Source organism: Gaetbulibacter sp. NE, assembly GCF_025548475.1.
Lineage (GTDB): Bacteria > Bacteroidota > Bacteroidia > Flavobacteriales > Flavobacteriaceae > Gaetbulibacter_B > Gaetbulibacter_B jejuensis.
This window is the reverse complement of sequence record NZ_JAOQHY010000005.1, coordinates 115,344-173,014: the sequence shown is the minus strand read 5'-3', so window position 1 is coordinate 173,014 and position 57,671 is coordinate 115,344. Positions and strand designations below refer to the sequence as shown.

Below are 57,671 nucleotides of genomic sequence, written 5' to 3'. Positions count from 1 at the left end.
TAGGGTTATTATTTTATTAGGACAACGAGTGCGCAGTGGAACTAACTTTGTAGGTACTACATTGGCTCAACACCCAGATGTGGTTACCTTACCCAAAGATGCATCTTTAGGAGAGTTTAACTTATTTAGGGATAGAGATATTCTTGATTGTAATTTTAAGTCGGTTTCGGAGATGAGTTTTGGGATGGGAATCACAGCTGCAGACTCTGCTGAATTTTTAAGACTCTATGGGGAGCTTTGGTTGCAGTTTTTAATTGATAAGTACGAAGTGCCGGAAGGGAAGACTATATTTTTAAAATCTTATGTGATTCATAATTTAGATTTGTGGCGACAAGCATTTCCAAATTCAAAGATTGCTTTAATATGTAGGGATGGAAGAGATAATGTTATTTCATCTATTAAAGCCTCTAATGATTACCGTCAATGGCATTCAGTTTCTACCCGATTAAAAAAACGTTTTAATTTTTATTCGGGACGATTGTTTATCAACCATACTAAACACTGGAAGTCTACAGCAAACGTATTTATGAATTACCAAGACGATTTGAATGTTAAGAAGTTTAAGTATGAACTTTTAAATAACTCAGAAGCTGGTGTTAGGTCTTTGTTGGATTTTTATGAGTTAGACCATACACCTCAAATTGTTACCGATTGTTTACATGCTCCAGTAGTAGGTAGTTCTTTTGGGTATGATACTAAGAAAGGTAAACCTAATTGGACTCCTGATACTAATAAATCGAATTATACCTTTACTCGCAAATGGGTAAGATGGGGATTTTTGAAAAAGTCAGCTTTTAAATTGTTGGCAGGACAAGCTTTGCAAGAATTGGACTATGAAACTTCAAAAGACTGGTAGTATGCTTTTTGAGTTTTTAAAGTATTTGCAGCCTACACATTATTTTTCATTACTTAAACGTAATGGTGAAAGTGTATTTCCTGTTTTTAAAGCGTTACCCGAAGCGCTGCAAGCACAGTTGGAGCCTGATGGGCATTACACTAGTGCTTTGGCTCGAGACTACGATTTGTCGTGGCAAGCCTTACATAAAGGCTATATAGGAGACACAGCTACTATAGTACAGATTGCATCTTTACCTGTTGTGGATAATTATGTTTTTATAAGAAAATATTTTAGTCCATTTTGGGTGTTGTATGTGTTGCTGTATCGCTTACTTAGTTTTAAGTCTCCGCTACGGGAACTTAGCGCTTATTTTAAGACTAGAGGGGTTCAACGAAGTGCTTATTTGAATACGCCTTTTAAGTATCCGGAATGGGATACTTTTGAATCTACACTTGTGGCCAGTGCACCTAAAGTGAGTGTTATAATTCCTACGTTAAACCGCTATGCCTACCTAAAAGATGTGTTGCGTGACTTGGAACAGCAAGATTATACCCATTTTGAAGTTTTGGTGGTTGATCAATCCACACCGTTTCAAGCAGCGTTTTATGAGGGCTATGACTTAGATTTAGATGTTGTGTACCAAGAAGAGCAGGCCTTGTGGTTGGCAAGAAATACAGCCATACGTAGAAGTACAGGAGACTATTTACTGTTATTTGATGACGATAGTCGTGTTTCAAGTGACTGGATTCGAAATCACTTGAAGTGTATTGATTTTTTTAAGGCCTCTTTGTCTTCTGGGGTGTCCATTTCTAAAGTTGGCGCGAAAGTACCAGAGCATTATGCTTTTTTTAGAGTGAGTGACCAATTAGATACAGGAAACGTACTTATTAAAAAGTCTGTTTTTAAAACATTAGGCTTATTTGATAGACAGTTTGAACAACAACGTATGGGTGATGGGGAGTATGGATTGCGTGCTTATTTACACGGATTTTTAAATGTGTCTAATCCTTATGCGAAGCGTTTGCATTTAAAAGTTAACTCTGGTGGTCTAAGAACTATGGGGAGTTGGGATGCTTTTAGAACCAAACATTGGCTATCACCAAGACCCATCCCTAGTGTGTTGTATCTGTTTAGAGGCTATTATGGTAATGCTGCCGCTAAACGCGCTTTGTGGCGTACCATACCACTATCCATAATGCCTTATCAATTTAAAACCCATAAAGGCTTGCAGATTATAGGGGTTTTTGTTTCTTTGTTTCTTATTCCTTTGGTGTTGTATCAGGTGTTTAAGTCTTGGCGATTGTCTAGTGAGAAATTGAAAACAGGCGCTAGGATTGAGAGGTTGGGTGACTGAAGATAGAAGTGCGAAGTGTGGTTGTTTGGTGTGTAGTGTTTAGTTTTTGGTGTTTGGTTGAAAGTTTAAAAAAGGCATGAGGCATTAGGTATAAGTGAGACGATAGAAGGTGGAAGTGAGGTGTTTGATGGTGTGTCTTTGTAGGATTGTTAGAGTAAATTATAACTTAAGGTATTATAAATAAACCATTTATTGCAGCGTAAACGTATCCTAATATTGACTTCAGAGTTTCCTCCACAACCAGGAGGTATTGGTACTCATGCCTATCAATTGGCACACCATTTACAAGAGGCGTCGCATACTGTTACGGTTATTGCCGATGAGCGTTCTGATTCTGGAGTTGAAGAAGCTGTATTTGATAACACTTTGTGTTTTAAGATTCATAGAATTGTAAAGCGTCGGTTAAGAGTGCTGATGTACTTTAAGCGTTTGTTTTTACTTTTTAAGTATTTGCCTTCCAATGAGATTGTTATTGCTTCAGGGAAGTTTCCTTTGTGGGTTGTCGCTTTTGCGAGTTTGTTTTATAAGCGTCAGTATATGGCAGTGCTGCATGGTAGTGAAGTGAATTTTACCCAGTCGTTGTTAAACCGTTCTATAAGGGTTTCGCTTCAGCGCTTTACAACCCTTGTTGCAGTCTCCCATTTTACCAAATCTCTTGTGCAAGATCATCATGATGCCGTAGTTGTCATACCCAACGGGATACCTGTTCGTCAATTTGAGGCTCAAGCTATTTTGCCAAAGGATTTAAAAGGCTATCCAAAACTGATTACCGTAGGGAATGTTACCGAACGTAAAGGGCAGTTGAATGTTATACGACAATTACCAGAGCTTATAAAAGCTTATCCAGAATTGCATTATCACTGTGTGGGATTGCCTACTCAACGTGATGCGTTTGAGGCAGAAGCGTCTTTGTTAGGCGTACTGGAGCATGTTAGTTTTCATGGACGGGTTTCAGATATGGAGCTACGTTCTTTTTTAAATGAAAGTGATATTTTTGTGATGTTAAGTAGTCCGACTTCAACAGGTGATGTAGAAGGTTTTGGAATTGCGATATTAGAAGCTAATGCCATGGGATTGCCAGCAATAGGGGCTTTAGGTTGTGGGATTGAAGATGCTATTGAAGACTTTAAATCTGGGCGATTGATTGCCTATGATGATTTAGCTGCTTTTAAAACAAGTATTGAGGATTTGATTACCCAAAATGTACGTTACAAAGAACATGCACGATCTTGGGCTTTGAAACATGATTGGGCTGTAATTGTAAACCGTTATATAGCATTATTTGAGAAGTGACTTTAGTAATAATATCCCATACCGAACATTATAAGACTGACGATGGTACACTTGTGGGGTGGGGACCTACCGTTAGTGAGATTAACCACTTGGTAGCACATTTTGATACCATTATTCATGTGGCGATGTTGCATGACGGTAAAGCGCCTCCTAGTGCTTTACCTTATACCTCTGAACGCATTACATTTGTTTCCATACCAGCATTAGGAGGTCGTGGGATAGGAAGTAAGCTAAAAAGTATTGTATACGCTCCAAAAGTTATACGTAGCGTTGCTAAAGTATTACGAGAGGCTACTGTGTTTCAATTGCGAACACCCACAGGAATAGGCGTATATTTAATTCCATATCTTACATTTTTTAACAAGGCCAAAGGCTGGTACAAGTATGCAGGCAATTGGAATCAAAAACATCCACCTTTAGGCTATCGTTTACAACGCTGGATGCTTAAGCACCAATCGCGAAGCGTTACTATTAATGGGCGTTGGGAAGGACAACCTAAGCATTGTTTGACTTTTGAAAATCCTTGTTTAACAGAAGCGGAGGTTGCGCTAGGTGCTACCTATAGTGCCTCTCGTGAATGGCCAACCGTATGGAATTTTTGTTATGTAGGACGTTTAGAGTCAGAAAAAGGCGTTGGTCGTATTTTGGATGCGTTTAAGGCACTTTCAGCTGATGAAAAGGCTAAAATAGGAACTTTGCATTTGGTAGGCGATGGCCCTGAACGGTCACAGTTTGAAGCTATTTCTAAGGAGATAGGTGTCACGGTAGTGTTTCATGGTTTTTTGCCAAGAACCAAGGTGTTTACTATTTATAAGCAGTGTCACGGGTTTATTATGCCAACCACGGCTTCGGAAGGATTTCCCAAAGTTATTGCTGAGGCTATGAACTTTGGTTGTATTCCTTTAGTGTCTAATATTTCAGCTATAGGGCATTATATTCATGCTAAAAATGGATTTCTAATTTCACCTGTAGAAACAGATGTTGTAGTGGATTGCATCACACAATTTATTAATCTTGATGAAGCAAATTATACATCATTACTTGATGCTAGTAAGGATACAGTGCATTTGTTTACTTTTGAGCATTATGCCAATAGGCTTATGAATGATGTTATATAACTAGAGGATTTGATTATATTTAAGCTTTTATAATTTATACTTTGACTAAGGACACCAATCAAATATCATTATTGCTTTTCCATGTAGCCTTAGGATTGGCTATTTTTTTATTTGAACCAATAGCGAAGTTATACTTTATACTGGTATTAGCTTACTTTGCTTTGCGTATCGTGTTAGTTTCCAAAGCAGAGAAAGTACAAGCTGTGTTATATGCTTCGGCTTATTTTGTAGGTGCTGAAGTTTTATTTAGGATGACTAAAAGCGGATTGGCTTATGAGGCATCCAAGTACCTAGTTATTGTCTTTGTGATTATGGGTATGTTTTATAAGGGCTTGTCCGGAAAAGGGTATCCTTATTTTATATATCTTATACTTTTGGTTCCCTCCATAGTTGTTGCATCTGTAACTTTGACACTAGATGCCAATTTTAGAACCAATATAGCTTTTGTGTTAAGTGGACCAGTGTGTCTAGGAGCAGCAGCCTTATTTTGTTACGATAGGAAGGTAAGCTATCAGCAAATTCATAACGTACTCTTGTACATGGTGTTACCATTGATTACTACCACCGTTTATTTGTTTTTATATAACCCAAGTATTAAGGATACCTTATCAGGGACTGCATCAAATTCTGCAGCTTCAGGTGGATTTGGGCCTAATCAGGTTTCTACTATTTTAGGCCTTGGGATGTTTATTATGGTTGTGCGTTTGTTTTTAAAGTCTCCAAATCTTGCTTTAAAATTACTTAATCTTACTATTTTAGGTGGAATGACCTTTAGAGCTATTGTAACTTTTAGCCGAGGAGGTATTTTTGCAGCTGTTATTGTGGTTGGTGCTTTTTTATGGAGTTTGTTTTTTAAGTCTTCTTTGCGGCAAAAAAACCAAATTATAGGCTCTTTTATTTTATTAATCATTGCTGTTTCGGTTACTTGGGTTATTAGCTCTAATCAAACTATGGGTTTAATCGATAAACGTTATGCAAATGAAGATTCTTTAGGAAGGGAGAAAGGAGATATTACCACTGGTAGGGTTGCTTTGTTTATGGAAGAAATAGAAGGTTTTCTAGAAAGTCCGTTTTTAGGTATAGGTGCCAGTAGAGTTAAAAATATACGAGTGGAAACTACAGGTCAGCATTTACCCTCACATAATGAAGTAGGCCGTTTATTGTCTGAACATGGTTTTTTTGGGGTGATTATTTTACTCATCCTAATTATTACTCCCTTGGCTTATAGAGGTAGAAATAAAAAGAATATATTTTTTTATGCCTTTTTATGTTTTTGGTTTGCGACCATTAACCATTCAGGGTTGCGTATTGCTGCCCCTTCATTTATTTATGGATTAAGTTTATTACACGTTACTCATGAAACACGTTCTGTACATAGGCAACAACTTACAAAATAACCGTAGTAATGTGTCTTCCATTCAAAACCTAGGCGCCTTACTGCAGCGCGAAGGGTATAGCATGCATTATGCATCGAGCAAGAGCAATAAAGTGTTAAGGTTGCTAGATATGGTGTTTGCCTTTTTTAGGCTTCAACATCGTGTGGATACTGTAGTTATTGATACCTATAGTACACATAATTTTTATTTTGCACTTGTTATTAGCCAATTGTGTCGCGTTTTTAGGGTGGATTATATCCCTAGCTTAAATGGTGGAAATTTGCCTGCTCGTTTGCATAAGCACCCTATTATGTGTCGTATGATTTTTAAATACTCCAAAGTAAACGTTTCTCCTTCATTATACTTAAAGCAGGCTTTTGCGTCTTATGGCTATGACAACGTATTTTATATTCCAAATACAATAGAAATTGAGAAGTATCCATTTCAAACCAAAGACTATACTACAATACGACTGTTATGGGTACGTTCATTTTCGGTGCTTTATAACCCAGAACTAGCAGTTAAGGTCTTAAAAACACTGTTGGATAAAGGTTATAAAGCATCCCTTTGTATGGTGGGACCTGATAGTGATGGTACCTTAGCCAATGTAAAAGCCTTGGCTTCTATCTTAGGGATTGAAGTGACCTTTACTGGAAAGTTGAGTAAAGCGGCATGGACCCAACTGTCTCAAGACTACAATTGTTTTATTAACACCACTAATTTTGACAACACGCCTGTAAGTGTGATTGAGGCTATGGCTTTAGGTTTGCCTATAGTGTCTACTAATGTGGGTGGAATGCCTTATTTAATACAACATCAACAAGAAGGGTTGCTTGTAGCTCCTGAATCGGTAGAAGCTATGGTAGAGGCTATCCTTTATCTGTTTGAACACGCTACTGAACGCGAACACATGATAGCTAATGCTAGAGCAGTTGCCGAGTCTTTTGACTGGAATCGTGTTAAACAACTATGGAAAGATGTATTGTAACCAAAAAACTTGCTTCATTATTTGATATGTTAAACTTCTTGTTATATTTATACCCAAATCAGAGGCTTAGATGAGTAAACTCAAGACTGACATCCATTTTGAGATTTCCGAACGAAAGGTGTTGCTGCGTATACTGGATATTGTAATGGTGTTTTTAGGACTGTATCTTCTTGAGCAGTTTTTTGATTTTAATTACCTTACACTTCACCAAGAACATGGAGTCGCTTTAGTGGTTTTAGCCTTTTATCTTACTATTTTAGGGACTGTTTTTGAAATTTATGATTTACAAAAGTCCAGTACCCTAGATGTTACGTTTAGGAATGTAGTGCTTACCGCCTCAACAGTTGTATTGATATACATGTTAACCCCTTTCTTTACACCTTTTTTACCTGATAAACGTATTGAAATAGTATACTTCTATTCGTCAATTATTGTTATGGTGTTTTTGTGGCGTGTGGTATATGTGACGTTTATTACTAAGCCTAGGTTTTATAAAAAAGTACTGCTGGTAGGCGAGATTTCAAATATTGAAAGCATTATTAAACCTTTAAAACAAGCCGATCCTAATTACAAAATAGTTGGGTTTATTAACTGTGAACAAGAGCACGAAGCACCTATTAAGTTTAGAGGGCTTAAAGAGTTTCAGCCTCACGAGTTATTGTCAGTTATTAATGAGCAGAATATTTCGGAGATTCTAGTGGCAGCTTATAACTCTGAGACTATTACTAATGAGATATATGGTAGTCTTATGATGCTTTTAGAAAGCGGTTTTACCATTCGTGAATACACTCAAGTTTATGAAGAGATTACCCATAGAGTGCCAATTCAATTTGTAGGTAAGGATTTTTATAAATACTTCCCGTTTAGTAGAAGTCATCAAAATAAACTCTATCAACTTTTTCATCGTTCATTTGATCTTATTTTTTCTACTGTAGGATTGCTTTTTGGAGTAGCTATGCTGCCTATCATTCTTATAGGGAATCTTATCGCGAACAGAGGCCCTTTGTTTTATGTTCAAGAACGTGTTGGAAAAAACGGAGCTGTTTTTAACATTGTGAAGCTTAGAAGTATGATTGTTAATGCAGAATCGTCAGGAGAGGCCAAATGGGCTCAAAAAAATGACAGTAGAGTGACTCCGTTTGGACGCTTTTTAAGACGCTCGAGAATTGATGAAATTCCGCAGTTTGTTAATGTGCTTAAAGGTGAAATGAGTGTGATAGGACCTCGACCAGAGCGTCCTTATTTTGTTAACGAGTTGTCTCAGATTATTCCTTTTTATGAAATGCGTCACGTGATAAAGCCTGGACTAACAGGTTGGGCACAAATAAAGTCGAGGTATGGAAGTTCGGTTGATGATAGTTTAACGAAGTTGCAATACGACCTTTACTACATTAAGCATTGTAGCTTTTTTATGGACGTTAATATCCTAGTGAAGACCTTGAGTGCAGTGTTGTATTATAGAGGGCAGTAGGCAGTTTTCAGTAGGCGGTAAGCAGTTTTTAGTAGGCAGTGGGTTTAGTTTGTTGTGCTGTTTTTAAAGTAACGTAACAAGAATATATACCTTATCGCTAAGGCGATTAGTAAAGGTGTTAAGGTGATGGCGAATACTTGTACTCCTGTTAGCCAATGAAATACCAATAGGCAGAGCATAATTATTAAAAAAGAGAGGTATCTTAAAAACCATTTAGAAGGTGTTTGTTTTAGTACTTGTTGTATTACAAATACGTTAAGGGCAAATGCCCATAACAGATTATAGTTGTTTGCTGTGGCACTATGGTCGGTAGCAAACCAAAGCAGTAAAAGTACTATTCCAATACAACCAGTAACAGAAAAGATAATACCGTCTAGCAACTTGGTGCATTTCTTTTTCTTGTAATCTTTATAAGTAATTAGTATAATAAGTAATGCTAAAATACTAAGTATAAACAAAGGGCTAAGTAAGAAGTTAGATGAAACTTGTTGTTCTTTCTTTGTATAGAGTATCAGAGATTGTTTGACTAGAGGTTGTCCGTTTTGTAGTGTAGCAGTACTAAAAAACCTATAGATATTTTCAGGAAGAAAAAGTTGTTCGTTAGGTGTTGCTGTTTTATCTATAATAGATCCTAAGGCAATATCAATCCCTAAACTTCCCCAGCTGTTTTTGTTGAGGTTGTTTTGAATGAGCGTTCTAAAGGTTTGCTCTTGGTAATCTTCAGGTGTGTTGTAAGTAATATTTTGGTCTAAAGCAGTGTTGGCTACATCTCTTATTCTAGTCGCGCAATTGTCATAAAAGAAATCGTAAAGGTAGGCTCTGTTTTCAGGTTTGTAATTGTTCTGTAAATAATTGAAAAGTGCTTGTTGTTCTTCTGTAGTGATATTTAAAACCTGTTCTTTTACGGTTCTGTTGTAATATACATAGGCTCTGTAAAAGTCTTCAAAATTATGTTTGCTAATAAGGTAATTGAGTTTTCCTTGTGCGAATTTTAAATAGAAATTAGGCGCATCAAAATCGTATTGTCCGTAGCCGTAGACTACATCTAGACCTTGTGTTCTATCTTTGATTCTAAATCCGCTATGTCCAAAAGCATCGTTTAAAGACGTTCCTGGTCCTATTGTGAGGACACTAATTTCGGCATTAGGTGATAGTGCCTGTTGTGCGCTTGCTGTGTTTATTACTAATAATAAAACAATAAGGCTAAAAAGACATCTCATAAGTAGCTATTATTTATCTAAAGATACTAAAATCGAGTTTTAGGGAAAACACGTTAGAGTATAAGGCAGCGCTTTGGTCTCCTATGTCGGTAAACGCATAATCTAGCTGAATACCTTTGTATTTGAAGCCTACACCAAAATTAGGTTGGAAGGTTAAATCTTCAGAATCATCAAACTGTAATTCGTTTTGGAAATTCCCAGCGCCTAAACGTAAAAACACCAAGTCGGTATACCCAAACTCAAAACCAAGCGCAGGATTGACACTAGCAAAAGAGGTAGAGATGATGTCGTTGTTTTGTTCAAAACGCACATTAAGGTCTAAAGCTGCTAAGAGTGAATAGTCATAGTGAAATATCCATTGCTTAGACATACCTATTTGTAGCTTAGGGATCGTGATTTCTGAACTCTCAGGGAGTTCCTGGTTTTGTCCTTCAACCGCACCACTTATTTGTTCAAACTTTTCTTCGTCTATAGACCACGCATTAAACGTTGTGGTAATATCTCTTGCCATAATCCCAAACTTCCAGTCGTTTTCCGATTGAAATTGTACACCTAAGTCTAAACCAAATCCCCAAGATGAGGCAAAATCACCAATAATCCTTCTAATAACTTTAGCATTAACACCATAACTTAGTCCAGGAACAGGTAGGTCTCTTGCATAGGAAAAGGTAAGGCCATAATCGGCAGTTGAAAAGAGTTTAACTCTGTCGTAATTAATGTTTCCTTGGTCGTCAATAAGCTGAGTAGTGTCTAAAATATCATCGACTCCAAAACGTATTAACGAGATACCTACTGCACTTCTGTCGTCTAAAGGCATTGCAAAAGCAGCATAGTTGTAGTTGGCAATATTAGCAAAATAACTAGAGTGCATTAATGCCAATTGGTTGTCTTCGAGAGCTATTAAACCAGCAGGATTCCAGTAACCTGAATTGACATCGCTTGTGTGCGACACTACTGCATTGCTCATCCCTAATGCAGCAGCATCCACACCAATATTCATAAATTCGTTAGAGTACTTTCGGGTGGTTTGCGCGTTACTTAACAATGAAACTAAGGTAAGCGTAAGGAGTATGTACTTTTTCAATAGCAAAAATTTTTACAAATATGCACAATATTTTTCATCTATTAAACTAGAAATTAGAGGAGATATTGTATAGGAAGTGCAAGTTGCCTGAGTATTTTCAAAATAGTTTTCTATTTTTACACAAAACTAATTGACAACTTTTGAAACGACACATTCCTAACCTTGTTACGCTTCTGAATTTATTTTGTGGCGCTGTTGCTGTGATTTTTGCAGTGCATAACAATTTTGTAACTGCTGCAGTATTTGTTTTCTTAGGAATTTTCTTTGACTTTTTTGATGGGCTTTTAGCTCGAAAACTCAATGTGCAAAGTGAAATAGGACTTCAGCTAGACTCTTTGGCTGATATGGTAACTAGCGGATTGGTGCCTGGAATTATCATGTTTAAACTATTGGCTTTAAGTATGAGCGGTTCTGGTTTTTATGAGCCTACAAGAGATTGGACTTCTGCAATGCATTGGTATGACTTAAGCGTGTCGCCTTTTGCGTTTTTTGGGTTGTTGATTACTTTGGCTTCAGGGTATCGCTTGGCGAAATTTAATGTGGATGAAGACCAGCAAACCTATTTTAAAGGTTTACCAACACCTGCCAATGCCTTATTGATTGTTTCACTGCCATTGATTATGGAGTTTCAAAATCATTCGTTTTTAAACGCTGTGATTCTTAATCCTTGGTTTTTATTGGTGCTGACAGTTGTAAGTAGCTACTTGCTTGTATGTAACCTAAAACTCTTTGCGCTAAAATTTAAGGATTGGAGTTTTAAAAATAATAGTGTACGCTACGTCTTTATTATTTTAAGCGCTGTGTTGTTAATTGCTTTGCAGTTTGCAGCAATACCACTGATTATAGCTTTATATATTTTAGTTTCTCTATTCACTAAATAACCTCATTTACTATGCTTGAAAATATTTTTACCCTTTTAATGCTTGTGATGTTGCAAGCTGTACTTGGGTTTGATAACCTTTTATACATTTCGTTAGAGTCTAAAAAAGCACCAGAACAAGATAGAAAGCGCGTAAGAAAAGTAGGGATTTTAATAGCTATAGGTTTACGTATTGTGCTGTTGTTTTTGTTGGTGTCACTAATTGATTATTTTCAAGAACCATTTTCGTTTTTAACAGGAGACTTTAAAGATGTTGCAGAGTTTGCATTTAATGGTCATAGTTTAATTGTCTTAATAGGAGGTGGGTTTATTATTTATACTGCTATTAAAGAAATATGGCATATGATTTCTAAACACGACTTAACACAAGATGTTGATGCTGCTAATTCCAAACGTAGTAAATCTGCCAATGCTGCCATAGTGAGTATTGTGTTAATGAACTTAGTGTTTTCTTTTGATTCTATTTTAGCGGCTATTGGTTTAACTAGTGATATTGAAAATCCTACCACAGCCTTTATTATCATGGCTATTGCTATAGTGATAAGCGGATTGCTAATGCTTATTTTAGCGGATAAGATTTCGGCGTTTTTGGCAAAAAACAGAATGTACGAAGTGCTTGGATTGTTCATCCTATTTATTGTTGGTATCATGCTAGTTACCGAAGGCGGTCATTTGGCACACATTAAATTGTTTGGAAACGAAATAGTGCCAATGAGTAAAACAACTTTCTATTTTGTATTGGCTGTTTTGGTTATTGTAGATGTGGTTCAAGGTCGTTATCAAAAGAAATTATTAGCTGAAAGCCAACATGCTAAAATGAAACAAGGTGAAGGGTCGCATTAACATTAAGTACTTTGTTAAGCTATTTTTAATTATAGTTTTAACAGTGGTTGTTATACAAGTCCTTCACTTATTAACATCTAATAGTAGTGCTCCAGCAGGAAGTTTTATAAATACTCTTTTGGGTTATCTTGTTACAATAACGAGTTTGCCATTGAGCTTGATAGATAGAAGCTACCCGTTTTATGCTATGGGAAGTTTATGGAAGGTTTTATTGCTAGTGCTTATCAACCTACTATTGCAAACTACACTTTTGTATGTGTTATTAAAGACAGTGTTTAAGAAAGGGAAATAATTAAAACTCCAATCGTTTTTTACGAAGCTCAAAGTTTTGCCCTAGATACACTTTACGTACCATTTCGTCTGCAGCTAAATCTTCAGGGATACCAGCTTTAAGAATACTACCTTCAAACATTAAATAGGTTCTATCAGTAATCGCTAAAGTTTCTTGTACGTTATGGTCGGTAATAAGGATGCCAATATTTTTTTTGGTTAATTGGGCTACAATACGTTGTATGTCCTCAACCGCAACAGGGTCAACACCTGCAAAAGGTTCATCTAATAAAATGAAATTTGGGTCGGTTGCTAAAGCTCTTGCAATTTCGGTTCTACGACGCTCACCACCAGAGAGTAAGTCGCCTCGGTTTTTTCTAATATGTCCTAAACCAAACTCTTCAATTAAGGATTCCATTTTAAGATGCTGCTCTTTTTTGCTAAGCTTGGTGAGTTGTAACACGCTTAAAATATTATCTTCAATACTCAATTTTCTAAATACTGAAGCTTCTTGTGCTAGATATCCAATTCCGTTTTGAGCCCTTTTGTACATTGGGTATTTGGTGATGTCAGTGTTTTCTAGATAAATAGTTCCACCATTAGGTTTTATCAACCCAACAATCATATAAAAGGATGTGGTTTTACCAGCTCCATTAGGTCCTAAAAGACCTACGATTTCACCTTGATTAACTTCAAGGGACACATCTTTTACCACGCGACGTCCATTATAGGACTTCATTAAATTTTCGGCTCTTAATTTCACAGGCTTAACATTTTGAACACTGTTTACTATGACGGCAAACTTACGATTTTTAATTTGATTAGTACACGTTGTACTAAACTCCAAAAGTTACCAAAACGTATTTGGAGGTTTGATTTTAACTCAATTTTTGGGTCTATTGCAAAATCAGAACGTGTAAATGTATTGGTTTCAGGATACTGTAGTTTTTCAGTATTTGAAATGTTTTCTTGATGCACCAGTTGAATCCAAAGGCGTTTAGTATTGATTTGAACAGATGGTACCTCACTCCACAAATTATGACGCCTGCTTAATACCGTTTTAAAATTAGCTTTAGCTTCAATTAAACTTATAAAAGCATTACCTACATAATGCATCTTTCGAAGAGTAGGTTTTTTATTTTGCTTTAAGATAAGTTGATAACCCTCAGTGCAGTCGATAGTTAACTGTTCTTGAGGTTTAAAATGTGATTGAATAGTATCTACAAAGGTGTTATGGATCGCATCATCATTATCTAAACGTGTTGTGATAAGGTGTGTGTCCGTTTCAAGTAACGACTGATTTATAGTGTTAGAGATAGTTTCAGAAAATTGTTCTTGACCATCAATGTAGAGCAGCTGAATATTACTATATGTATTAGCAATAGCCTCAATCTTTTGCTTATAAACTTCAGGTGTTTTTGTGTCAAAACACAGTAACCAAACAAAGTTTTGATTGGTTTGCTGTTGTACAGAAGGTAAGCAATAGGTTTCAAAAAGCTGAAATCGATTAGCTAACCAAGTTTCAGAAAGCACATCATCACCATGTTTTGTTACAGACCATTCTTTAAGTCTTAAATTAAAACGTGTGATGATAAAGTGCTTAAACATTGGTCGCTAATTAGTTTTGTGCTTCTAAAGCATCCCAAAATTCATAGGCTCTTCGCAAATGAGGAATAACAATAGTGCCACCAACCAGCGTAGAAATGCTTAAAGCTTCAACTACTTCAGCTTTGCTTAAACCAGCTTCGTGACAGGATTGTAAATGGTATTTGATGCAATCGTCACAACGTAATACAGTAGAGGCTACCAAGCCCAAAAGCTCTTTGGTTTTTACATCCAAAGCACCTTCAGAAAAGGCATTGGTATCTAGGTTAAAAATACGTTTTATGATTTTGTTATTGTCAGCAAGTATGGCATCGTTCATCCTAGAACGATAGTCATTAAATTCTTTAATTATATCAGACATGTTTTGCTTTTTTATTTTGTTTTCTTACCACAAATTTTGAAATGTATATACTTACTTGGTACAGTATTAATATAGGAATAGCCACAATTACCTGACTTGTAATATCAGGAGGTGTTATGATTGCCGAAAGGATTAATACAATAACTAAGGCAAACTTGCGGTATTTTTTAAGGAATTCAGGTGTAACCAACCCTATTTTTGTTAGGAAATAAATAAGAATAGGTAATTCAAAAATAAAACCAGACGCCAAAGAGGATGAGCGTACCAAAGAGATGTAAGAACTAATATCTATCTCGTTTGAAATTTGCTGACTTACTGTATAGGTTCCTAAAAAGTTAATAGATAAAGGTGTTACAATATAATATCCAAAAAGGACACCAATAAAGAATAGTAAGGAGGCAATAATTATAAACCCTCTAGAATGTTTGCGTTCGTTTTCATGAAGTCCAGGACTTATAAATTTCCAGAATTGATAGATTACAAACGGAAATGCAATAACCAAACCAGCATAAATAGATGTCCAAATGTGAGCAGAGAATTGTCCGCCCATGGTTCTGTTTTGAATAATAAACGGAAACTCATCAGCACAAAACGTGGTGTCAACACCTACAAAGGTTGAAATGTCACAAAGTATTCTATAGGTAGGAAAGCTCATTTGTTTAGGACCAAAAATGATGGTTTCAAAAATGAATCCTTTAAAAATAAAAGCCACCACACCAGCAATTAATATTGCTACTATAGCTCTAATTATATGCCATCTTAAATCTTCAAGATGATCAAGAAATGACATTTCATTGATGTTCTTTTTTGCCATTAGATAATTCCTTCTTTGATGAGGTCGTGTAGATGTACAACTCCAGCATATTTACCTTTATGTTCTACTAAAAGTTGAGAAATACCGTATTCTTCCATAACTTCCATAGCATCAACAGCCATTGCGTTTTCATCAATACGTTTTGGATTGCTGCTCATAATATCTTTTGCGGTTAATCCAGAAAACGAATCGGTTTTGGTAAGCATACGTCTTAAGTCACCATCAGTAATAATACCTACAATTTTGTGGTCTTCTACCACAGCAGTTACACCGAGCATTTTTTCAGAAATTTCAACAATAACTTCTTTTACATTAGTATTGAGTGTTACCTGAGGTTTTTGATTAACCGAAGATAAATCGCTTACTCTTAAGTACAGTCGTTTACCAAGAGCTCCTCCAGGATGGTATTTTGCAAAATCTTTACTTGAGAAGCCTCGTAATTCCAGTAGACAAATCGCTAAGGCATCACCAATAACCAATTGCGCAGTAGTACTAGTTGTTGGTGCTAGGTTATTTGGGCAAGCTTCCTGCTCTACATAAGCATTTAAAATATAATCGGCTTGTTGCGCTAAAAATGAGGTGTTATTACCAGTAATGGCAATCATTTTATTTTTTGCATTCTTAATAAGTGGTACCAACACCTTAATTTCTGGTGTGTTTCCACTTTTAGAAATACAAATTACTACATCGTCTTCAAGAATTAAACCTAAATCACCATGAATAGCATCGGCAGCATGCATAAAAACTGCAGGAGTTCCTGTAGAATTTAATGTGGCTACAATTTTATTAGCGATAATGGCACTTTTACCAATACCTGTAATAATTACACGTCCTTTGGAGTTATAAATAAGTTCAACTGCATTTGCAAAGTCATCGTCAAGTAAATTACTTAAATTAGCGATAGCATTTTGCTCAATAGCGATTGTTTTTTTTGCAGTATTAAGGATAGAATCTTTAATGTTCAAAATTTATTAATTTTTGGGTTTGATGCGTCTAAAGAAATTGTTATCTTTAGTGTTATGCAAATGTATATAAAATACTAATAGGGATTAATGAGTATAAAAGAAATTGACTTACATTCAGCACTCAAACAATACTTTGGTTTTTCAAAATTTAAAGGGCTTCAAGAGCCTGTAATAAAAAGTATAGTTCAAGACAACGATACTTTTGTGATTATGCCTACAGGTGGCGGAAAATCACTGTGTTATCAGTTGCCAGCACTTATTAAAGACGGAACAGCAATTATTGTTTCGCCTTTAATTGCCTTAATGAAAAACCAAGTAGATGCCATAAGAGGTGTGTCGAACGAAGAAGGAATTGCACATGTTTTAAATTCTTCTCTCAATAAAACAGAAGTTAGAAAAGTAAAAGAGGATATTGTAAATGGAGTTACTAAATTGCTTTATGTAGCGCCCGAATCTTTAACCAAAGAAGAACATGTTGAGTTTTTAAGGTCTGTACAAATATCATTTATGGCTGTTGATGAAGCCCATTGTATTAGTGAATGGGGACACGATTTTAGACCAGAATACCGAAATTTAAGACACATTATAAAGCGAATTGGTGATAACATACCTATTATTGGTTTAACAGCAACTGCTACACCTAAGGTACAAGAAGATATCTTAAAGAGTTTAGATATCACCAAAGCCAATACCTTTAAAGCATCCTTTAACCGACCAAATCTTTTTTACGAAGTACGTCCTAAAACTAAAAGCGTCGATGCCGATATTATTCGATTTATAAAGCAAAACGAAGGAAAATCGGGTATTGTATATTGTTTAAGTAGAAAGCGAGTTGAAGAATTAGCACAAGTGCTTCAGGTTAATGGCATAAACGCTGTACCTTATCATGCAGGATTAGATCCAAAAACCAGAGTTAAACATCAGGATATGTTTTTAATGGAAGATGCTGATGTGGTTGTAGCTACTATTGCTTTTGGTATGGGAATTGACAAACCTGATGTGCGTTTTGTTATTCACCATGATATGCCAAAAAGTATTGAGAGTTATTATCAAGAAACTGGTAGAGCTGGTCGTGATGGTGGTGAAGGACATTGTTTGGCATTTTATGCTTATAAGGATATTGAGAAACTCGAAAAATTCATGTCAGGTAAACCTGTTGCTGAACAAGAAATTGGACAAGCCTTATTGCAAGAAGTGGTTGCTTTTGCAGAAAGTTCGGTATCTCGACGAAAATTTATACTGCATTATTTTGGTGAAGAGTTTGACAACGAAACTGGTGAAGGAGGCGATATGGATGATAATGTGCGTAATCCTAAAAAGCAGCACGAAGCCAAAGAAGACGTTGCAGTGCTTTTAGAGACTGTTGCAAAAACTAACGAGAAGTACAAGTCTAAGGATTTGGTACATGTACTTACAGGAAAATCCAACGCATTAATTGCTTCGCATAAAACTGATGCACAAGACTTTTTTGGTGTTGGAAGTAATCATGATAAGCGCTATTGGATGGCATTGATACGTCAAGTTTTGGTGGCTGGTTATCTTAAAAAAGATATTGAAACCTATGGTGTTTTAAGATTGTCAAATGAAGGCAAGGACTTTATAAATTCTCCTGTGTCTTTTATGATGACTGAAGACCATGTATTTGATGAAACTACCGATGATAGTATTATTACAGCCTCAAAAGGAGGAGGAGCAGTAGCCGATGAACAGCTAATGGGTTTACTTAAAGATTTAAGAAAACGCAACGCAAAAAAACTTGGAGTACCGCCTTTTGTGATTTTTCAAGACCCTTCGTTAGAAGACATGGCTTTAAAATATCCTATTACCTTAGACGAATTGAGTAATGTGCATGGTGTTGGAGATGGTAAAGCTAAAAAATACGGAAAGGATTTTATAGAATTAATCTCAAACTATGTTGAAGAACACGATATCATTAGACCAGATGATATGGTGGTTAAAAGTACTGGTACTAACTCTGCTATAAAACTTTACATCATTCAAAACGTGGACAGAAAATTACCTTTAGATGATATTGCTTCAGCAAAAGGTATGGATATGCCAGATTTTATAAAGGAAATGGAAGCGATTGTGTATTCAGGGACAAAATTGAATATCAATTATTGGATTGATGAAATTTTAGATGAAGACCAGCAAGAAGAAATCCATGAGTACTTTATGGAGTCTGAAACCGATAAAATTTCTGATGCTATAGAAGAGTTTGATGGTGATTATGATGATGAAGAATTACGCCTTTATCGAATTAAATTTATTAGCGAAGTGGCTAATTAGTTTTTAGTTACTAGTTTTTTGTCTGTAGCAATTAATTCTTTGTTTTAGAATAGATTAACATTTGCTTTAATCTTCTCACTTCTTGCTTCGTACTTCGCGCATACTTTTTTATCTTTGCACCTCATTTAAAATAAAATAGCATGCAAGACGGTTTATACGCAAAATTTAATACCTCAAAAGGCGAGATAGTAGTCGCACTAGAATATCAAAAAACACCAGGAACAGTTGGTAATTTTGTAGCATTAGCTGAAGGAAACTTAGAAAACTCAGTAAAACCACAAGGAACACCTTATTATAACGGATTAAAATTTCATAGAGTGATTCCAGATTTTATGATTCAAGGTGGTTGCCCACAAGGTACAGGTTCAGGAAATCCTGGATACCAGTTTGACGACGAGTTTCACCCAGATTTAAAGCACGATGGACCAGGAGTATTGTCTATGGCAAACGCAGGACCAGGAACAAACGGAAGTCAGTTTTTTATCACTCATGTTGAAACACCTTGGTTAGATAACAACCACACTGTGTTTGGTAAAGTGGTAGAAGGACAAGATGTAGTAGATGCTATTGCACAAGGTGACGAAATTAATACTTTAGAGATTGTAAGAGTTGGTGCTGACGCTGAAAACTTTAATGCTGTTGAAGCGTTTAGAACATTTGAAGGTGCAAGAGAAAAACGTTTAGCTGCTGAACGTGAAGCTGCAAAAGCTGAGCTAGATAAATTAGCTGCTGGTTTTGATGAAACTAAAAGCGGTTTAAGATATCAAATCATTCAAAAAGGAAACGGAAAAGCTGCTGAAGCTGGTAAAATGGTATCAGTACATTATAAAGGTCAGTTAGCCGATGGTACTGTGTTTGATTCTTCATACAAACGTAACCAACCGTTAGATTTTCAAGTAGGAGTAGGACAAGTTATTCCTGGTTGGGATGAAGGTATTTGCTTATTAAACGTTGGTGATAAAGCACGTTTAGTAATACCTAGCGATCTTGGTTATGGTAGTAGAGGAGCAGGTGGAGTTATACCTCCAAACGCTACTTTAGTGTTTGATGTAGAATTGATGGATGTAAAGTAGATTGCCACTTTTTACAGTAAACACGTAACAATACATTAAAAAAATCGTCTCATTTATAAATGAGACTTTTTTTTTGCTCTGGTCTCAACTAATAACCAATCCAACCAACTATTATGAAACGTAATACACTATTTCTTTTACTTACAGTAATTCTTCTAAGTGCGTGTTCTAAAAGCGTCAAATTTTCTCCAGAATTTAAAGCGCAAACTACAGGACGTTATTTGTATCATGATAATGATGTTATTGACGTCTTCTATAAAGACAATACCATATATTTTAATTGGCGTGAAGGTGTTATAAAGCCTGTCGTAATGGATAGCAATGAGTTTTTTGTAAGTGATTTGTATGCTAAGTTGAGGTTTGTAAAGCATCCAGAAACCGAGGTGTTTTATCTATCTGAAACTTCAAAGGACAATGAAGATTTAATTACTTATGATTTTATAAAGGTTGCAGATGACTACAAAACTCCACGCATGCACTTAAAAGATAAAGAGTACAAGCAAGCGGTTGAAGGTTTTCTTGCAATAAAGAAAAAAGATTCCACTAAAGATGTGGTTAACGAAGGTGAAATTAATCAACTTGGTTATCGCTTAATTAACGATAAAAAATACGACGATGCTATAGAAGTTTTAAAAATGAATGTGGCTATGTTTCCTGAAAGCTCAAATGTGTATGATAGTTTAGGTGAAGCATATTTAAGTGCAGGTGATAGTGCGCAAGCCTATAAAAACTACAAAATTGCGTTTGAAATGAATCCTCGCAACACGAGAGCACAAAACATTGCTGAAACACTTATTAAGTATCAAGATTCTTTAAAAACTAAGGATTAAAACTACTTTTTATCAAGGTTTTGTAAGCTTTGTTTTGGTCTTATCTATTTCAAATACAATAGATTAACTTGTTTTTGATTCATTACATCGAAAAACTATTATATGCTTTTTATAGTATTCGTTTTATTACTAATTTCAATCTATGATAAGTGTAAAACATACGCCTTTATACGAACAAGTATTGAAAGAATTCAATTATGAATTTGGAGATGTTTTTGTGTTTAAAGGGTATTTGATTTCTGAAATTTCTGAAGGTATTAATTTCACTTGGGAAGATCATGGTAACCGAATTGTAGAAGATGTTTCAAAATTCATTGGAGGCAATGGTGCAGATATTGTATATCTATCTCACCGAATACATTCTTATTCTGTAAAACCTAATGGTTGGGTGAAATTCTTTAAAGGAAATTATGCGCTAAAAGGTTATGGAGTAGTTGGCTATTCTAGTAAAAGCTTTCTTAATACCTTAATTGAAAGCTTATTCTTTACACAAAAAATAAGACGTTTTAACGATTTAGATGCTGCAGTACAATGGGCTACTCATGATATATTGACTAACGCAGACTCATAAAAAAAGCACTTTGGTAAAAGTGCTTTTAATACTCTATAATTAAGAAGTTACTTTCGTTTTGCCGCAAAGGTTCCGTTAGGTTGTATTGCTTTTAGTTCAATTATTTTACCATCTTCAGCTTCAACAAATTCTACTTTAAAACCTTCAAGGGTTTTAAAAGAGAACTTATGTCTATCAGTAGCCATGAGTTCATATTCTGGTTGACCAGGAACAAAAAGATAAAGTGTTTCTTCTTTAACATACACCTTTAAAGTGGTGCCAGCTAATTCATATTCACCAGAATATTGCTCAAGCGTTTTTAAGTCTATGTCAATAGTACTTGGAGTACGTTTAAATTCAATAGCATTAACCATTGGATCTAACTTTAGTTTTGCTCCTGAAATGTCTCCAGCATCATTAGTTTGAAAGTTTATCTTAAGCGCTTTACCATACTGCGTGGTGTCAACTTTATTGTCAGTAACATCAACCATTTCAAAAACATCATAATGAAAATGATTAAAATAAATTTTTTCTCCATTAGCTTCAGAAAATAACGAGTCGTTTTCTACATAAATTTTAAAATCGCCATAACCTTTGTTGGAGTAAGTTCCTGTATAGTCAAGAGTAATATGCGAAGGTCTTGTGTTTTTTACGTTTGAAATTGAAGATTCTTCTTTTGCTTCGGCTTGTGCTTGTTTACTTTTTTCAAGATTTTCTTTATGGCGTTCTGCCCAATCAGTTTGTTCTGCACCTATCATTCTATCAGCAATTGTATTTCTAACCAACGATGGAACCGCTGAACCATTTTGGTTGGTAAGTACAACAATTCCAATTTTATCAGTAGGGAAAAACGCTACGTTAGCCGAAAACCCATCAATATTACCACCATGTTCCACTCTATAATGCCCTTTATAAGACTGTAAGAACCAGCCGTAACCATAGTTGTTTAAATAAATATCAGGAAATTCTTTATCAGGAATATTACTACTAATAACCATTTGAGACCCTATAGCTTCTGTGATATAGCTTTCAGGTATAATCTCTTTATCATTAAATTTTCCATTGTTTATCCATGTAATCAACCATTTGGTCATATCATACACACTGCTGTTTATTGCTCCTGCAGGAGACATACCAGCAATATCATAGTATTTCATTTTACTAATGGTGTTGTCGTCTTTTAACAAATAGCCATAAGCAGCATTTGAGGCTGATTTCATTTCAGAAATAGATGCATTGGAACGATTCATACCAAGAGGTTCGAAAAACAACTCTTTAATATTGTCTTCCCAAGTTTTACCTGTAATTTTTTCAGCGATTACACCTTGAGCTAAAAAGCCAAAATTATTGTAATACCATTGTTGTCTTATACCTGTAAAAGGTTCTTGGTATTTTACTCTTGCCAATAAGCTGTCTTTGTCATGCGTTGGGAAAAAATACCATGAACCATCATGCCTTGGAAGACCTGTGCTGTGTCTCATAAGGTCTTTTATAATGATATTGTTGTTCATGTCATTATTATAAAACTCTAATTCAGGTATATGAAGTCTAGGATTATCATCAAAAGAGAGTTTTTCGTCAGCTCTTAAAACTCCTAAAATAGCAGAAGTAAATGCTTTTGACGACGACCCAATAGCGAATAGTGTGTTGATGTCTACAGGTGTTTTGTTTTCGTAGTCTCTGTATCCAAATCCTTTGGCATAAACTACTTTGTCGCCTTCAACAACAGCAACTGCAAAACCAGGTGCATTAGTAACTTCGAGTATTTTATTGAGTTCCTTTTCTATGCCTCTAAGCAGTTTGTCTTGGGCATTAAAGGTTATTGAAAACAAGATACTGAACAGGAATAAAACTGATTTTTTCATTGTGTTGGTTTTTAGATAAGTAATAGCTACTTCATTAGTAGTAAATGTAGGCTTTTAGTTACTCATTTTCCCAATTTTTTACAATTCGTCATAAAAAACATACAATTCGGTGACATTGAATTTCAGTATTAATAGGTCTGTTGCAGTTTTGTGGCATCAATCAAAAAACGAACAGTTTAAATCAACTATTACAATGAAACAAATTATTACGTATTTAGTATTGCTTTTTACAACACTTACTATAGCTCAAACAACAGTTAGTGGTAAGGTAACCAATACTTCTGGTGAGCCAGTTTTTGGAGCAAATGTGTATCTAGATGGCACTTACGATGGTGCTACTACTGATGAACAAGGTAATTTTAGCTTTACTACAGAAGAAACAGGACAACAAACTTTAATAGTATCCTTTTTATCTTATGAAACAAAATCAATTACCAATGAGGTAACAACATTTACTGATGTTCAAATTAAGTTAAGAGAAGACGTTAGTGTATTGGATGCTGTTGTTATTTCAGCAGGAACTTTCGAAGCTAATGATAACAGTAAAGTTTCGGTACTTAAACCTTTAGATGTGGTAACTACTGCAAGTGCTTTAGGTGACTTTGTTGGTGCTTTACAAACATTACCAGGAACATCAACAGTTGCTGAAGATGGTAGACTTTTTGTAAGAGGTGGTGATGCTGCCGAAACTCAAATTTTTATTGATGGTATTAGAGTGTTTACACCTTATAGCCCAACACCTAACAATATGCCAACAAGAGGTCGATACTCTCCATTTTTATTTGACGGAATTACATTTTCAACAGGAGGATATTCAGCAGAATACGGACAAGCGCTTTCTAGTGTGTTGCTGTTGAACACTATTGACGAACCAGACCAAGAAAAGACAGATATTAGTATAATGACTGTTGGTGGAGGATTAGGTCACACTGAAAAATGGAACAATTCCTCATTGAGTGTTAATGCGTCTTACATAAATTTAGCACCTTACATTGCTTTGTTTCCAGATAGAAACGATTGGGAAAAGCCTTATAGAGGTGCTCAAGGAGAAGCTGTTTTTAGACAAAAATTTGACTCAGGTTTATTAAAGTTTTATGCTGCTTTTGATACTTCTAATTTAGAATTGAATCAAGAAGATATCAATTATGAAGAGGGAATTGATTTTAAATTAAAAAACAACAATTTCTATACAAACGCTAGCTACAGTGGTGTGTTAAACAATAACTGGTCTATAAAATCGGGTTTAAGTTATACAGTTGCCAATACTGATGTTGGTATTATTGATAGCGATATTGATAATAAAGAACATTCTGCTCATTTTAAATTAAAACTTAAAAAACGATTCAGTAGTCGTTTTAAACTAAACTTTGGTGCAGAACAATTTTTAACCGATTTTAATGAAACGTATACTGACGAGAGCATTAGTGCTAGCTACGGTTTTAATAATAATATCTCTGCTGTTTTTGCTGAAACTGATATTGTATTCAGTAAAAAACTAGCGTTAAAAGCTGGTTTACGAGGTGATTATTACAACACTACTAAGCGTTTTGATGTTGCACCTAGAGCATCTTTAGCTTACAAGACTTCAAAAAACGGTCAGGTATCATTAGCTTATGGTAACTTTTTTCAAACTGTTTCAGGAGATTATTTAAAGTTTGATAACGATCTAAAAACACAAAACACACAGCATTATATTTTAAACTATCAGCATGTAAGTGATGGTAGATTGTTTAGAGTAGAAGCCTATAGAAAAGCGTATGACAACTTGGTGTTGTTTGATACTGATATGGCAAGTTTTGATAGCGACTATACAAATGAAGGCTCTGGATATGCTCAAGGATTAGATGTTTTTTGGAGAGATAATAAGAGTTTAAAAAACATAGATTACTGGTTAAGTTATTCTTATTTAGATACCGAAAGACAATACCTTAATTACCCTGAAAAAGCGCAGCCAAGTTTTGCGAATACACATAATTTTTCAGCAGTAGTAAAGTATTGGGTAGATGATTGGAAAAGTCAACTTGGGTTAAGTTACAGCTACGCTTCAGGACGACCATATACTAACCCAAACAGAAACGGTTTTTTAAATGAAACTACTAAAAGCTATAACAGTTTAAGTTTTAACTGGGCCTATTTACTAAGCCAACAAAAGATACTTTACTTTTCAGTGAATAACGTCTTAGGGTTTAATAATATTAATGGGTATCAATATTCTAATACGGCAAATGCTAACGGTAATTTTAACAGACAAGCCATTTTACCAGCAGCAGATCAATTCTTCTTTGTTGGATTTTTCTGGACTATTAGCGACGATGGAAAGGATAATCAGTTAGATAATTTATAAAAATCACAATAGATTACAATGAATAGTAATTGCCAATAATAAATTTTCCTTGTCAGGTCGAGCGCAGTCGAGACCTTATTAAAAACTTATTGAGTTTTATTGACCTCTCGACTGCGCTCGAGGTGACGTAAGTAATGATAAATTACAAACAATAAAAATCACAATTCAGTAACCAAAATTCACAGTTCGGTATTATAGATTTTCAAACGGTTACCATACTTAAGATATTTGAATCAAATTAAAAACACAAACACTAAATCAATACAAAATGAAACATTTAATTATCATCGCAACACTAATGGTTTCAGGAATTATACATTCGCAAACCAATTTTGAAAAAGGAATGCAAAAAGCATTTAGCCTTTGGGAAGCTAACAAATGGGACGAAGCCGAAAATATGTTTGAACGCATTGCAAACGCTGAGTCAGACCAATGGTTACCACATTATTACATTGCTCAAATGAATAGCTTAAAAAGCTGGAGCGAAAAAGACGCTAACGTCCTTAAAGCACAGTTAGACAAAGCTCAGGAACACTTAAACACTGCTATGTCAATTAGTAAAGACAATCCTGAATTATTGGTAATGCAAGCACATGTATTAACAAACTGGGTTGCTTTTGATGGGATGACCTACGGAATGAAATACTCAGGAAAAATTAGCGAATTGTACAGTAAAGCCTTAAAAATTGCACCAGATAACCCAAGAGTAGTATCAGGAAAAGCCGAATGGGATATGGGAAGTGCTAAATACTTTGGACAAGATACAGCACCATTTTGTAAAGATCTAGAAAGAGCATTAGAACTTTTTGCTAACTTTAAACCAGAATCACCATTTCACCCAAATTGGGGAAAAGAGCGAGTAGAACAAACAGTTGCTGCTTGTAAAGAATAATTATATTAAACAAAAAACTAAAGTATCATGATCAAATCCTTCAAAAATGCAGCGCTTACGTTCTTTATTGGCTGTGCAGTTTTTATAGTAGGTAACTTATTTTATGATGGGTTTGATTTTGATAATTTCAACGACTTTTTGATAAGCTTTTGCTTCTATCAAATGTATAGTTTCTTGCTTGGGTATTCTAACTACTACTATTTTGCGTTCCTTGAAAAATTCAACTGGACCAAAAAGCAGCGTTTTCAAAGAATACTTATAGGTCTTGTTGGTTCGGTAGCTATTACCATGTTAGGTTTGTTTATTATGAATGCTTTTCAATACATCGTTTATCGTGGTGTGTCATGGGAAGATTTTATAGCCTTACAAAACTGGAACCAATATAGTTTTGGATTGTGGATTACAATGACCATTGTTGTTATTTTTCATCTAGTCTATTTCTATAATCGCTATCAACAGAATAAAGTAAAGGAGCAAAAAGTAATTGCAGGAACAGCAACAGCAAGGTTTGATGCGTTAAAAAATCAATTAGATCCACATTTTTTGTTCAACAGTTTAAATGTGTTAACCAGTTTAATTGAAGAAAACCCTGACAGCGCACAACGGTTTACAACATCACTTTCAAAAGTATATAGATATGTACTTGAGCAAAAAAATAAAGACTTAGTAACCGTTGATGAAGAGTTGGATTTTGCTCGAACCTATATGCTGCTATTAAAGATGAGGTTTGAAGATAGCTTAACGTTTGATATTCCTGAAAAGGCATCAAACCCTGAAAGTAAAGTGGTGCCATTATCGTTACAGTTACTGTTAGAAAATGCTGTAAAGCATAATATGGTAACATCTACCAAGCCTCTGCATATTAAAATATATGAAGATGCAAACGAAAACCTGGTTGTTGAAAATAATCTGCAACCTAAACAAATAGTAAAAAAGAGTAGTGGAGTAGGTCTCGAAAACATTAAACAACGTTATCAGCTCCTTACTACTAAAAAAGTATACATCAATCAACAAGCAAACCGTTTTGCAGTTGCAATACCAATGCTTACAAAACAAATATCAATCATGAGAAAGTCTGAATTACCATCGCAATTTGACGACAGTTACATACGTGCAAGAAAGCATGTAGATAACCTAAAAGAGTTTTACTACGGTTTAATTTCGTACTGTTTAGTCATTCCTTTTTTAATTTTCATCAATTACAAAACGTATTGGGGATTTCAATGGTTTTGGTTTCCAATGTTAGGTTGGGGAATGGGAATAGGTTTCCATGCTTACAAAGTATTTGTTAACGATGGCGTTTTAGGTAGAACCTGGGAAAAGCGTAAGATTGAGCAATTTATGAAAGAAGAAGAACAGAAAAAATGGAACTAAAAGCTATGGAACAGTTTAATTACAATCCTGAGAATAATCAACTCGAAGATAAAATACGTCATGAAGAAGCGTATTTGCGAGCTAAGAAAAAAGTAGAAAAAATAGTAGGCTTCTACTGGCATTTGGCATCATACATTATTATAAACATTGTTGTTATTTTTATTATAGTGTATAGTGGTGGCAGTTTAAAAAGCTTTGCTACGTATTCAACAGCCTTTTTTTGGGGAATAGGATTGCTTTTTCACGGATTAGGCGTTTTTGGACCAGACTTTTTATTTGGAAAGCAATGGGAAGCCAAAAAAATAAAAGAATTTATGGATAAAGATAAACAAGATTGGCAATGAGAATTATCATTATTGAAGACGAAAAACCATCAGCACGTAGGTTACATAGAATGATTGAAAGGTTAGACCTTACTGTAGAAACCATGTTACACTCGGTTGAAGAAGCCTTGGATTGGTTTCAAAATAACCAACATCCTGATTTAATTTTTTTAGACATACAATTAAGCGATGGTTTATCGTTTGAAATTTTTGAACACATTGATATAAAGTCTGCTGTTATCTTTACAACAGCTTACGATGAGTATGCGTTACAAGCCTTTAAACTGAATAGTATTGACTATTTATTAAAGCCTATTGACGAAGACGATCTTGCTAAAGCAGTAAGCAAATACAAAGAGCGTTTGCCACAGCAACAAGCCGTAACGTTAGATTTTAACGATATTAAAAAACTGTTGGTAAACCCAATAGAGCGAGAGTATAAAAAACGATTTTCGGTAAAAGTTGGTCAACACCTTAAGCTTATTAATATTGATGAGATTGAATGTTTTTACAGCGAAAACAAAGGCACTTATGCCTATACTGTCGAAGGTAGAAACTACTTGTTAGATTTAACCTTAGAACAGTTGGAAGACGAACTAGAACCGCAAACCTTTTTTAGAATAAGCCGAAAGTTCTTTGTCAATATCAATGCTATAAAAGACATGATTAGCTATACCAACTCCAGACTTCAGGTAAAGTTAAATAACTATAATGAACAAGAGGTTATTGTGGCTAGAGAGCGTGTTAAAGATTTTAAACTGTGGTTGGAGTAGTTGGGGTGAGACGGAAATTAATATATTGTTAGCTACTAGTTTCTGTTATTTTAGTTACTTGGTCAGTTATACTTTTTGTTTGTAATTCAATGCTGAATATTTCCAATTCTGTTTTTAAATCCATTTCCATTTCTAGATAGAATTTGGTGAAGAATTCTTTTTCTATATTATATTCTAATTGTCCTTTTCCAGTTCCGTCTAATTCCATTTCGTAATCTTTAGTTGCTGATTTTATAGTGTAAACTTGGTCAAGGTTAAAATATCCAATTCCGTTTTCTGCTTTTCTTAAAGTGTAAATTGAATTAATTTCTATTTCAATTGTAACATCTGCAATTGGGATTGACATTGGACTTTTTTGCTCAAAACTTTCTCCAACTTTAATTTTTCTGTTCGGATATTTGATTTGATTCATCATTGATTCCATTGCAGGAAGTAATGTTCTCTTTTTTTCTTCAGTCATTGTTGAAGAAGAAATAGAGTCAATTTTTGTTTTTCCGTCAACTGATTTTCCGAAAAATTTACTTCCACTTTTTAAAGATGGATTATTGGATTCTAACAATTCTATATCAATTGGAAATTCATTTCCTTTCAGACTTCCTGTTTTAGAAACACTTTTTAAAAGACTTGTATCTTTCGTTATTGTCGGATTTTCAACTCCATTATTTTTTAAGTTTTGAAGTATTTTATCTGATGCAATATATTTTACATTGTTTTCAGAAATCTGTTTTTGAGTCAACGTGTAATTGTAATTTGGTAAGTAACCAACTTTAAAATCAATTTCTTCTTGACTTTTACAAGAAACAATTGAGGTTGTCAATAAAATAAGTAGGATTGTTTTTTTCATCCGGTTTTTTCAACTTGCGGTTACATATTATTATACGTTTGTTTTTTATTCCACTTTAAATTTTTTTTCGAATGGAATATCAAATTTTTGTTCTCTATGATAAAATCGTAAAATTCCGTTTATTTCATAAATTCCAGTTCGTAATGAATTTAATTCAATATCAGCAATCGAGTAATTCTCTTTTAGTTTAAAATCGACTTCCTCCTCTTTTCCATTGAACTTGATTTTATTAATTAAAATGTGTCGATTTTCTTTTATTGGTTGCCCAAACCTCGAAGTCAAAGTAAGCTTGATTCCGTTGTCAGTTTTTTGTGAAATAACACTGTCTATGTCTACTTTATACAATCCGTCTACTGAATAGGTTTGTCTACTTGAATACTCGAAAACATAAGCCATTCCAATTACAAGTCTATTTTTTATATATTTTAAATTTAAATCATTAGACTCGGATTTCGGTTGTTTAATTTCAGGTAATAAATAATCTTTTCTATTACCGACAAGTTTCGGAATCTCGTTTAGAATTTCGTTTGATTCCGCAATAATGCTTTTTAAGTTGCCTTCTTTATTTGTGATGGCATTGTCTATTTTCGAAATTAACAGTTCAAACTGAGAATCCAATTCATTGAGTTTTTCAATTTTTCGCGCTGGCATTTCTTCAATCATTCGATAATAATCTCCTTTATTCTTATTTAAAGTTCTATTATTAAATTCATAATTCGCTTGTAAAAACGAATTCATTTCGGTCAATTCTTCCTGTTGGTTTTTACAAGAGAAAATGATGAAAGTAGCTAGAAAGTAAACTAAAAATTGGTTTTTCATTTAATCAATAAATATAAATGTTTTCGGTTTGGTCAAATTGCTGGCAGCGGTTGGACCATGGTTTCGTTACATGTTTCAGTAACTAATTTAGTGAAAAATCAGAAGCAATGAGCTATAGCCATTGTTGTATAGTGGTCTTATTTTATTTGTTGTTTAATTTAAGAATGAATTCAACAATTTCCTTTGCTCTTTGATATGTTATTCCATTCTTTTGGTCAATCGCTAACTGGTGATTCTCTTCGGTAATTTCTATTTCAGGGATAATTCCAGGGTCTTGTTCAATTACAATTGATTTTATGTTAATTGTGTTTTCGTATGTAGGGATTTGGTTTTGAATCCAACCAAAATAAGGTCCGAAATCTTTCCGATTTTCACTATCCCAACAATCCATTCTAATTTCGAAATTTTCTGGACTTATGGAAGTCCAAATGTCAAAATATAAGTCACTATCAAAGTCTAATATTGGTATCGTTACTCGACCTCTGTGAAAGAAGTGAGTTTTGTCGACTACGCACAAACTCTTTTCAAGCTCGACACGCTCATCAATTTCATTTGGTGGAACAGAATAGTAGTAGTCCGGAAAATCAGAACCGAAACATAATGGAATTCCGTTATATTCAGATTCACAACTATCACATTTTAAAGTTGATTCTTTATTCTTCTTAATTTTTTTGAATAATTTCATTAGTTGTTTTCAGCTTGCATACAATTATATAAGAACAACATGTATCTAATCCTCTTCAATACGATTGTCATCAAAAGCCGATGGTAACAATTTAGGAATAAATTTTATAAAAATAGGCAGTAAAAGCATACCACCTGGTAACATAAAAATGGCTAAGCTAGGTATGGATTTAAAAATATCTAGTAATTGGTCTTGTACTTTTTTTTGTTCGTCGTCACTAAGTGGTCTTGTGGTTGACTTGGTAAGCAATATCATGAGCTCTTTACTTTCTTTAAGCTCTTTGAGTAAGCGTTTGCTATTGCGTTTTATGAGTTTTCGTACCATTTTACTGGAGTTGTCATAAAAACTCTGAACCATGTTTTTAGAGTTCAGTAATGCAATTTTATCTTTATTGGTTTCATAAAACACATTAATGTGCTCAATGGAAGCCTCAATAATATCTTGTTTTACATCAAGGTCTTTACCAAGTTTTTGTAAAAACTGTTTCTCTTCAAGATCAATGGTTTTATCACTCCAAAACGCCATACATACAATATCAGTAATGTAGTATTTGCTGAGTCGTCCGTTTATAAAAGTGATCACTTCGTTATAGCTATGCGTTCTATTGTCCTGGTATCTCAATGATGCTTCAATGAGTTTAATAAGGCTTTTGTCGTATTTGGTTTTTTCCGATTTGTTTTCAAAAACCTCAATAATAATGGTTTCAATAGCTGCTTCAAGATTTTTTAAGTAGGTCTCAGAAACTACATCTGTTCTAAGGTACTTTTGATACGCAATAACATCAACAAAAAGCAGTGCATTGGTGATAAAGTAATTAAAGTTTTTTGTGAGGATATTGTCATCAATATGCACACGTTTATTCACCATAGCTTCCAAAAGCTCAGAAGATTTTTTTTCACCTAAAAGCTCTTCAAAAAAAGAAGATTTGTAAACATCAATAGTGTTGTAAAAGTTAATAACGCTTTCAACAAAATCTGCTTTGTCACCTTCCTTGTTGTGGATGTAATAAAAAGAGGCTAAAAGGTTTACTTTGGTCAACTCTTCATGAAGAAACTCTCTGTTTTCAATGCAATTATCTACAATAGAAATATTACTTCCGTAGATAAATCCGCTTTGCTTTAAGGCTACATAAAAGTCGTCCAACTTTAATTGACAAAAAGAGGTGTTGGCACTGAGCTCCTTGAGTAATTTTTTTATCCAGCCATTGGCAGAAGGATTCATGGGCTTAAGATTATAGAGTAAAGATAGTTTTAAATTTTAAAAGCGCTATAATTTTTTTGTTAACAAAAATTTAACAAAACCGCACTTTAGATTTTTCCGTAGGTAGAGCAGAGACAAAACAATTAATTAACAAAAATCTCATTATTATGAAAAAATCAAAAATCTTTTTAGGGATCGCAATTGTTGCAGTTGCAGGTTTCATTGCCATTGCAGCAGACCACATTGATGCGCCAGCAGTTCAAGGTGGTACGAACGATATTACTGACTTTTATGCTTTTCAGGGAGAAGACACAAACAACCTGGTATTTGTAGCAAATACACAAGGTCTTTTGAGTCCTTCAGCCACTGGAAGTGCTTCGTTTGATGAAAACACTCTTATAGAGTTTAACATTGACACTACAGGAGATAATGTTGAAGACTTGGTAATTCAAGCTACTGCAAGAGATGGAAAAATGTACTTTTTTGGACCAGCAGCACCTAGCTCAACAGGATTAAGCAGTTCTATTTTAACAGCTTCACCTCAAGGAGTTGTAGACATTACAAGTTATGGTTCTCCTGCTACTATTTCAACAAATGGTGGAATGCGCTTTTTTGCAGGACCACGAGACGACCCATTCTTTATGGACTTTGCTCAGTATAGCGCAATTGTTGGCGGAACAGCTACAGCGTTTAACAATCCAGGTGACGACACATTTGCTGGAACCAATGTAATGTCTGTTGTTGTTGAAGTTCCAAAATCAATGATTGGAGGAACAGGAACAATTAATACTTGGGTTGAAACTAAAAGAAAACAATAAACTTTAAACACATTAATATTATGAAACTAAATACTATAAAACTTTATGCTATTGCAGCACTTATAGCCTTAACAGCATATAACTGTAATAATGACGATGATAGTAATACCGAACCAATTGGACCTGATTTTTCGGGTACATATATACAAGAAGACCAAATGGGTAGACCAGCTGTAAACACAGTGTTTGTGTCTTCATCTAGTAAAGACGATTTTAATACTACAATACCTTCAAATCAAGGAGCAGCGTTTCAAACTATGTTTCAAACTAACTTGGAAGCCTTAAGTCCTGCTTATGCAAATCCTGGAGATACTAATGCACTAGGCTTAGACTCTGCAACATTTACAGGTCTTTTAGCTACTGATGTGTTGAATGTATCATTAGATGGAACAACTACATTTTATGATGGTACCAATGTGCTTACTGGTAGAGCACTAGCTGATGATGTTATTACAGTAGAACTGCTATTGATTTTTGGAGGTGAAGATTTTTCTGAAAACCCAACTTTAAGCAATGATAACGTTGACGCAAATGATAAGGAATTCCTTACCTCATTTCCATACTTGGCTTCGCCATGGTAATACAATTTTAAATAACCTTGAAATATTTAGTTAGTCGTATTTCAAGGTTATTTAACAACTAACAAAAAACTCTCAATACTCATGAACTCTCTATATAAAATAGTGTTGTGCTGTGCAATTATTGTATCTAGTTGCACAACACCACCAAAAAAAATTACTGATACTAATGATTATAATATTTACCTTGAATTAGCCCAGAATAAGGCGTTGCAAGCTGCTAAGAACGATAATGAATTTTGGAAACAAAAGTTAGAAACTACACCTAATCAGTTTCCATATTTAGGAAAACTTGCAACGTCATATTCTAATTTATTTGAAGTTACAGGCAAAATTTCATACCTAAAACAAGCTGAAAACTACTTGGTACAAGCCAATAAGGCAACCGAGCAAAAAGATGCAGGTTACTTAAGAGCATTAGCTTCAAACTATATTTCTCAACACAGATTTAAAGAAGCTTTACAACAGCTTACTAAGGCTGAGTTAATAGGAGAAAACCTTGAGGCAACTCAAAAAATGCTTTTTGATGCACATTTAGAATTGGGTAACTATAAGTTAGCACAAGGCTATCTGGAGATGTTTAAAGATTTTAGTGATTTTGATTATCTCATTCGTTTATCAAAATGGAGCGATCATAAAGGAAATCTGGATGCTGCCATTAAATACATGGAAAAAGCAAAATCTATTGCTGAATCTTCTAATCTTGACGGAATTAAACAATGGTCTTACACCAATCTTGCCGATTTTTATGGTCATGCAGGAAAAATCGAAGCTTCGTATACTCATTATTTAAAAGCATTAGAATTAAACCCAAACGATGCTTATGCTAAAAAAGGAATTGCTTGGATTGTTTATTCTCATGAGAATAATCCTGATGAAGCTTTACGAATTTTAAACACTGTTACTACCACTTTTTTTGCTCCAGATTATTACCTACTTAAAGCTGAAATTGCCGAATATAAACAAGACATAGCTTTAAAAAACGAGCAGCTAAAACTGTATAAAGAAGCTGTAAAAGATACTTCGTATGGTGATATGTATAACAAATTCAATGTGTTGCTATATGCTTGTGAAAAAGAAAATAGGGATGAAGCTATAATGATTGCTAAAACTGAAGTAGGTAACAGACCAACACCACAATCTTATGATTTGTTGGCTTGGGCTGAATTTAAAAACGGAAATCTAAATGGAGCCTTAAATATTGTTGAAAACCACATAGCTGATAAAACTTTTGAACCTGAAACACTATACCATATAGCTGAAATTTACAAGGCTTTTGGTAAGTATGAAAAAGTGAAACCTTTAAAAGAAGAACTCTTAGGAAGTCTGTATGAACTGGGACCAACCATGAAAGAAAAGATAGAGCAACTTTAATCACTCAACATTATGAAAATTAAACATACAATATTGGTATTACTAATGTTAATAGTGAGTTCTACTGCTTTTTCACAGCATTTAAAAGGTAAGGTTTTAAATACTTTTAGTCAACCTTTGGAATCTGCTTATGTATTTAACGTTACTACAAAAAGTCATGCGCATTCATCTGAAAATGGTCTGTTCACTATTGATAATACAAGTGAAGGAGACAGTCTAAAAATAGGATTATTGGGATATGAAACAAAGTTTGTTGTTGTAAGCTCTTCAAGTTTTGAAGCAACACAACCTATTACGCTTCAGGAAAAGGCGTTTCAATTAGATGAAATGGTAATTACTGAAGAATTAAATACAGCAAGTACTATAACTAGGTTGGATATGAATACCAATCCGTTGAATTCATCGCAAGAAGCACTGCGTAAAGTACCTGGATTAATTATTGGACAGCATGCAGGAGGAGGAAAAGCAGAACAAATTTTTCTTAGAGGTTTTGATATAGATCATGGTACTGATGTATCAATAAATGTAGATGGTGTGCCAGTGAACATGGTGTCTCATGCGCATGGACAAGGTTATAGCGATTTACATTTTCTAATCCCAGAAACGGTTAATAAAATAGATTTTGGTAAAGGTCCTTATTATGGAGACAAAGGCGATTTTACTACAGCAGGTTTTGTAGATTTTTCTGCAAAAGATTATCTAAAAGAAAGTGCGATAACATTTTCAATGGGAGATTTTAATACCTTAAGAACTCTTGGGATGTTTAATCTTCTAGAAAAGTCAAAACATCAAAATGCATACATAGCTACTGAATATTTAGCAACTGATGGTTCTTTTGAATCGCCTCAAAATTTTAATCGTATTAATGTATTTGGAAAGTATGTTACTTTTTCATCAGATAATTCAAAATTGTCATTAACTGCTTCTCACTTTACAAGCAGATGGGATGCTTCTGGTCAAATTCCGCAACGTGAAGTTGATAATGGAAATATTACACGTTTTGGAGCTATTGATGATACCGAAGGAGGAGAAACCCAACGCACAAATTTTAACATTGAATTCAATAAGTATATTACAGATAACACACGCTTAAAAACCAATGCGTTTTATTCGCATTATGCTTTTGAATTGTATTCTAACTTCACATTTTTTTTAGAAGATCCAGTTAATGGAGATCAAATCAAACAGCAAGAGGATAGACATATTTTTGGTGCTAATGCAAGTATTGTTAAAGAAACTAGTTTAGGGTCAACTCCTGTAACTATTAATTCTGGTTTAGGTCTTAGACACGATATTGTAAATGATATTGAACTGTCTCATACACTTAACAGAAAAACCACTTTAGAGCAAATACAATTGGGTGATTTAAATCAAACAAATGTAGATGCTTTTGTAAATGCAGAATTTGAGTTTGGAAAGCTTAAAGTAGCTCCTGCATTGCGCTTAGACTATTTTAAGTTTTTATACAACGATAAGTTACAAGTTAATTACACTACGCAATCTGAAACTAAAACAATTTTAAGTCCGAAACTTAATTTTTATTACGATGCAGCTAGTAACCTTCAACTGTTTTTAAAATCAGGAATTGGTTTTCACTCTAATGATACAAGAGTTGTTGTAAGTAATCAAGGAGAAGATGTTTTACCAAGAGCTTATGGATTGGATTTTGGTAAAGTATGGAAGCCATTTCCAAAACTAGTGCTTAATTCGGCATTGTGGTATTTGTTTTTAGAACAAGAGTTTGTGTATGTAGGAGATGCTGGAGTTATAGAACCTAGCGGAAAAACTGAACGTTATGGTCTTGATTTAGGCTTAAGGTATCAATTTAATGATTGGTTGTTTTTTGATACTGATGCAACAATTACTCATGCTAGAAGTACAGAAGATCCTGATGGACAAAACTATATTCCGTTAGCTCCTGATTTTACATTGGCTGGAGGATTATCGATTAATGATTTGAATGGTTTTTCAGGAGGAATTAGGTATAGATATATTGATGATAGACCAGCAAATGAAGACAATAGTATTGTAGCAGAAGGCTATTTTGTAACCGATTTTAATGCTAACTATAGTTTTGATAATATCACTTTAGGGTTTGTAATAGAAAACCTTTTTGATACCGAATGGAATGAAACACAGTTTGCTACAGAGTCTCGTTTGCAAAACGAAGCACAGTCTGTTGAAGAAATACATTTTACACCTGGAACACCTTTTTTTATTAAAGGAACTATTGCATATAGGTTTTAAATAGAAGATGTAATTTGACTATTAATTTGAGGGAAATAATGGTTGACAACAACTAGCAAAAAATAAATTGATATAGGTTGAATTAGTGGTAAACCATACTAGTTATGGTTGTTTTTAGAGTTTTTTTGTTAGTGGAAAGTGTCTGTTTATCTTGTGTAAGCAGGCATTTTCTTTTTTTAAATTAAAAAAGCATTAAACAACAGTTTAATGCTTTTTGCTATTTTCTAAAAGAGATTTTTTAAGGGGTAGATGGCGTAACAACACCAAGTGTATAAAGTTGTTCCATTGTTGGTGATTCGCTTCCACCTTCAGGTTCTAATGTGATACCAAACGCTTGACTTTCATAAGTGTTGGCTATAGCAAATATCTTGTTGTCATCAGTATTAAAATCATCAATAGTACCTAAACTAGTTGGTGTTAATGGGTTTAGGGTTAACGACCATACTTGCCAAACCTTGCCTTCAGGTGCATTAGGTAATCCTTGAGCATCTAAGTAAATGCTGTTGTCTGCTTTATTCCAGTATACTTTAGCATAAGCATTTTCAAACTCACCTTGTCCACCAAGTGGTACAGCGATGATGTCTTTATCACGTAGTACGTTTAAAAGGTTTTTTGTTGCTGCAAGATCGTTTTTAGCAGCTTCAATTTGCTCTTCTAAATAGGCATTTTCAATATCAGCTGTAGTAATATCAGCTTCTAATTGCTTGTTTAGGTTTAGTGTCCACAGTAAACCAGCTCCTACAATAAGAGCAGCTGCCCAACCAGTATAAGTAAACCAATTATATTTAGGTTTAGTTATTGAAACAACCTTAACCTCGTTATCACCAAGTTTTAGTTTTTCTTTAATAATATTGAAAATATGAGAGCTAGATTTTGGCGATACAGCACTTGTAAGCTTTATAACTGAAGCTTCAATTTCTAATACTTCCTGTAAAATTTCAGGATGCTTTAGCATAAGTTCATACACTTCTTTACTTTCTTTTTCAGAAAGTGATCCTGCAACGTAAAGTTCCAAAATTCCAGATTCTATGTATGCTTTAATATCCATTTACTTTATTAACATTTCTCTTAATTCCTTAATGCAATTTCTGTTTCTTGTTTTTATGGTACCTATAGGCATTTCAAGTGTTTCAGAAGCTTCTTTTTGAGTGTAACCTTTAAAATAAAGTAGCTCAATAACTTTAATACACTTTTTGGCAAGTTTCTTTACATATTTTGAAATACCAATGGCATCAGTTTTGTCATTAAGGTTTTCATTGTTTTCCAAGATATCTACGAAAAATTCCGCATCAAGGTTTTTCTTTGAGTTTTTAAATGCTTTTGACCTTGTTTTATCTATGGCTGCGTTTCTTGCAATGTTTAAAATCCAAGTAAAAAAACGTCCTTTTTCAGGTGAGTAGCTGCTAGAATTATGCCATACTTTTATAAAAACATCTTGCATGATTTCTTCAGCTATATCGTTGTCTCTAACAATGTTGTAGATAACTCCATGCATGCTTTCGCTATACATATTGTATAACGATTCAAATGCTTTTTCGTCTTTTTGTTGAAACTGAGATATAAGAGTTTCTAGTTGCATTGTTTGGTTTTAAGAATACCGAAAATAGTGAATTTAAACCAAAGAAAAAAGCTACACGAGGTAGCTTTAAATCTTTATATGAGTATTTAAATTTTGTTATTCAATAATTCCTCCACAGCTTACTCTACTACCTGCAGCTCCAGATGGTTGAGAGGTAAAGTCGTCTGTTCCTTGGTGAACAATAACAGCTTTTCCTAAAATGTCTTTAGTGTCATCGCCACAGCCAATACACCATTGGTCAGTACTAAAAGTAACGGTTCCTTTTCCGTTTGCGTTAGCACTAAAGTTTCCAATGTCTCCTTTGTGGTATCCTTTGTCGTCTCCCCATTTTCCATGAGGTTGAGCAGTTGGGTTCCAGTGACCACCTGTTGAGGTTCCATCTGCTGATGAACAATCGGCTTTTTCATGAAGGTGAATAGCGTGAGAACCTTCAGTTAAACCATCAAAAACAGCAATCATAGTAACAACACCTTTTTCTTCTTTAAAAAGAGCATTACCAGTAACATTACTTTCGCTTTTAGCTTCAAGTTTTACAGTTACTTTTTTTACTACATCAGTTGGAACGTAAGGCTCTGAGGTTGTCTTTTTTGTTTCGGTAGCTGTAGGAGTTTCGGTTTCAACATTGTCTGTTGCTGTTTCAGTTTCTTTTTTATCGCTTTTACAAGAAATATTGAAACTTAATACTAATGCAACTATAATAAGAAGTGTTTTTTTCATTTTGTATTTAGGTTTTTTAAATGAATAGTGAAGGTAAGCATTATTTCAAATAAATTAAAACAATAGCTAACTTTTATATGATAAATGTCATAGTATAACTGTTGTTGTGCGTCTACCTTTGAAGTATAAAATTACACAAATGAATCATAACGAATTAATACGCAAGTACAACATACCAGGACCAAGATATACAAGCTATCCAACTGTACCATTTTGGGATATGGATACATTTTCTCTTAAGCAATGGAAAGCCTCAACACAGCAATCGTTTGTTGAGAGTAATAACAGCGAAGGGATTAGTCTTTATATTCATTTGCCTTTTTGTGAAAGTTTATGCACATTTTGTGGTTGCAATAAACGAATTACCAAGCGTCATGAAGTAGAATCTCCTTATATAACTGCACTTTTAAAAGAATGGCAATTGTACTGTAATTTGTTTGAGAGCAAGCCTGTAATTAAAGAATTGCATTTAGGTGGAGGCACACCAACTTTTTTTTCGTCTCAAAACTTAAAGCGTTTAATTGAAGGAATTACCCGAAAAGCAGTTTTGGCAGACCATTATGAGTTTAGTTTTGAAGGACATCCAAACAATACTACAAGAGACCACTTGCAAACACTTTTTAACCTAGGATTTAGACGAGTGAGTTTTGGAGTTCAGGATTATAATGAAACAGTTCAAAAAGCAATACATAGAATTCAGCCATTCGAAAATGTAAAATATGTGACTGAAACCGCAAGAGAAATAGGATATACAAGCATAGGACACGATATTATTTTTGGGCTTCCGTTTCAAATAGTTGATCATATTAAAGAAACCATTGAAAAAACAAAACAGCTAATGCCAGATCGAATAGCATTTTATAGTTATGCGCATACGCCATGGATAAAAGGTAATGGTCAAAGAGGTTTTAAAGATACCGATTTGCCAAAAGCCGAAGACAAGCGATTGCAATATGAAATAGGTAAAGATATGCTTAATGTGGCAGGATATTCTGAAATAGGAATGGATCACTTTGCATTACCAACAGACACCTTATATGAAGCTATGACAACACAAAAACTACATAGAAATTTTATGGGTTATACAGCTTCAAAAACTCAAATGATGATAGGACTAGGTGTGTCGTCAATTAGCGACAGTTGGTATGGTTTTGCTCAAAATGTAAAAGGTATTGAGGAGTATTATCATTTAATTGAAGAAGGAATTATTCCTGTATTTAAAGGACATATATTAAATGAAGAAGATTTAGTTATTAGACAACATATTCTTAATTTAATGTGTCACTATAAAACCTCATGGAAATGTGAGTCGTTAAAGCTTAATGATTTAGAATCAATTAAAGCTAAATTATCTGAAATGATAAAAGATGAGTTACTAGTACTAGAAAATGAAGGTTTAAAGGTTACTAAAAAGGGAAAGCCTTTTGTGCGCAATATTTGTATGGCATTTGATGTGTTGTTGCAACGAAAACAACCTGAAAAACAATTGTTTTCTATGACAATTTAATAATCTTAAAAACTTGTGAGACACATAAAAAAGTTGTAAATTAATACTTACAAAAAACACAAAATTTAACCTTTAAAAACACCCTAAAAATGAAAAAAATAATAGTTCCAATAGACTTTTCTGAACACTCTGAATATGCTTTAGAAGCTGCTGCTGTAATGGCAAGACAAAATCATGGAGAGGTTTTGGCGTTACACATGTTGGAGCTTTCTGATGCAGTTTTAACCAAAGGAAGTCTAGAGCAAGGACAAGAAGCTATTTTTTATTTAAAACTAGCTGAAAAACGATTTGAAGAATTTTTAGATAAAGACTATCTAAAAGGTGTAACTGTAACTCCAATTGTTAAACACTTTAAGGTGTTTAGTGAAGTGAGTCAAGTAGCACAAGACCATAGTGCAGATTTAATAGTAATGGGATCGCATGGTACTAGTGGCTTATCCGAAATATTTGTAGGTTCAAATACTGAGAAGGTGGTAAGACATTCTGAAATTCCTGTTTTGGTTTTAAAAAACAAGTTAGAATCTACTGCTTTTAAAAATGTATTGTTTGCAACAGATTTCTCTAAAGAATCTATAGATGTTTACAAAACAGCAATTAATAAATTTGAAGGTATGGGAGCAAAAGTACACTTGGTTTATGTAAATACTCCTGGTAAGTTTTTGAATTCTACCGAAATGAGACAAAAAGTATCAGGGTTTTTAACAGCTGCAGCAGGCAATACAGATGCAATGTCGCAAACAACTTTTGTATCAGATTATACAGTTGAATCTGGTGTTTTAAATCATGCTAATGCTATTAATGCCGATTTAATTGCTGTAGCAACACATGGTAGAAAAGGGATTACACATTTCTTTGAAGGCAGTATTTCAGAAGATATTGCAAACCACGCAATACTGCCAGTAATGACATTTAAAATCTAATATAGTTATATATTACTTTGGTATTAATTATGAACAATCAGTAAGGGCAAGTTTAAGCTCTTACTGATTTTTGTTGTTGAAGACTCAGAAATTAAACGCTTTAAGAAGCTTTCCTTTTCAGTTATTAGTCCAACTAAATCAATTTCATTTAACTGCTGGTATGTCATTACAGCATCAGGTAGAGCAACATTTTTAATAATATTATAAGTGTAGTTTACTGCCTTTTCTTCAAGATGAAGTTTATCACTTTCGGCTAAAGTATCATCATTGTCAATTCTTAACACATGAATATTTGTGTGTTTTAAATCTATAAACTTTAGTAATCTGTCAAACTCGCTAGTATTTAACTTATCTGACTCATCTAATGGAATTAAAACATTTTTAATATTTTGATAGTGAAACTCCTCAGGAACAATTAAAGTAGGGTGTTCAATATTTCTGATAATTTTAAGCGTATTAGAACCAAAAACAGTTTCCATTAAGCTTGTAGCTCCATCATAACCAGCAACTATTAAATCAATAGTATTCAATTCGATAGATTGAGATATGGCACTCAATAAATCGTCATAATCTATAATGGTTGAAAATTGATGCTGCTTGTATTCATCTGTAAGTTTAGATTTATAATGTTCTAACTCTTGTTTTTCGTCTTTTATAATAGCATCAAAAACAGTATCGCTACTGCTAGTCATTAAATCGTCCATTATAAAGTTTCCAGACTTATACACATACATTAAGAAAAAGTGACAAGGACTGGAGTTAAAGTGAGACAACGCATAGCTAATAGCATTATTTGCACTTTTAGAAAAATCGGTAAGAAGAAGAATGTTTTTCATAGTATACTACCTCGTTTAACAAAGATACAGTTTTATAGTTCAATGTGTTTGTTATGAGGGTTTTAATTGTTTTAGTGGCAGTTAATGTTCCCTGAAACCATTTCCACAACAGGAGTAGGAGATATGTAAGGAATTCCTAATCCTAAACCTCTTAAAATAAATAACACACCAATAATAACTACAAAAACAGGAATCGCTTTTTGGATTCGTTGTTTAATAGTTGTGTTTAAAAATTTTCCTAAATAAATAGCACTTGTCATTAAAGGAATAGTCCCTAAACCAAAAAGAGCCATATACATAGCACCTTGTGTAATGGTGCTACTTACTAAACTCCCAAAAACAGCCATATAAACTAATCCGCAAGGTAAAAACCCATTTAAAAATCCAATAGTTAAAAAAGTGTCTGCAGTTTTCTTTTTTAAGGCACTACCTAGTTCACTTTTTACTTTTGAAATTACTTTGTGTAACGGTTTTGATAAGTTGTATTTGCTAAACGTTTTGTAGGGTAATAAAACCACAACAATCATTAATACACCAATGCATATTGAAAGTTGTTGCTGTAAACCAAAGATGTAAAGATTTTTACCAATAAGCCCAAAAATTAGCCCTATTGTACTATATGCTAACAGTCTTCCAATGTGGTAGGTTGTAATTTGACTTATTTTTTTTACGGAATTACTTCTGTCAACAGGTAACATAAAGGCAATAGGACCACACATACCAACACAGTGAAAGCTACCTAATAGACCTAATATGAATGCAGACCAAAGCATTTAGTAAACAATTTCTTTTTTAAAACGATAAGGAATTTCGTTATATTCCCAATCAATAGTAATGTTCCAACGACCACCTAACAAACGGTTGTCAGGTACGAGCAAATTGTGGTTTGATAAAGAAATTGGTGTTTCAAAATCAAATTGCTTGTTAGATGGTCTATATAGGAACACTTTTCCGGTTATTTTTGATGCATCAAGATCTTCCGGAAAGCTTATTAATAAACCTGTATTAGTTTTTTTGCAGGTAATATTATGTTTTAGCTGAGCTGCATTTTTTTCTTTGTTTATGTTTTTCTGAAGTTCTAATTCTTGTTTATAATAATCTTCAGTAACTAAATCATGATCGTACTTATCATTTGTACTCATGGTAACAACAAAGTACATGATAAAACCAATGAAGCCAATAAATGCAAGTACAATTCCAGTTCCCCAATTAAATTTCATAACACTATTTTTTAATGATAACTTCTTGGTCCCAAAAAGTTAACTGTTGTGGTTTCTATAAATTTGTCGTGACTATACACATCTATTATAAGCTTGTTTTTATCACCTTTTAAATGGCTTTTATTTATTTCAATAAATAATGTGCCTTCTGCTAAACCTTGTTCAGGAACCATAAAATCTTTAGTTGTTGAAACAAGCTTTATCTCACCCTCAAAATTTCTAAGTTTAAAACTTACATTGTCAATTTCTTGAGTGGTTTTGTTTATAATTTTATAAGTAAACACATTGCTTATAATGTTGTTGTCTTTTTTCTCGTAAAGTTGTCCTGGTAGTCTAAGAATTCTAGCTTCAACATCATTTCTTAATAAGAGCATACCTATTAAAACTCCTGTTAAAATAGTTAGGACAGCTATGTAGCCTTTCATTCGGCTAGTAAGCTTAAAGGTTTCTTTTTTCTCAATTTCATCTTCACTTGCATAACGAATTAAGCCTTTTGGTAAATTAATGCTTTCCATGATATGGTCGCATTCGTCAATACAAGCAGTACAGTTTACACATTCTAGTTGTGTGCCATTTCTAATGTCAATTCCAGTAGGGCAAACATGCACACATTGTAAGCAATCAATACAATCTCCATGTCCTAAAGCAGTTCTATCTTCATTTTTTCTGAATTTTTTACGACCATTTTCACCTTCACCTCGCTTATGGTCGTAAGCAACAACTACCGATTTGTTGTCTAATAATACACCTTGTAGTCTTCCGTAAGGGCAAGCAATAATGCACACTTGCTCTCTAAACCATGCAAAAACAAAGTAGAATACAGCTGTAAAAATGAGTAATGGAAATAATGTTCCTAAATGCTCTTGAGGACCATCGATAATATATCTTAAAAGTTTATCGCTACCAATAAGGTACGCAAGAAAGATATTAGCTATTAAAAACGAGATGATCAAAAAGACAAACCACTTTAAAAGACGTTTTCTTATTTTTTCGGCATCCCACTTTTGTTTGTCTAGTTTACGTTGTTTGTTTCTGTCGCCATCAATCCAATACTCAATACGTCTAAAAACCATTTCCATAAAAATGGTTTGAGGGCAAATCCACCCACAAAATATACGTCCAAAACCAACTGTAAAAAGTGTAACGAAAACGACACCAATAATCATTGAAATAACAAACAGGTGAAAGTCTTGAGGCCAAAACGGAAACCCAAAAATGTTAAAGCGTCTTTCTAACACATTAAACATTAAAAACTGATTGCCATTTACTTTAATAAATGGAGCAGAGAACAAAAAGGCAAGCAAAAAGTAGCTAACTATTTTACGTCTTTCATAAAATTTACCGCTTGGTTTTTTTGGATAAATCCAAGCGCGCTTGCCTTCATCGGTAATAGTACCAATAGAGTCTCTAAAGTTTTCGTTATTTTGTGTTTGTTGGCTCATTAAGCAACGTTTAATTCACAGTTGTAGAATCAGTTTCAGTAGAAATTTCTTCTGTTAAGTTGGTTTCTGTGTTCTCAGTTTTAGAACCTTCAGGTATCCAAAGTTCGCCTTCAGGGTCTTTTGGTTCAGCAGGTGTTGTACCTTGAAATGTGAGTACGTAACTTGCTACTTGTGCAATTTCAGAAGGTTTTAAGTTTTGTTTCCAAGCAATCATACCTTTACCATCACGACCTCCTTCTGATACTGTTTTAAATACATTTTTAATTCCTCCACCTAAAACCCAATATTCATCGGTTAGGTTAGGACCAATACCACCACCACCATCAATTTTGTGGCATGCAACGCAGTTGGTGTCAAAAATTTTCTTTCCGTTGTTTAAGTCTGAAGCTTCAGTAAGTAATTCAACAGTATTAAAATCAACCAAGTCTTTAGCCGTTTTTTTGTATTCTTCGATAGCTATTTTTGCTTCGGCATATTCTTGTGCTAATTCATCATATTGACTGTCACCATTAAATACATGGTATTTTAATAAGTACACAGCAGCAAAAGCAATTGAGATGTAAAAACTATAAATCCACCAAGGCGGAAGAGAGTTGTCTAACTCTTTAATACCATCATAATTATGGTCTAAAATAATTTCGTGCTCTTCTTCAATAGGTTTTGCGCCTAATAGTTTTTTATAAGTGTTTTGAATCCACTTAATGAATTTTGGTGTTCTTGTACGTTGTGCGTCGTATCTCGCTTTTGCTTCTTCATCTAAACTTTGATAAAGTACGTTATCCATAGAACTTACTATACCTTCAGTAGCAATAAGAATAAGTAGTACTAATACCAAAAACAGTGATAGCAATGGATACTCAATAAATGCTGGTTTATCACCTGAGTCAATCATATATTCAGCAAAAAAAGCAATAGCGAAAAATACGATTGGAACTCTAAGCCATGATGGAATAAATTGTCTCATAATTTTAATTGTTTTTTTTGTCTAATGGCAAATTGCTCACAGTAGTTATGTACTCTTTTTTAGCTGTTATAACCCACCAAAACAGTGCAACAAAAAAGAGGAAGAATATCATTAAGGATATTAAAGGATATATCTCTATACCAGTAATACTTTCCATGTGGTTTTTTACAAATTTCAACATGACTTATTGGTTTTGTGTTGTTAATTGTGCTTCTAGTTCTTGAACTTTTATGTCAGTTCCAAGACGTTGTAAATAAGCGATTAAAGCTGTAATTTCTCTATTTCTCATTTCAATAAATTCGCTTCCAGCTGCTTTTTTATCAGCTTCGTAGCTTTCAGCAAAATCAGGATCTGTATAAAGGTTTTTCTCAATTTGAGTACCTTGTTCTGTCATGCTCTGTTGTGCATTGGCAATATCCTCTTCGGTATAAGGAACTCCTAATTTTACCATAGCTTTCATTTTAGCTTCAGTCATAGACTTATCAAGTTCATCACGAATCAACCATTGATAAGCAGGCATAATAGAACCTGATGATGTACTTTGTGGATCGTACATATGGTTAAGGTGCCAGTTGTCAGAATATTTTCCACCTACACGATGCAAATCTGGTCCTGTACGTTTACTTCCCCAAAGGAATGGATGGTCGTATACAAATTCTCCAGCTTTACTGTATTCTCCATAGCGTTCTACTTCACTTCTAAAAGGACGTACCATTTGTGAGTGACAGCTTACACAACCTTCACGTATATAGATGTCTCTACCTTCAAGTTCTAAAGGTGTGTATGGTTTAACACTTGAAATAGTTGGGATATTAGACTCTACCATTATTGTTGGTATAATTTGAATAATACCACCAATTAAAATAGTAATAGTAGCTAGTATAGTTAGTTGTACTGGTTTACGCTCTAACCAAGTATGGAAGGTTTCTCCAGCAATTCGTCTTTTTGAAACACGTTGTAGAGCAGGAGCCTCAGCAAGTTCATCGCTTACCTTGCTGCCTTTTTTAATAGTAACAATTATGTTGTAAGCTAAGACAAACATTCCAATAATGTATAACGATCCTCCAATAGCACGCATCCAGTACATTGGGATGATTTCAGAAACAGTTTCTAAAAAGTTACCGTAGACTAAAGTTCCGTCAGGATTGAATTGTTTCCACATACTTGCTTGAGTAAATCCAGCAACATACATAGGTAATGCATATATAATAATTCCTAAAGTTCCAATCCAAAAGTGGAAGTTTGCCAATTTTGTTGAGTGTAGCTTGGTGTTGAATAATCTTGGAATCAACCAATAAATCATACCAAAAGCTAAGAAGCCATTCCAAGCTAAAGCACCAACATGTACGTGAGCAATAACCCAATCGGTAAAGTGTGCAATAGCATTTACGTTTTTAAGTGAAAGCATTGGGCCTTCAAAGGTTGCCATACCATAACCAGTAATTGCTACAACCATAAACTTCAACACAGGGTCAACACGTACTTTATCCCAAGCGCCTCTTAATGTTAATAGACCATTTATCATTCCTCCCCAAGAAGGCATTAATAACATTACCGAAAATGCTACACCTAAATTTTGAGCCCACTCTGGTAAAGCAGTATATAATAAGTGATGTGGTCCTGCCCAGATATAAATAAATATTAATGACCAAAAGTGTACAATAGATAATCTATAAGAGTAAATAGGTCTATCTGCCGCTTTTGGAACAAAATAGTACATTAACCCTAAGAATGGAGTTGTTAAGAAGAATGCTACTGCATTGTGTCCATACCACCATTGTACTAAGGCATCTTGAACACCTGCATAAACTGAATAACTTTTTAATCCGCTGATTGGTAATTCTAAACTGTTAAAAATATGAAGAACAGCAACTGTAACAAATGTGCCTAAATAAAACCAAATGGCAACATACATGTGACGTTGACGACGTTTTAAAATAGTTCCTATTAAGTTCCAACCAAATACAACCCATACAATAGCAATGGCTATATCAAAAGGCCATTCTAATTCGGCATATTCTTTACTAGTTGTATAACCTAAGGGAAGTGTAATTGCTGCTCCAACAATTATAAGTTGCCAACCCCAAAAGTTGATATTACTCAAAGCATCACTAAACATTCTCGCTTTTAGTAAACGTTGAGAAGAGTAATACACACCTGCAAAAATGGCGTTACCTACAAAGGCAAAAATAACAGCATTTGTGTGTAAAGGTCTCAATCGACCAAAGCTTAACCACGAAATACCGTCGGTTAGGTTAGGGAACAAGAACATAAAGGCTAGTAGTAATCCTACAAGCATACCCACAACACCCCAAAGCATGGTAGCGAGTAAGAATTTTTTAACAATCTTGTTGTCGTAATAAAATTGTTGTACTTCCATAATAATTAGTTAGACTTTTGATTTTTAATGGATTTATTGGTTTTGTTTTTAACCAGTTCGTCTTCAAACAGCATGCGTACAGATGGTGTATAGTCATCATCGTACTGTCCTGATTTTACGGCTTTTATAAATCCAATAAAAAAGACAATAGCAATGATAATGCTGATAGCTAGTAATACATAAATAACACTCATACCTACTTGAAGTTATAGTTCAAAATTACGTTGGCATCTCTTTTTAAAAGATGATATTTGTCATGTTTCATTAATTTTTTCATTTTAATTTTCGACCTAAAAGGTTTGTTGCAATTGTGGTAAATACAACAATACTTATGGAGCTTAAAGGCATTAAAATAGCTGCAATCACAGGCATAAGTTGACCAGTAATGGCAAAGTATAAACCAATAGCATTGTAGAAAAAGGAGAACACAAAACTCCATTTTATGATTTTAATAGCTGCTTTTGAAGCTTTTATATAGTTGTATAATTGATTGAATTTTGAAGCATCTAAAATGGCATCGCAGGCAGGCGAGAACACATTAATATTTTCTGAAATAGCAATGCCAACATTACTCTGTGCTAAAGCACCAGCATCGTTTAAACCATCACCAACCATGAGTACTTGAGCGCCATTGTTTTGATGATGCTTAATGTATTCTAGCTTATCGTTTGGTTTTTGGTTGAAAATAAGTTTAGTCTTACTAGGCAATAGTTTTTTAAGATTGTTTAATTCACTTGCATTGTCTCCCGAAAGTATCGCTAAATCGTAGTCTTTTTTTAGTTTGTTAAACAGTTTTGAAATGCCTTTTCGGTATGCATTGTAAAAGGTAAACTTTCCTTTGTATGTGTTATTGGTGCTAATATGAACTGCTGTACTTAATTCGGTTTCTGGTTGAAGTTGTCCAACATATTTTGCAGAACCTATTTTTACCGATTGATTATTGCTTTTGCCATAAATACCTTCACCTAAATGTTCTTCAAAATGGCTTAGGGTTATAATGTTGTTTTGCTTAAGCAAGTTGTATAACGATCTACTCAATGGATGGTTAGAATGTCTAAGTGTACTACTTAAAATAACTGTTTCCTCTTCCGTAAGCGTTTCACCTTTATAGGCTGTTTTACTTTTTTGGTTGGAAGTTATGGTACCTGTTTTGTCAAAAATAATGGTGTCTATTTTTGCCAACTGCTCAATTACCGAAGCATTTTTTAAATAGAATTTCAACTTTCCAAAAATGCGTAACAAATTTCCTAAAGTGAATGGAGCAGATAACGCAATAGCACAAGGGCAAGCAATAATTAACACAGCAGTAAATACGTTAAGTGCTTTACTTGAGTCGGCAAACAGCCAGTATGTTGTAGCTAAAAAAGCAATGCTTAACACAGCAATAGTAAAGCGTTTGCTTATGGTATTTGTTAAGGTTGTAAAGCCATCTTCTTTGTTTTTGTTAAACACATCGTTGCTCCAAAGTTGGGTCAGGTAGCTTTGTTCAACTGCATTTAAAGCTTCCATTTCAATACTGCCAGAGGTTTGTTTGCCACCTGCAAAAAGTTTATCACCAGACGATTTTTTTACGGCTTCAGATTCTCCTGTAACAAAACTGTAATCTATATTAGCGTTTCCGTTAATTAAGATGCCATCAACAGGAATTAACTCTTCGTTTCTAATTAATAATCGGTCGCCTTTTTTAATGTCGTAAACCTGAATTGGTGCTTCAATTCCGTTTAAAATTTTAGTCACAGCAATAGGGAAGTACGATTTGTAGTCGCGCTCAAACGATAAGAAATTGTAGGTGCGTTGCTGAAAATATTTCCCAAGTAATAAGAAGAACACCAAACCTGTTAAGCTATCGAAAAAACCTGTGCCTAGGTCTAGAATAATTTCGGCTGTACTTCGTATAAACAACACTAAAATACCAAGCGCAATAGGAATATCGATATTTAATAGTTTTGATTTTAAACCTTTGTAAGCCGAAACAAAATAATCTTGAGCCGCATAAAAAACTACTGGCAGCGAAAATGTAAACATGAGCCAACGAAACACAGGTTTGTACTGCTCTAACCAGAACTCATTGACTTCAAAATACTCTGGAAACGATAAAAACATCACATTGCCAAAAGCAAAACCAGCAACACCAAGTTTGTAAATTAAACTGCGGTTTACTTTGTTTTTTCCTGTATTGAAATCTTCAAGTGAAATGTAAGGTTCGTAACCAATTTTACTTAATAGAAGTACAGCTTCTTTTAATGAAAAAGCTTCAGTTTTATAAGTTATTCTTACAGTCTTTTTTCCAAAATTTACTTGAGAAGCAGTAATATTTGCATTGAGTTTGTTGAGGTTTTCTAAAATCCAGATGCAAGAACTACAATGAATATGCGGAATGGTTAAGGTTGCAATTTGGTGTTTATCATCATTAAATTCGGTGAGCTTTTCAATTATAGCGTCATCCGACAGGAAATCATATTTACCTTGAATTTCTTTAGGTGTAGCTCCAGGAGCTTGTTGTAAATCGTAATAACAGGTTAAATCGTTTTCAGAAAAAATTTCGTAAACAGTTTTACAACCATTACAACAAAAGTCTTTTTCGTTGTAAACAATATGTTCAACTGTACAATTATCACCACAATGAAAACATGTAGCTTGTTTCATAATATTTGCTCATTTATACCTAGTGCAAAGGTTGAAAGCAAAGGCTAAAAAAAATATGATATTTATCAGTTTTTAGTTATTTTTACAGAACACTTCAAAATAAGGTATGAGCAAGTGCGAACAATGTATTATCAGGCAGTTTAATGCTTTAAGAGCGTTACAAAAGGATGACCTTATACGGCTTTCTGGATGTAAAACAACACACACTATCAAAAAAGGAGAGATTATTTTTGAAGAAGGTGATAATGTTAATGGTGTTTACTGTATAAAGGATGGTGTTTGTAAACTATCTAAGTTAAGCGCAAACGGAAAAGACCAAATTGTAAAATTAGTTGTTAGAGGAGATTTGTTAGGGCAACGTTCTTTAATTTCTGATGAGGCTGCTAACCTAAGTGCTGTAGCTATAAATGATATGCAAGTGTGTTTTATTCCAAAGCACGAAATAATACACGACCTAACACATAACATTAATTTTTCGGTGGAAATGCTAAAGGATATGGCTGAGGAACTAAAACTTGCTGATAAGGTTATTGTTGATATGGCCCAAAAATCGGTGAAGCAGCGTTTAGCTGAAACACTTTTGTATTTGCAAACCAATTTTGGAGAAGATGATAATGGATTTTTAAATATAGTACTTACCAGAGATGACTATGCTAATATTGTTGGTACTGCTACAGAATCTGCAATACGAATATTGTCTCAATTTAAAAAAGAAGGGTTAATTTCTACAGAAGGCAAACAAATAAAGATAGAAAATAGTAAAGCATTAAAGCTTATTGAATAAAAAACGGCTAAACTAAGTTTAGCCGTTTTTGTTTTGTTTATTCCGTTTTTGGATCTATTTCCGTTTTGGGAGTTTCACCATCTAAAGGTGCATTTTCTTTTTTAAGATGTTCATCTAAGAATTTTAAAATTCTGCTGTAAGCTTCAATTTGGTTTTCCTTTTTTATAAATCCATGACCTTCGTCCTCAAATAAAACATATTCAACAGGAACGCCATTTTTTCTTACTCCAGCAACAATTTCATCAGACTCAACCTGTAATACTCTAGGGTCTTTAGCTCCTTGTAAAACAATTAAAGGTTTGGTTACCTTATCAGTATGGAAAAGAGGAGAAATTCGTTTTAAACGTGTTGAATCAGCAGAATAAGGATCGCCTAATTCTAAGTATAATGATTCTCTAAACGATTCCCAATAAGGCGGAATGCTTTTTAATGTTCGCATCCAGTTGGTAACACCATATATATTAACACCAACATCAAACTCTTCTGGAGTGTAAGTTAATGCTGCCATAGTCATATATCCACCATAAGACCCACCAATGATTCCTATTTTTTCAGAATTAATTTCAGCTTGCTCAGCTAACCAATTTTTTCCTTCAACACAGTCTTGTAAATCTTTTTCGCCATGGTTTTTATCATCCATCTTAAAAAACGTTTTACCATAACCACTGCTTCCACGATTATTCACAGCTAAAACAGCATATCCATGATTAACCATATACTGAATTAAAGAGCTGAAATTTTGACGTGTTTGACCTCCAGGACCACCATGAACCCAAACCATTGCAGGCACTTTATTATCTGCAGATGCTTGATGTGGTAAATAATATATGGCAGGAATTGTTGTACCATCAAAAGACTTAAAACGAACAACTTTAGCAGTAACTAAATCGTCAGGATTAATCTCTTTGTTTAAAACATTGGTGAGTTTGTGCTGTTCTTTGGTTTCTAAGTTGTAAGTGTATAAATCAGAAGGCGAATTGGAACCACCAACATACAGGCGCATCCATGTTTCATCCTTTGAAAAACTTACACTGGTAATACTTTTATTATCAAAATTAGGTAGTGTTATTGGTTGTAATGTGTTGCTATCTAAAACTTCAATAGCATTTTTACCATCTTCGTTTACATAAACTACTAAGTAAGTCCCTTTATCAGTAAAACCAGCTCCACTAACATCCCAAGGTTTTTGTACAATTTTAGTTTTTGTTTTAGACGCTAAATCATATTTCATTAAGTATGAAAACTCTTCGCCATCATCAGTAGTGTAATAAAATGCACTACTATCAACTGCAAAATCTTCAGATGCATTTGCACTTAGGTTGTCATTGATTTTTGTTTTTTCGTTAGAACTTCTGTCGAATAAATACAAGTTGCTATCGTTAGTGTTGACAGATTCAACTAAAGCAATATAATTTTCGTCATTAGAAATTCCACTGAAATTTAGACCATCATTATTTTGGTAAATTAATTCAGATGAAAAATCAGCGATACTCATTTTGTACACATCAAAATAGCGAGCGTCTCTTTTGTTTGACCCAAAATAAAAACTGTTTTTATCAGCAGACCAACCGTAAAATGAAGATTTTGCTCCTTGTTCAGGTGTTAAATCTTTAATCTCACCATTTGTGTCTCTCATATAAATATGGTCTATTTCGTCACCATTCCCGTCGGCTGAAAGTAGCATACGCTCATCATTAGGGAAGTAAGAAACAGCAAAGTATGAAATGCTATCTGATGCTGTGATTTGTGTGTATTCACCACCTGTTGTAGGTACTGTGTACGCATTGAAAATACCAGAGCGATTACTTGAGATTAAAAGCTTGGAGTTGTCAGGAGAAAAACTTCCTCCACTTACAGCTTCGTTGTTCATGAACTGTTCAATGCTGTACTGTTCAATACTTTTAGCTTGGGCATCATTCTTGCTCTCAGTGTCTTTTTTACAAGACAGCATAGTAGCAAAAAACACTAATATTAAAATGTTTTTCATAATTAATTGAGTTTAAAGGTTGATATGTCTTTAAACGGATTAGTTTGTAACTGTTCCATTTTTGTTTGATACGATTTCCAGTCTTCATTAAAGAAGGTGTTGGTTTTTTCAAGCACACTATTTAAAGCGTCTTTAAAGTTTTTAATTAACCTAGTTTCGGTAGTTGTGATACCGTTTTGACTATCTTGAACATAGCCTCTTGCAAGACTAAGTCTTGTGTTGATAGTAACTTCTGGGTTTCTGGTAATACCTTGTCTTTCGTCAACTTTTCCTAAATAAATATCAATAATTTCATCTATTTTTTTGACGATGTCTTTAGATGATTTTATATCGTCTTTATATTTTTCTTTATCTAGTTTTTTAAGTTCAGACTGAAATTTCTCAGCTATTTCTTTGCTTTCAACAAGTTGTTTTACAGCATTAGCCATAGTTTCTTGAGCGCTTTCTAAATCTTTTAAAGTGTTGTAAACTTCATTGATGTTTGCTGTAGAAATATTTAATCTTGGGTCATACATCACTGTAATTTGTTTTTCTGAAGATTGGTCTCCAAAACTTAAAACAGCTTTGTAAGTGCCTGGTTTAACAGTAATACCTCCTGGTTCACTATTTCTGGTTCTATTTCGTCTAGAAGCTCTTTCAACACCAGCTTCATCCATATACCATGTCCATTTGTGAATACCTGTTTCTTTAGGTGCTTTTTGCTTTAATGTTCTTATCAAACGCTCTCCATCATATATTTTTAATGTTAAAGAATCCCATTTTACTTCATTGGTTTTTTCAGCAGAAGTTTCTTCGCCTTCATTTGAAGCTTCCTCTTTTGCGTCTTCTTTTTGAGTATCAATATTTACATAATATGACAATTGAGCACCATAGCTTCTGTTTTCTCCATTGTATAAAGCATCAGCCCCAAAGCGACTTCCTGTTGGTTGTTGGTATGCAGCTTGAATAGCTGTAGGAGGTTGAAATAACTCTACTTTTTGTTGTAATACTTGTTTGTTTTTAGCCAGAGCGCGTAAAGGTCTTATGTCATCTAAAACCCAAGCAGCTCTACCAAAAGTACCTATTACTAAATCGTGCTCTCTTGGATGAATTACTAAATCTTTTACAGATGTAGTAGGGAAGCCTTCTGTCCATTTAGTCCAACTTTCTCCTGCGTTTAAGGAAATGTATAAACCGTCGTCAGTTCCTAAAAATAACAGGTTTGGTTCTTCAATATCTTCAACAGTTGAGAGTGTATAGCTTTTTACATCATTTTCATCTACTATGCGTGTCCATGTTTTACCATAGTCTTTGGTTCTGTATGCATAAGGTGTGTAATTAAAACGTCTGTAATCATTAGCTATTAGTAATGCTTCTCCTTTGTTTTTGTTTGATGCTTTTATTTGAGGAATCCAACTGCCTTTGGGTAATCCTTTTATGTTTTTGGACACATCAGTATAGGTTTGTCCACCATTTTGAGTAACGTGAACACGACCATCATCAGTTCCTATCCACAACATATTTTTTTCAACAGGAGAAGGTTCAATGACCAAAATGGTACAGTGGTTTTCTGCTCCTGTAGCATCCATTGTTAATCCGCCACTTTCTGATTGTTTTAGTTTTTCTGGGTCGTTAGTGGTTAAATCCTCTGAAATGACTGTCCAAGTTTCACCTTTATCAGTTGATTTATGAACAAACTGACTTCCAAAATACAGTGTACTATTATTAAAAGGATCAATATTAATTGCAGAATTCCAGTTAAAACGTAACTCTACATTTGGGTCAGGATGTGTTGGTCTTACTAAAAGGTTATTACCAGTTTCCCAATCGTATCTGCTTACGTAACCTTGTTGACTCATTGACCAGCCAAAACGAGAGTCGTCTTTATCAGGAACGACATCAAACCCATCACCAAAACTTATTTCTTGCCAGTAGCTATTACGAATACCTTGTGTTTTCCAAACGTAAGCAGGACCTCTCCATGAACCATTGTCTTGCATGCCTCCATATACATTGTAAGGGTAGTCGTTATCTACATTGATGTGATAAAATTGAGCTACAGGAATATTGCCAATAAATCGCCATGTTTTTCCACCATCTTTAGTGATATTTAATCCACCATCGTTACCATCTATCATAAAATTACCATTGTTAGGATGAATCCACCATGCGTGATGGTCTGGATGAACACCATTATCTACACCATAAGCAGGCATAAGTTGGTCAAAGCTTTTTCCGCCATCTTCAGATACGTTTACGTAAGTGAAAATGGTATACACACGATTTTCATTATCAGGAGCTACATATATTTCGGCATAGTAAAAGGGTCTGTTTCCTATTTCGTTTAAGTTGTCATTTACTTTTTTCCAAGTAAAACCTCCATCTTCACTTTTGTAAAACCCATTTTTCTTGGCTTCAATTAATGCATATACAATATTAGGTTTGTTTGGTGCTATTGCAAGACCAATTCTTCCTAATTCTCCTTTTGGCAATCCGTCTTCATCAGTTATTTTTTTCCATGTTTTTCCGCCATCATGTGTAATGTGTAAACCAGAACCTTCACCACCAGATTTGAAAAACCAAGGGTCGCGTTTGTGTTCCCATAGAGCGGCAATTAATTTATTTGGATTTGTTGGATCCATGATTAATTCTGCAGCACCAGTTTTATTATTGGCAAACAAGATTTTTTCCCATGTTTCTCCTCCGTTTGTGGTTTTAAAAATACCTCTTTCAGGATGTTCTCCCCAAGGAGAGCCAATTGCAGCAACATAAACTACGTTAGGATTAGTTGGGTCAATAATTACTCTATGAATGTGTCTTGTGTTTTCAAGTCCCATGAGCATCCAAGATTTACCTCCATCAAGCGATTTGTATATGCCATAACCACCATTAAGACTATTTCTCGGGTTTCCTTCTCCTGTACCAACCCATATTACACTTGGGTTTGATTGTTGTATAGCAACAGCTCCTATTGAAGCAGTAGCTTCGTTGTCAAAAATAGGTTCCCATTTTATACCTCCAGAGGTTGACTTCCATAAACCACCAGATGCTGTACCAACGTACATAACGTCAGGATTATCTGTAACTACATCAATGGCTGTAACACGACCAGACATTCCACCAGGACCTATATTTCGTGGTTTCATGTTTTTTACTAAATCCATTGAAAACTCTTGGGCAAAAAGTAATGAGGCACTTAAGAAGAGAATGATTGAGAAGACGTTTTTCATGTGTTTATTATTATTGAGTTTTAAATTTACGTAAAAAAGCAATCAAGCGTTTATATTCTAGTCTTTTAAACGTTTGATTTGTTTGGGTTTAAGCCATAACCAAAATCCGCTAAACGATAACA

The 57,671-nt window shown here is 34.2% G+C and carries 53 protein-coding genes (3 of these 53 running past the window's edge); 26 read left to right on the top strand and 27 right to left on the bottom strand.

Translation table 11 applies throughout. From position 1 onward, the window contains the following. On the top strand, positions 1-3 hold the 3' portion of the coding sequence (locus tag OD803_RS08430; RefSeq protein WP_262733103.1) for a glycosyltransferase family 4 protein. Its footprint begins 912 nt before the window's first position; the window shows 3 of its 915 coding nt (coding positions 913-915); the start codon falls outside the window, past its left edge; its stop codon occupies positions 1-3. Further along, positions 1-856: the 3' portion of a sulfotransferase gene (locus tag OD803_RS08425; protein WP_262733102.1), read on the top strand. Its footprint begins 5 nt before the window's first position; only the last 856 of its 861 coding nucleotides appear in the window; its start codon lies off the left edge, out of view; the stop codon is at positions 854-856. Before OD803_RS08430 ends, OD803_RS08425 begins: the two co-directional genes overlap by 8 nt. Beyond that, entirely contained in the window at positions 834-2,192 is a 1,359-nt protein-coding gene (locus OD803_RS08420; protein ID WP_262733101.1) for a glycosyltransferase family 2 protein, read from the top strand. Before OD803_RS08425 ends, OD803_RS08420 begins: the two co-directional genes overlap by 23 nt. Positions 2,193-2,408: 216 nt before the next feature. Next, entirely contained in the window at positions 2,409-3,485 is a 1,077-nt protein-coding gene (locus OD803_RS08415) for a glycosyltransferase family 4 protein (protein WP_262733100.1), read from the top strand. Beyond that, positions 3,482-4,603, top strand: coding sequence for a glycosyltransferase (locus OD803_RS14645; RefSeq protein ID WP_262733099.1), 1,122 nt, complete (start codon positions 3,482-3,484; stop codon positions 4,601-4,603). Before OD803_RS08415 ends, OD803_RS14645 begins: the two co-directional genes overlap by 4 nt. Before the next feature lie 41 nt (positions 4,604-4,644). After that, positions 4,645-6,000, top strand: a complete 1,356-nt coding sequence (locus OD803_RS08405; protein ID WP_262733098.1) for an O-antigen ligase family protein — start codon at positions 4,645-4,647, stop codon at positions 5,998-6,000. Beyond that, a complete protein-coding gene (locus tag OD803_RS08400) occupies positions 5,960-6,967 on the top strand; it encodes a glycosyltransferase family 4 protein (RefSeq protein ID WP_262733097.1) in 1,008 nt (335 codons plus the stop codon). The genes OD803_RS08405 and OD803_RS08400 overlap by 41 nt, the downstream gene beginning before the upstream one ends. A 70-nt stretch (positions 6,968-7,037) precedes the next feature. Then, entirely contained in the window at positions 7,038-8,438 is a 1,401-nt protein-coding gene (locus OD803_RS08395) for a sugar transferase (RefSeq protein WP_262733096.1), read from the top strand. 44 nt (positions 8,439-8,482) lie between these two features. Here the strand turns inward: OD803_RS08395 and OD803_RS08390 are convergent, their stop codons facing one another. Then, positions 8,483-9,658 carry a DUF4105 domain-containing protein gene (locus tag OD803_RS08390; protein ID WP_262733095.1) on the bottom strand — a complete coding sequence of 392 codons (1,176 nt, stop codon included), beginning with the start codon at positions 9,656-9,658 and terminating at the stop codon, positions 8,483-8,485. A gap of 13 nt (positions 9,659-9,671) precedes the next feature. Then, complete coding sequence (locus tag OD803_RS08385; protein ID WP_165353710.1) at positions 9,672-10,742, bottom strand: PorV/PorQ family protein; 1,071 nt, start codon at positions 10,740-10,742, stop codon at positions 9,672-9,674. A 140-nt stretch (positions 10,743-10,882) separates the two neighbouring features. Here OD803_RS08385 and OD803_RS08380 point away from each other — a divergent pair, with 140 nt between their 5' ends. Both OD803_RS08380 and OD803_RS08375 read left to right on the top strand, forming a co-directional pair. After that, positions 10,883-11,623: a CDP-alcohol phosphatidyltransferase family protein gene (locus tag OD803_RS08380; RefSeq protein ID WP_262733094.1), complete on the top strand. Its 741-nt coding sequence runs from the start codon at positions 10,883-10,885 to the stop codon at positions 11,621-11,623. Between the two features lie 11 nt (positions 11,624-11,634). Continuing rightward, entirely contained in the window at positions 11,635-12,465 is an 831-nt protein-coding gene (locus OD803_RS08375) for a TerC family protein (protein ID WP_131508302.1), read from the top strand. A 292-nt stretch (positions 12,466-12,757) separates the two neighbouring features. Here OD803_RS08375 and lptB read toward each other — a convergent pair whose 3' ends face one another. The 5 genes from lptB to OD803_RS08350 are packed head-to-tail and all read right to left on the bottom strand — an operon-like array spanning position 12,758 to position 16,480. Next, the gene (gene lptB / locus OD803_RS08370; protein WP_129761238.1) at positions 12,758-13,498 is read right to left on the bottom strand and encodes an LPS export ABC transporter ATP-binding protein; all 741 of its coding nucleotides are present in this window, start codon (positions 13,496-13,498) and stop codon (positions 12,758-12,760) included. Between the two features lie 26 nt (positions 13,499-13,524). Next, complete coding sequence (locus OD803_RS08365; RefSeq protein WP_262733093.1) at positions 13,525-14,343, bottom strand: putative rhamnosyl transferase; 819 nt, start codon at positions 14,341-14,343, stop codon at positions 13,525-13,527. Between the two features lie 10 nt (positions 14,344-14,353). Then, on the bottom strand, positions 14,354-14,701 hold the full coding sequence (locus OD803_RS08360; RefSeq protein ID WP_129761240.1) for a carboxymuconolactone decarboxylase family protein: 348 nt from the start codon (positions 14,699-14,701) through the stop codon (positions 14,354-14,356). Beyond that, positions 14,694-15,515: a twin-arginine translocase subunit TatC gene (gene tatC, locus OD803_RS08355; RefSeq protein WP_129761241.1), complete on the bottom strand. Its 822-nt coding sequence runs from the start codon at positions 15,513-15,515 to the stop codon at positions 14,694-14,696. Before tatC ends, OD803_RS08360 begins: the two co-directional genes overlap by 8 nt. Beyond that, positions 15,515-16,480, bottom strand: a complete 966-nt coding sequence (locus OD803_RS08350; protein WP_262733092.1) for a KpsF/GutQ family sugar-phosphate isomerase — start codon at positions 16,478-16,480, stop codon at positions 15,515-15,517. The genes tatC and OD803_RS08350 overlap by 1 nt, the downstream gene beginning before the upstream one ends. Before the next feature lie 87 nt (positions 16,481-16,567). Here OD803_RS08350 and OD803_RS08345 point away from each other — a divergent pair, with 87 nt between their 5' ends. From OD803_RS08345 to OD803_RS08330, 4 genes are all read left to right on the top strand, one after another. Then, positions 16,568-18,769, top strand: coding sequence for an ATP-dependent DNA helicase RecQ (locus OD803_RS08345; RefSeq protein ID WP_262733091.1), 2,202 nt, complete (start codon positions 16,568-16,570; stop codon positions 18,767-18,769). Positions 18,770-18,909: 140 nt separating this feature from the next. Next, entirely contained in the window at positions 18,910-19,842 is a 933-nt protein-coding gene (locus OD803_RS08340) for a peptidylprolyl isomerase (RefSeq protein ID WP_129761244.1), read from the top strand. 113 nt (positions 19,843-19,955) lie between these two features. Further along, on the top strand, positions 19,956-20,672 hold the full coding sequence (locus OD803_RS08335) for a tetratricopeptide repeat protein (RefSeq protein WP_262733090.1): 717 nt from the start codon (positions 19,956-19,958) through the stop codon (positions 20,670-20,672). 142 nt (positions 20,673-20,814) lie between these two features. Next, positions 20,815-21,243: a hypothetical protein gene (locus OD803_RS08330; protein ID WP_131508316.1), complete on the top strand. Its 429-nt coding sequence runs from the start codon at positions 20,815-20,817 to the stop codon at positions 21,241-21,243. 47 nt (positions 21,244-21,290) lie between these two features. On the opposite strand, the gene OD803_RS08325 is transcribed toward OD803_RS08330, so the two are convergent. Continuing rightward, on the bottom strand, positions 21,291-23,087 hold the full coding sequence (locus tag OD803_RS08325) for a serine hydrolase (protein ID WP_262733089.1): 1,797 nt from the start codon (positions 23,085-23,087) through the stop codon (positions 21,291-21,293). Between the two features lie 193 nt (positions 23,088-23,280). Between OD803_RS08325 and OD803_RS08320 the strand changes: the two genes are divergently transcribed. The 5 genes from OD803_RS08320 (at position 23,281) to OD803_RS08300 (ending at position 28,793) form a co-directional block, all read left to right on the top strand. Next, complete coding sequence (locus OD803_RS08320; protein WP_262733088.1) at positions 23,281-25,431, top strand: TonB-dependent receptor; 2,151 nt, start codon at positions 23,281-23,283, stop codon at positions 25,429-25,431. 268 nt (positions 25,432-25,699) lie between these two features. Continuing rightward, positions 25,700-26,323: a tetratricopeptide repeat protein gene (locus OD803_RS08315; protein ID WP_129761249.1), complete on the top strand. Its 624-nt coding sequence runs from the start codon at positions 25,700-25,702 to the stop codon at positions 26,321-26,323. A gap of 27 nt (positions 26,324-26,350) precedes the next feature. Next, complete coding sequence (locus tag OD803_RS08310; protein WP_262733087.1) at positions 26,351-27,697, top strand: 2TM domain-containing protein; 1,347 nt, start codon at positions 26,351-26,353, stop codon at positions 27,695-27,697. Then, complete coding sequence (locus OD803_RS08305) at positions 27,688-28,041, top strand: 2TM domain-containing protein (protein ID WP_238155816.1); 354 nt, start codon at positions 27,688-27,690, stop codon at positions 28,039-28,041. Before OD803_RS08310 ends, OD803_RS08305 begins: the two co-directional genes overlap by 10 nt. Continuing rightward, positions 28,038-28,793 (top strand): LytR/AlgR family response regulator transcription factor, encoded by a 756-nt coding sequence (locus OD803_RS08300; protein WP_262733086.1) that lies wholly within the window; start codon positions 28,038-28,040, stop codon positions 28,791-28,793. Before OD803_RS08305 ends, OD803_RS08300 begins: the two co-directional genes overlap by 4 nt. A gap of 28 nt (positions 28,794-28,821) precedes the next feature. Here the strand turns inward: OD803_RS08300 and OD803_RS08295 are convergent, their stop codons facing one another. The 4 genes from OD803_RS08295 to OD803_RS08280 form a co-directional block, all read right to left on the bottom strand. Continuing rightward, entirely contained in the window at positions 28,822-29,637 is an 816-nt protein-coding gene (locus OD803_RS08295; RefSeq protein ID WP_262733085.1) for a hypothetical protein, read from the bottom strand. 45 nt (positions 29,638-29,682) lie between these two features. Next, a complete protein-coding gene (locus OD803_RS08290; protein ID WP_262733084.1) occupies positions 29,683-30,456 on the bottom strand; it encodes a hypothetical protein in 774 nt (257 codons plus the stop codon). Positions 30,457-30,598: 142 nt separating this feature from the next. After that, the gene (locus OD803_RS08285) at positions 30,599-31,141 is read right to left on the bottom strand and encodes a DUF2199 domain-containing protein (RefSeq protein WP_262733083.1); all 543 of its coding nucleotides are present in this window, start codon (positions 31,139-31,141) and stop codon (positions 30,599-30,601) included. 45 nt (positions 31,142-31,186) lie between these two features. Next, entirely contained in the window at positions 31,187-32,362 is a 1,176-nt protein-coding gene (locus OD803_RS08280) for an LETM1-related biofilm-associated protein (protein ID WP_262733082.1), read from the bottom strand. A 146-nt stretch (positions 32,363-32,508) separates the two neighbouring features. Between OD803_RS08280 and OD803_RS08275 the strand changes: the two genes are divergently transcribed. The 4 genes from OD803_RS08275 (at position 32,509) to OD803_RS08260 (ending at position 37,358) form a co-directional block, all read left to right on the top strand. Continuing rightward, complete coding sequence (locus OD803_RS08275) at positions 32,509-33,159, top strand: DUF4331 domain-containing protein (protein WP_262733081.1); 651 nt, start codon at positions 32,509-32,511, stop codon at positions 33,157-33,159. Positions 33,160-33,179: 20 nt separating this feature from the next. Beyond that, complete coding sequence (locus OD803_RS08270; protein WP_262733080.1) at positions 33,180-33,740, top strand: DUF4331 domain-containing protein; 561 nt, start codon at positions 33,180-33,182, stop codon at positions 33,738-33,740. A gap of 81 nt (positions 33,741-33,821) precedes the next feature. Then, complete coding sequence (locus OD803_RS08265) at positions 33,822-35,111, top strand: tetratricopeptide repeat protein (protein ID WP_262733079.1); 1,290 nt, start codon at positions 33,822-33,824, stop codon at positions 35,109-35,111. A gap of 12 nt (positions 35,112-35,123) precedes the next feature. Further along, the gene (locus OD803_RS08260) at positions 35,124-37,358 is read left to right on the top strand and encodes a TonB-dependent receptor (protein ID WP_262733078.1); all 2,235 of its coding nucleotides are present in this window, start codon (positions 35,124-35,126) and stop codon (positions 37,356-37,358) included. Between the two features lie 238 nt (positions 37,359-37,596). Here the strand turns inward: OD803_RS08260 and OD803_RS08255 are convergent, their stop codons facing one another. From OD803_RS08255 to OD803_RS08245, 3 genes are all read right to left on the bottom strand, one after another. After that, positions 37,597-38,406, bottom strand: a complete 810-nt coding sequence (locus OD803_RS08255) for an anti-sigma factor (RefSeq protein ID WP_262733077.1) — start codon at positions 38,404-38,406, stop codon at positions 37,597-37,599. Beyond that, positions 38,407-38,937 carry an RNA polymerase sigma factor gene (locus OD803_RS08250; RefSeq protein ID WP_129761258.1) on the bottom strand — a complete coding sequence of 177 codons (531 nt, stop codon included), beginning with the start codon at positions 38,935-38,937 and terminating at the stop codon, positions 38,407-38,409. 96 nt (positions 38,938-39,033) lie between these two features. Further along, positions 39,034-39,654, bottom strand: coding sequence for a superoxide dismutase family protein (locus OD803_RS08245; protein WP_131508342.1), 621 nt, complete (start codon positions 39,652-39,654; stop codon positions 39,034-39,036). Positions 39,655-39,793: 139 nt separating this feature from the next. Between OD803_RS08245 and hemN the strand changes: the two genes are divergently transcribed. Together hemN and OD803_RS08235 are read left to right on the top strand one after the other, a co-directional pair. Further along, positions 39,794-41,161: an oxygen-independent coproporphyrinogen III oxidase gene (hemN, locus tag OD803_RS08240; protein ID WP_262733076.1), complete on the top strand. Its 1,368-nt coding sequence runs from the start codon at positions 39,794-39,796 to the stop codon at positions 41,159-41,161. 89 nt (positions 41,162-41,250) lie between these two features. Further along, positions 41,251-42,081: a universal stress protein gene (locus OD803_RS08235; RefSeq protein ID WP_262733075.1), complete on the top strand. Its 831-nt coding sequence runs from the start codon at positions 41,251-41,253 to the stop codon at positions 42,079-42,081. A gap of 23 nt (positions 42,082-42,104) precedes the next feature. On the opposite strand, the gene OD803_RS08230 is transcribed toward OD803_RS08235, so the two are convergent. The 9 genes from OD803_RS08230 to OD803_RS08190 form a co-directional block, all read right to left on the bottom strand. Continuing rightward, complete coding sequence (locus tag OD803_RS08230; RefSeq protein WP_262733074.1) at positions 42,105-42,917, bottom strand: universal stress protein; 813 nt, start codon at positions 42,915-42,917, stop codon at positions 42,105-42,107. A 71-nt stretch (positions 42,918-42,988) separates the two neighbouring features. After that, entirely contained in the window at positions 42,989-43,690 is a 702-nt protein-coding gene (locus tag OD803_RS08225) for a sulfite exporter TauE/SafE family protein (protein ID WP_262733073.1), read from the bottom strand. Then, positions 43,691-44,137, bottom strand: coding sequence for a FixH family protein (locus OD803_RS08220; protein ID WP_262733072.1), 447 nt, complete (start codon positions 44,135-44,137; stop codon positions 43,691-43,693). 11 nt (positions 44,138-44,148) lie between these two features. After that, positions 44,149-45,579 (bottom strand): cytochrome c oxidase accessory protein CcoG, encoded by a 1,431-nt coding sequence (gene ccoG, locus OD803_RS08215; protein WP_129761265.1) that lies wholly within the window; start codon positions 45,577-45,579, stop codon positions 44,149-44,151. Positions 45,580-45,589: 10 nt separating this feature from the next. Further along, on the bottom strand, positions 45,590-46,543 hold the full coding sequence (locus OD803_RS08210; protein WP_262733071.1) for a cbb3-type cytochrome c oxidase N-terminal domain-containing protein: 954 nt from the start codon (positions 46,541-46,543) through the stop codon (positions 45,590-45,592). A gap of 4 nt (positions 46,544-46,547) precedes the next feature. Then, positions 46,548-46,724, bottom strand: coding sequence for a CcoQ/FixQ family Cbb3-type cytochrome c oxidase assembly chaperone (locus tag OD803_RS08205; protein ID WP_129761267.1), 177 nt, complete (start codon positions 46,722-46,724; stop codon positions 46,548-46,550). A gap of 3 nt (positions 46,725-46,727) precedes the next feature. Beyond that, entirely contained in the window at positions 46,728-48,923 is a 2,196-nt protein-coding gene (ccoN, locus tag OD803_RS08200) for a cytochrome-c oxidase, cbb3-type subunit I (protein ID WP_131508352.1), read from the bottom strand. Positions 48,924-48,928: 5 nt separating this feature from the next. After that, complete coding sequence (ccoS, locus tag OD803_RS08195) at positions 48,929-49,117, bottom strand: cbb3-type cytochrome oxidase assembly protein CcoS (RefSeq protein WP_129761269.1); 189 nt, start codon at positions 49,115-49,117, stop codon at positions 48,929-48,931. Positions 49,118-49,196: 79 nt separating this feature from the next. After that, positions 49,197-51,569, bottom strand: coding sequence for a heavy metal translocating P-type ATPase (locus tag OD803_RS08190; protein ID WP_262733070.1), 2,373 nt, complete (start codon positions 51,567-51,569; stop codon positions 49,197-49,199). A 106-nt stretch (positions 51,570-51,675) separates the two neighbouring features. Between OD803_RS08190 and OD803_RS08185 the strand changes: the two genes are divergently transcribed. Further along, positions 51,676-52,353 carry a Crp/Fnr family transcriptional regulator gene (locus OD803_RS08185; RefSeq protein ID WP_262733069.1) on the top strand — a complete coding sequence of 226 codons (678 nt, stop codon included), beginning with the start codon at positions 51,676-51,678 and terminating at the stop codon, positions 52,351-52,353. A 37-nt stretch (positions 52,354-52,390) separates the two neighbouring features. On the opposite strand, the gene OD803_RS08180 is transcribed toward OD803_RS08185, so the two are convergent. The 3 genes in view from OD803_RS08180 to OD803_RS08170 are tightly spaced (at most 57 nt apart) and all read right to left on the bottom strand, a layout consistent with a single transcriptional unit that may run on beyond the window. Then, positions 52,391-54,340 carry a S9 family peptidase gene (locus tag OD803_RS08180; protein ID WP_262733068.1) on the bottom strand — a complete coding sequence of 650 codons (1,950 nt, stop codon included), beginning with the start codon at positions 54,338-54,340 and terminating at the stop codon, positions 52,391-52,393. Between the two features lie 2 nt (positions 54,341-54,342). Next, positions 54,343-57,549 (bottom strand): VPS10 domain-containing protein, encoded by a 3,207-nt coding sequence (locus tag OD803_RS08175; RefSeq protein WP_262733067.1) that lies wholly within the window; start codon positions 57,547-57,549, stop codon positions 54,343-54,345. Between the two features lie 57 nt (positions 57,550-57,606). Then, positions 57,607-57,671: the end of a PepSY domain-containing protein gene (locus OD803_RS08170; protein WP_262733066.1), read on the bottom strand. The gene runs 484 nt beyond the window's last position; 65 of the gene's 549 nt are visible here — the last part of the coding sequence; its start codon lies off the right edge, out of view; it ends in the stop codon at positions 57,607-57,609.

Excerpts from the sequence above, each read along its gene's own strand:
- OD803_RS08420 (WP_262733101.1), top strand. The coding sequence starts at position 834 with ATGAAACTTCAAAAGACTGGTAGTATGCTTTTTGAGTTTTTAAAGTAT.
- OD803_RS08400 (WP_262733097.1), top strand. The coding sequence starts at position 5,960 with ATGAAACACGTTCTGTACATAGGCAACAACTTACAAAATAACCGTAGT.
- OD803_RS08395 (WP_262733096.1), top strand. The coding sequence starts at position 7,038 with ATGAGTAAACTCAAGACTGACATCCATTTTGAGATTTCCGAACGAAAG.
- OD803_RS08390 (WP_262733095.1), bottom strand. The coding sequence starts at position 9,658 with ATGAGATGTCTTTTTAGCCTTATTGTTTTATTATTAGTAATAAACACA.
- OD803_RS08375 (WP_131508302.1), top strand. The coding sequence starts at position 11,635 with ATGCTTGAAAATATTTTTACCCTTTTAATGCTTGTGATGTTGCAAGCT.
- OD803_RS08365 (WP_262733093.1), bottom strand. The coding sequence starts at position 14,343 with ATGTTTAAGCACTTTATCATCACACGTTTTAATTTAAGACTTAAAGAA.
- OD803_RS08360 (WP_129761240.1), bottom strand. The coding sequence starts at position 14,701 with ATGTCTGATATAATTAAAGAATTTAATGACTATCGTTCTAGGATGAAC.
- tatC (WP_129761241.1), bottom strand. The coding sequence starts at position 15,515 with ATGGCAAAAAAGAACATCAATGAAATGTCATTTCTTGATCATCTTGAA.
- OD803_RS08345 (WP_262733091.1), top strand. The coding sequence starts at position 16,568 with ATGAGTATAAAAGAAATTGACTTACATTCAGCACTCAAACAATACTTT.
- OD803_RS08340 (WP_129761244.1), top strand. The coding sequence starts at position 18,910 with ATGCAAGACGGTTTATACGCAAAATTTAATACCTCAAAAGGCGAGATA.
- OD803_RS08335 (WP_262733090.1), top strand. The coding sequence starts at position 19,956 with ATGAAACGTAATACACTATTTCTTTTACTTACAGTAATTCTTCTAAGT.
- OD803_RS08330 (WP_131508316.1), top strand. The coding sequence starts at position 20,815 with ATGATAAGTGTAAAACATACGCCTTTATACGAACAAGTATTGAAAGAA.
- OD803_RS08325 (WP_262733089.1), bottom strand. The coding sequence starts at position 23,087 with ATGAAAAAATCAGTTTTATTCCTGTTCAGTATCTTGTTTTCAATAACC.
- OD803_RS08320 (WP_262733088.1), top strand. The coding sequence starts at position 23,281 with ATGAAACAAATTATTACGTATTTAGTATTGCTTTTTACAACACTTACT.
- OD803_RS08315 (WP_129761249.1), top strand. The coding sequence starts at position 25,700 with ATGAAACATTTAATTATCATCGCAACACTAATGGTTTCAGGAATTATA.
- OD803_RS08310 (WP_262733087.1), top strand. The coding sequence starts at position 26,351 with ATGATCAAATCCTTCAAAAATGCAGCGCTTACGTTCTTTATTGGCTGT.
- OD803_RS08305 (WP_238155816.1), top strand. The coding sequence starts at position 27,688 with ATGGAACTAAAAGCTATGGAACAGTTTAATTACAATCCTGAGAATAAT.
- OD803_RS08300 (WP_262733086.1), top strand. The coding sequence starts at position 28,038 with ATGAGAATTATCATTATTGAAGACGAAAAACCATCAGCACGTAGGTTA.
- OD803_RS08295 (WP_262733085.1), bottom strand. The coding sequence starts at position 29,637 with ATGAAAAAAACAATCCTACTTATTTTATTGACAACCTCAATTGTTTCT.
- OD803_RS08290 (WP_262733084.1), bottom strand. The coding sequence starts at position 30,456 with ATGAAAAACCAATTTTTAGTTTACTTTCTAGCTACTTTCATCATTTTC.
- OD803_RS08285 (WP_262733083.1), bottom strand. The coding sequence starts at position 31,141 with ATGAAATTATTCAAAAAAATTAAGAAGAATAAAGAATCAACTTTAAAA.
- OD803_RS08280 (WP_262733082.1), bottom strand. The coding sequence starts at position 32,362 with ATGAATCCTTCTGCCAATGGCTGGATAAAAAAATTACTCAAGGAGCTC.
- OD803_RS08275 (WP_262733081.1), top strand. The coding sequence starts at position 32,509 with ATGAAAAAATCAAAAATCTTTTTAGGGATCGCAATTGTTGCAGTTGCA.
- OD803_RS08270 (WP_262733080.1), top strand. The coding sequence starts at position 33,180 with ATGAAACTAAATACTATAAAACTTTATGCTATTGCAGCACTTATAGCC.
- OD803_RS08265 (WP_262733079.1), top strand. The coding sequence starts at position 33,822 with ATGAACTCTCTATATAAAATAGTGTTGTGCTGTGCAATTATTGTATCT.
- OD803_RS08260 (WP_262733078.1), top strand. The coding sequence starts at position 35,124 with ATGAAAATTAAACATACAATATTGGTATTACTAATGTTAATAGTGAGT.
- OD803_RS08255 (WP_262733077.1), bottom strand. The coding sequence starts at position 38,406 with ATGGATATTAAAGCATACATAGAATCTGGAATTTTGGAACTTTACGTT.
- OD803_RS08250 (WP_129761258.1), bottom strand. The coding sequence starts at position 38,937 with ATGCAACTAGAAACTCTTATATCTCAGTTTCAACAAAAAGACGAAAAA.
- OD803_RS08245 (WP_131508342.1), bottom strand. The coding sequence starts at position 39,654 with ATGAAAAAAACACTTCTTATTATAGTTGCATTAGTATTAAGTTTCAAT.
- hemN (WP_262733076.1), top strand. The coding sequence starts at position 39,794 with ATGAATCATAACGAATTAATACGCAAGTACAACATACCAGGACCAAGA.
- OD803_RS08235 (WP_262733075.1), top strand. The coding sequence starts at position 41,251 with ATGAAAAAAATAATAGTTCCAATAGACTTTTCTGAACACTCTGAATAT.
- OD803_RS08230 (WP_262733074.1), bottom strand. The coding sequence starts at position 42,917 with ATGAAAAACATTCTTCTTCTTACCGATTTTTCTAAAAGTGCAAATAAT.
- OD803_RS08225 (WP_262733073.1), bottom strand. The coding sequence starts at position 43,690 with ATGCTTTGGTCTGCATTCATATTAGGTCTATTAGGTAGCTTTCACTGT.
- OD803_RS08220 (WP_262733072.1), bottom strand. The coding sequence starts at position 44,137 with ATGAAATTTAATTGGGGAACTGGAATTGTACTTGCATTTATTGGCTTC.
- ccoG (WP_129761265.1), bottom strand. The coding sequence starts at position 45,579 with ATGAGCCAACAAACACAAAATAACGAAAACTTTAGAGACTCTATTGGT.
- OD803_RS08210 (WP_262733071.1), bottom strand. The coding sequence starts at position 46,543 with ATGAGACAATTTATTCCATCATGGCTTAGAGTTCCAATCGTATTTTTC.
- OD803_RS08205 (WP_129761267.1), bottom strand. The coding sequence starts at position 46,724 with ATGTTGAAATTTGTAAAAAACCACATGGAAAGTATTACTGGTATAGAG.
- ccoN (WP_131508352.1), bottom strand. The coding sequence starts at position 48,923 with ATGGAAGTACAACAATTTTATTACGACAACAAGATTGTTAAAAAATTC.
- ccoS (WP_129761269.1), bottom strand. The coding sequence starts at position 49,117 with ATGAGTGTTATTTATGTATTACTAGCTATCAGCATTATCATTGCTATT.
- OD803_RS08190 (WP_262733070.1), bottom strand. The coding sequence starts at position 51,569 with ATGAAACAAGCTACATGTTTTCATTGTGGTGATAATTGTACAGTTGAA.
- OD803_RS08185 (WP_262733069.1), top strand. The coding sequence starts at position 51,676 with ATGAGCAAGTGCGAACAATGTATTATCAGGCAGTTTAATGCTTTAAGA.
- OD803_RS08180 (WP_262733068.1), bottom strand. The coding sequence starts at position 54,340 with ATGAAAAACATTTTAATATTAGTGTTTTTTGCTACTATGCTGTCTTGT.
- OD803_RS08175 (WP_262733067.1), bottom strand. The coding sequence starts at position 57,549 with ATGAAAAACGTCTTCTCAATCATTCTCTTCTTAAGTGCCTCATTACTT.